At 61.1% G+C, this 56,809-nt stretch carries 54 protein-coding genes, 1 tRNA gene and 2 pseudogenes; 32 read left to right on the top strand and 25 right to left on the bottom strand.

What is annotated here, in order from left to right:
* Positions 1–26 precede the first annotated feature (26 nt).
* Positions 27–1,376: an AI-2E family transporter gene (locus ACXIUA_RS00930; RefSeq protein ID WP_284805174.1), complete on the bottom strand. Its 1,350-nt coding sequence runs from the start codon at positions 1,374–1,376 to the stop codon at positions 27–29.
* Positions 1,377–1,477: 101 nt separating this feature from the next.
* On the opposite strand from ACXIUA_RS00930, the gene ychF reads away from it, so the two are divergent.
* The 4 genes and pseudogenes from ychF (at position 1,478) to ACXIUA_RS00910 (ending at position 3,337) form a co-directional block, all read left to right on the top strand.
* The gene (gene ychF / locus ACXIUA_RS00925) at positions 1,478–2,566 is read left to right on the top strand and encodes a redox-regulated ATPase YchF (RefSeq protein WP_070976202.1); all 1,089 of its coding nucleotides are present in this window, start codon (positions 1,478–1,480) and stop codon (positions 2,564–2,566) included.
* A gap of 20 nt (positions 2,567–2,586) precedes the next feature.
* A complete protein-coding gene (locus ACXIUA_RS00920) occupies positions 2,587–2,727 on the top strand; it encodes a recombinase family protein (protein ID WP_257000612.1) in 141 nt (46 codons plus the stop codon).
* A 99-nt stretch (positions 2,728–2,826) separates the two neighbouring features.
* A pseudogene (locus ACXIUA_RS00915) lies at positions 2,827–2,985 on the top strand (recombinase family protein); the annotation flags it as partial.
* Between the two features lie 181 nt (positions 2,986–3,166).
* Complete coding sequence (locus tag ACXIUA_RS00910) at positions 3,167–3,337, top strand: hypothetical protein (RefSeq protein WP_218079174.1); 171 nt, start codon at positions 3,167–3,169, stop codon at positions 3,335–3,337.
* Between the two features lie 55 nt (positions 3,338–3,392).
* Here the strand turns inward: ACXIUA_RS00910 and ACXIUA_RS00905 are convergent, their stop codons facing one another.
* Positions 3,393–3,668 (bottom strand): anti-sigma factor, encoded by a 276-nt coding sequence (locus tag ACXIUA_RS00905; protein WP_068538772.1) that lies wholly within the window; start codon positions 3,666–3,668, stop codon positions 3,393–3,395.
* A gap of 565 nt (positions 3,669–4,233) precedes the next feature.
* Here ACXIUA_RS00905 and ACXIUA_RS00900 point away from each other — a divergent pair.
* The 10 genes from ACXIUA_RS00900 to ACXIUA_RS00855 all read left to right on the top strand — a co-directional run bounded on the left by ACXIUA_RS00900 (position 4,234) and on the right by ACXIUA_RS00855 (position 16,121).
* Positions 4,234–4,905: an ECF transporter S component gene (locus tag ACXIUA_RS00900; RefSeq protein WP_141738245.1), complete on the top strand. Its 672-nt coding sequence runs from the start codon at positions 4,234–4,236 to the stop codon at positions 4,903–4,905.
* A 107-nt stretch (positions 4,906–5,012) separates the two neighbouring features.
* Positions 5,013–7,259: an ATP-binding cassette domain-containing protein gene (locus tag ACXIUA_RS00895; protein WP_284805177.1), complete on the top strand. Its 2,247-nt coding sequence runs from the start codon at positions 5,013–5,015 to the stop codon at positions 7,257–7,259.
* 174 nt (positions 7,260–7,433) lie between these two features.
* Entirely contained in the window at positions 7,434–8,117 is a 684-nt protein-coding gene (locus ACXIUA_RS00890) for a hypothetical protein (protein WP_070764469.1), read from the top strand.
* Positions 8,110–9,288, top strand: a complete 1,179-nt coding sequence (locus tag ACXIUA_RS00885; RefSeq protein ID WP_034666009.1) for a saccharopine dehydrogenase family protein — start codon at positions 8,110–8,112, stop codon at positions 9,286–9,288. Before ACXIUA_RS00890 ends, ACXIUA_RS00885 begins: the two co-directional genes overlap by 8 nt.
* On the top strand, positions 9,285–10,328 hold the full coding sequence (locus ACXIUA_RS00880) for an ABC transporter ATP-binding protein (RefSeq protein WP_034666007.1): 1,044 nt from the start codon (positions 9,285–9,287) through the stop codon (positions 10,326–10,328). Before ACXIUA_RS00885 ends, ACXIUA_RS00880 begins: the two co-directional genes overlap by 4 nt.
* Entirely contained in the window at positions 10,325–11,077 is a 753-nt protein-coding gene (locus ACXIUA_RS00875) for an ABC transporter permease (RefSeq protein WP_070976203.1), read from the top strand. The genes ACXIUA_RS00880 and ACXIUA_RS00875 overlap by 4 nt, the downstream gene beginning before the upstream one ends.
* Positions 11,074–11,811, top strand: coding sequence for an ABC transporter permease (locus ACXIUA_RS00870; protein ID WP_052205195.1), 738 nt, complete (start codon positions 11,074–11,076; stop codon positions 11,809–11,811). Before ACXIUA_RS00875 ends, ACXIUA_RS00870 begins: the two co-directional genes overlap by 4 nt.
* Positions 11,812–11,884: 73 nt before the next feature.
* On the top strand, positions 11,885–12,565 hold the full coding sequence (locus ACXIUA_RS00865) for a class I SAM-dependent methyltransferase (protein ID WP_068538777.1): 681 nt from the start codon (positions 11,885–11,887) through the stop codon (positions 12,563–12,565).
* A 5-nt stretch (positions 12,566–12,570) separates the two neighbouring features.
* On the top strand, positions 12,571–14,340 hold the full coding sequence (locus ACXIUA_RS00860; protein ID WP_255366160.1) for an ABC transporter ATP-binding protein: 1,770 nt from the start codon (positions 12,571–12,573) through the stop codon (positions 14,338–14,340).
* Positions 14,337–16,121 (top strand): ABC transporter ATP-binding protein, encoded by a 1,785-nt coding sequence (locus ACXIUA_RS00855; protein ID WP_070777729.1) that lies wholly within the window; start codon positions 14,337–14,339, stop codon positions 16,119–16,121. Before ACXIUA_RS00860 ends, ACXIUA_RS00855 begins: the two co-directional genes overlap by 4 nt.
* Positions 16,122–16,126: 5 nt before the next feature.
* Here the strand turns inward: ACXIUA_RS00855 and ACXIUA_RS00850 are convergent, their stop codons facing one another.
* The 4 genes from ACXIUA_RS00850 to ACXIUA_RS00835 all read right to left on the bottom strand — a co-directional run bounded on the left by ACXIUA_RS00850 (position 16,127) and on the right by ACXIUA_RS00835 (position 18,372).
* Positions 16,127–16,888 (bottom strand): SLAC1 family transporter, encoded by a 762-nt coding sequence (locus tag ACXIUA_RS00850; RefSeq protein ID WP_083329495.1) that lies wholly within the window; start codon positions 16,886–16,888, stop codon positions 16,127–16,129.
* A 105-nt stretch (positions 16,889–16,993) separates the two neighbouring features.
* Positions 16,994–17,584, bottom strand: a complete 591-nt coding sequence (locus ACXIUA_RS00845) for an anti-sigma factor (protein WP_457975904.1) — start codon at positions 17,582–17,584, stop codon at positions 16,994–16,996.
* Positions 17,584–18,159 (bottom strand): sigma-70 family RNA polymerase sigma factor, encoded by a 576-nt coding sequence (locus tag ACXIUA_RS00840; protein WP_256000398.1) that lies wholly within the window; start codon positions 18,157–18,159, stop codon positions 17,584–17,586. The genes ACXIUA_RS00845 and ACXIUA_RS00840 overlap by 1 nt, the downstream gene beginning before the upstream one ends.
* Before the next feature lie 3 nt (positions 18,160–18,162).
* On the bottom strand, positions 18,163–18,372 hold the full coding sequence (locus ACXIUA_RS00835) for a hypothetical protein (RefSeq protein WP_143000854.1): 210 nt from the start codon (positions 18,370–18,372) through the stop codon (positions 18,163–18,165).
* Between the two features lie 158 nt (positions 18,373–18,530).
* Between ACXIUA_RS00835 and ACXIUA_RS00830 the strand changes: the two genes are divergently transcribed.
* Positions 18,531–20,177: a cytochrome c biogenesis protein CcdA gene (locus tag ACXIUA_RS00830; RefSeq protein WP_284805186.1), complete on the top strand. Its 1,647-nt coding sequence runs from the start codon at positions 18,531–18,533 to the stop codon at positions 20,175–20,177.
* Here the strand turns inward: ACXIUA_RS00830 and ACXIUA_RS00825 are convergent.
* Together ACXIUA_RS00825 and ACXIUA_RS00820 are read right to left on the bottom strand one after the other, a co-directional pair.
* A complete protein-coding gene (locus ACXIUA_RS00825) occupies positions 20,174–20,386 on the bottom strand; it encodes a hypothetical protein (protein ID WP_284805187.1) in 213 nt (70 codons plus the stop codon). The two genes, ACXIUA_RS00830 and ACXIUA_RS00825, sit on opposite strands and share 4 nt — an antisense overlap.
* Before the next feature lie 98 nt (positions 20,387–20,484).
* A pseudogene (locus ACXIUA_RS00820) lies at positions 20,485–21,724 on the bottom strand (IS256 family transposase).
* A gap of 487 nt (positions 21,725–22,211) precedes the next feature.
* Between ACXIUA_RS00820 and ACXIUA_RS00815 the strand changes: the two are divergent.
* Complete coding sequence (locus ACXIUA_RS00815) at positions 22,212–23,186, top strand: NAD-dependent epimerase/dehydratase family protein (protein WP_034662607.1); 975 nt, start codon at positions 22,212–22,214, stop codon at positions 23,184–23,186.
* A gap of 617 nt (positions 23,187–23,803) precedes the next feature.
* Positions 23,804–25,750, top strand: a complete 1,947-nt coding sequence (locus tag ACXIUA_RS00810) for a hypothetical protein (RefSeq protein ID WP_210384715.1) — start codon at positions 23,804–23,806, stop codon at positions 25,748–25,750.
* Between the two features lie 235 nt (positions 25,751–25,985).
* Here the strand turns inward: ACXIUA_RS00810 and ACXIUA_RS00805 are convergent, their stop codons facing one another.
* On the bottom strand, positions 25,986–26,564 hold the full coding sequence (locus ACXIUA_RS00805) for an RCC1 domain-containing protein (RefSeq protein WP_284805189.1): 579 nt from the start codon (positions 26,562–26,564) through the stop codon (positions 25,986–25,988).
* Positions 26,565–26,633: 69 nt separating this feature from the next.
* On the opposite strand from ACXIUA_RS00805, the gene ACXIUA_RS00800 reads away from it, so the two are divergent.
* The 5 genes from ACXIUA_RS00800 (at position 26,634) to ACXIUA_RS00780 (ending at position 33,717) form a co-directional block, all read left to right on the top strand.
* Complete coding sequence (locus tag ACXIUA_RS00800; protein ID WP_457975903.1) at positions 26,634–28,025, top strand: ApeA N-terminal domain 1-containing protein; 1,392 nt, start codon at positions 26,634–26,636, stop codon at positions 28,023–28,025.
* A gap of 620 nt (positions 28,026–28,645) precedes the next feature.
* Positions 28,646–29,278 (top strand): TetR/AcrR family transcriptional regulator, encoded by a 633-nt coding sequence (locus ACXIUA_RS00795; protein WP_070362771.1) that lies wholly within the window; start codon positions 28,646–28,648, stop codon positions 29,276–29,278.
* A 47-nt stretch (positions 29,279–29,325) separates the two neighbouring features.
* Positions 29,326–32,910 (top strand): transcription-repair coupling factor, encoded by a 3,585-nt coding sequence (gene mfd, locus ACXIUA_RS00790; RefSeq protein ID WP_083433236.1) that lies wholly within the window; start codon positions 29,326–29,328, stop codon positions 32,908–32,910.
* A gap of 74 nt (positions 32,911–32,984) precedes the next feature.
* Positions 32,985–33,058 (top strand) — tRNA-Leu (locus tag ACXIUA_RS00785).
* A 98-nt stretch (positions 33,059–33,156) separates the two neighbouring features.
* A complete protein-coding gene (locus tag ACXIUA_RS00780; RefSeq protein WP_457975902.1) occupies positions 33,157–33,717 on the top strand; it encodes a hypothetical protein in 561 nt (186 codons plus the stop codon).
* An 18-nt stretch (positions 33,718–33,735) separates the two neighbouring features.
* Here ACXIUA_RS00780 and ACXIUA_RS00775 read toward each other — a convergent pair whose 3' ends face one another.
* Both ACXIUA_RS00775 and ACXIUA_RS00770 read right to left on the bottom strand, forming a co-directional pair.
* The gene (locus ACXIUA_RS00775) at positions 33,736–34,362 is read right to left on the bottom strand and encodes a class I SAM-dependent methyltransferase (protein ID WP_070362768.1); all 627 of its coding nucleotides are present in this window, start codon (positions 34,360–34,362) and stop codon (positions 33,736–33,738) included.
* Positions 34,363–34,370: 8 nt separating this feature from the next.
* Positions 34,371–36,428, bottom strand: a complete 2,058-nt coding sequence (locus ACXIUA_RS00770) for an acyltransferase family protein (protein WP_070362767.1) — start codon at positions 36,426–36,428, stop codon at positions 34,371–34,373.
* 205 nt (positions 36,429–36,633) lie between these two features.
* On the opposite strand from ACXIUA_RS00770, the gene ACXIUA_RS00765 reads away from it, so the two are divergent.
* On the top strand, positions 36,634–37,464 hold the full coding sequence (locus ACXIUA_RS00765; protein WP_070362766.1) for a Bax inhibitor-1/YccA family protein: 831 nt from the start codon (positions 36,634–36,636) through the stop codon (positions 37,462–37,464).
* 136 nt (positions 37,465–37,600) lie between these two features.
* On the opposite strand, the gene ACXIUA_RS00760 is transcribed toward ACXIUA_RS00765, so the two are convergent.
* The 3 genes from ACXIUA_RS00760 to ACXIUA_RS00750 form a co-directional block, all read right to left on the bottom strand.
* Positions 37,601–38,131 (bottom strand): hypothetical protein, encoded by a 531-nt coding sequence (locus ACXIUA_RS00760; protein WP_070362765.1) that lies wholly within the window; start codon positions 38,129–38,131, stop codon positions 37,601–37,603.
* A gap of 52 nt (positions 38,132–38,183) precedes the next feature.
* Complete coding sequence (greA, locus tag ACXIUA_RS00755) at positions 38,184–38,705, bottom strand: transcription elongation factor GreA (RefSeq protein WP_070362764.1); 522 nt, start codon at positions 38,703–38,705, stop codon at positions 38,184–38,186.
* Positions 38,706–38,812: 107 nt separating this feature from the next.
* Positions 38,813–39,277 (bottom strand): DUF4307 domain-containing protein, encoded by a 465-nt coding sequence (locus ACXIUA_RS00750; protein WP_070362763.1) that lies wholly within the window; start codon positions 39,275–39,277, stop codon positions 38,813–38,815.
* Between the two features lie 115 nt (positions 39,278–39,392).
* On the opposite strand from ACXIUA_RS00750, the gene mca reads away from it, so the two are divergent.
* The 3 genes from mca to ACXIUA_RS00735 are packed head-to-tail and all read left to right on the top strand — an operon-like array spanning position 39,393 to position 41,450.
* Positions 39,393–40,301: a mycothiol conjugate amidase Mca gene (mca, locus tag ACXIUA_RS00745; RefSeq protein WP_070362762.1), complete on the top strand. Its 909-nt coding sequence runs from the start codon at positions 39,393–39,395 to the stop codon at positions 40,299–40,301.
* A 30-nt stretch (positions 40,302–40,331) separates the two neighbouring features.
* Complete coding sequence (locus tag ACXIUA_RS00740) at positions 40,332–40,634, top strand: hypothetical protein (RefSeq protein ID WP_141742271.1); 303 nt, start codon at positions 40,332–40,334, stop codon at positions 40,632–40,634.
* Positions 40,635–40,679: 45 nt separating this feature from the next.
* Positions 40,680–41,450 (top strand): isoprenyl transferase, encoded by a 771-nt coding sequence (locus ACXIUA_RS00735; RefSeq protein ID WP_070363549.1) that lies wholly within the window; start codon positions 40,680–40,682, stop codon positions 41,448–41,450.
* 14 nt (positions 41,451–41,464) lie between these two features.
* Here ACXIUA_RS00735 and coaA read toward each other — a convergent pair whose 3' ends face one another.
* The gene (gene coaA, locus ACXIUA_RS00730; protein ID WP_070362761.1) at positions 41,465–42,400 is read right to left on the bottom strand and encodes a type I pantothenate kinase; all 936 of its coding nucleotides are present in this window, start codon (positions 42,398–42,400) and stop codon (positions 41,465–41,467) included.
* Positions 42,401–42,588: 188 nt separating this feature from the next.
* Between coaA and glyA the strand changes: the two genes are divergently transcribed.
* Complete coding sequence (gene glyA / locus ACXIUA_RS00725) at positions 42,589–43,881, top strand: serine hydroxymethyltransferase (protein ID WP_070976188.1); 1,293 nt, start codon at positions 42,589–42,591, stop codon at positions 43,879–43,881.
* A gap of 3 nt (positions 43,882–43,884) precedes the next feature.
* On the opposite strand, the gene ACXIUA_RS00720 is transcribed toward glyA, so the two are convergent.
* On the bottom strand, positions 43,885–44,244 hold the full coding sequence (locus tag ACXIUA_RS00720; RefSeq protein ID WP_070362760.1) for a DUF5997 family protein: 360 nt from the start codon (positions 44,242–44,244) through the stop codon (positions 43,885–43,887).
* A gap of 23 nt (positions 44,245–44,267) precedes the next feature.
* Here ACXIUA_RS00720 and ACXIUA_RS00715 point away from each other — a divergent pair, with 23 nt between their 5' ends.
* The 3 genes from ACXIUA_RS00715 to ACXIUA_RS00705 all read left to right on the top strand — a co-directional run bounded on the left by ACXIUA_RS00715 (position 44,268) and on the right by ACXIUA_RS00705 (position 46,258).
* A complete protein-coding gene (locus ACXIUA_RS00715; protein ID WP_070362759.1) occupies positions 44,268–44,978 on the top strand; it encodes a LysR family transcriptional regulator substrate-binding protein in 711 nt (236 codons plus the stop codon).
* 49 nt (positions 44,979–45,027) lie between these two features.
* Positions 45,028–45,636 carry an LGFP repeat-containing protein gene (locus tag ACXIUA_RS00710; RefSeq protein ID WP_457975901.1) on the top strand — a complete coding sequence of 203 codons (609 nt, stop codon included), beginning with the start codon at positions 45,028–45,030 and terminating at the stop codon, positions 45,634–45,636.
* A 70-nt stretch (positions 45,637–45,706) separates the two neighbouring features.
* A complete protein-coding gene (locus tag ACXIUA_RS00705; protein WP_070479325.1) occupies positions 45,707–46,258 on the top strand; it encodes a GNAT family N-acetyltransferase in 552 nt (183 codons plus the stop codon).
* Positions 46,259–46,274: 16 nt separating this feature from the next.
* Here ACXIUA_RS00705 and ACXIUA_RS00700 read toward each other — a convergent pair whose 3' ends face one another.
* From ACXIUA_RS00700 to glpX, 5 genes are all read right to left on the bottom strand, one after another.
* A complete protein-coding gene (locus ACXIUA_RS00700; protein WP_070362756.1) occupies positions 46,275–47,813 on the bottom strand; it encodes an MDR family MFS transporter in 1,539 nt (512 codons plus the stop codon).
* The gene (locus ACXIUA_RS00695) at positions 47,807–48,433 is read right to left on the bottom strand and encodes a TetR/AcrR family transcriptional regulator (RefSeq protein WP_177224280.1); all 627 of its coding nucleotides are present in this window, start codon (positions 48,431–48,433) and stop codon (positions 47,807–47,809) included. Before ACXIUA_RS00695 ends, ACXIUA_RS00700 begins: the two co-directional genes overlap by 7 nt.
* A 41-nt stretch (positions 48,434–48,474) precedes the next feature.
* Positions 48,475–48,990, bottom strand: a complete 516-nt coding sequence (locus ACXIUA_RS00690; protein ID WP_457975900.1) for a hypothetical protein — start codon at positions 48,988–48,990, stop codon at positions 48,475–48,477.
* Between the two features lie 61 nt (positions 48,991–49,051).
* Entirely contained in the window at positions 49,052–50,452 is a 1,401-nt protein-coding gene (locus ACXIUA_RS00685) for a class II fumarate hydratase (RefSeq protein ID WP_256021232.1), read from the bottom strand.
* Positions 50,453–50,498: 46 nt separating this feature from the next.
* Positions 50,499–51,512 carry a class II fructose-bisphosphatase gene (gene glpX, locus ACXIUA_RS00680; RefSeq protein WP_070479332.1) on the bottom strand — a complete coding sequence of 338 codons (1,014 nt, stop codon included), beginning with the start codon at positions 51,510–51,512 and terminating at the stop codon, positions 50,499–50,501.
* A 260-nt stretch (positions 51,513–51,772) separates the two neighbouring features.
* Here glpX and ACXIUA_RS00675 point away from each other — a divergent pair, with 260 nt between their 5' ends.
* Complete coding sequence (locus ACXIUA_RS00675) at positions 51,773–52,345, top strand: DUF4245 domain-containing protein (protein ID WP_070479333.1); 573 nt, start codon at positions 51,773–51,775, stop codon at positions 52,343–52,345.
* A gap of 16 nt (positions 52,346–52,361) precedes the next feature.
* Here the strand turns inward: ACXIUA_RS00675 and ACXIUA_RS00670 are convergent, their stop codons facing one another.
* Complete coding sequence (locus ACXIUA_RS00670; RefSeq protein WP_256006405.1) at positions 52,362–52,634, bottom strand: exodeoxyribonuclease VII small subunit; 273 nt, start codon at positions 52,632–52,634, stop codon at positions 52,362–52,364.
* Positions 52,635–52,680: 46 nt separating this feature from the next.
* The gene (gene xseA, locus ACXIUA_RS00665) at positions 52,681–53,943 is read right to left on the bottom strand and encodes an exodeoxyribonuclease VII large subunit (RefSeq protein WP_284805172.1); all 1,263 of its coding nucleotides are present in this window, start codon (positions 53,941–53,943) and stop codon (positions 52,681–52,683) included.
* Between the two features lie 112 nt (positions 53,944–54,055).
* Here xseA and ACXIUA_RS00660 point away from each other — a divergent pair, with 112 nt between their 5' ends.
* Positions 54,056–55,015 (top strand): 4-hydroxy-3-methylbut-2-enyl diphosphate reductase, encoded by a 960-nt coding sequence (locus ACXIUA_RS00660; RefSeq protein ID WP_252931094.1) that lies wholly within the window; start codon positions 54,056–54,058, stop codon positions 55,013–55,015.
* An 18-nt stretch (positions 55,016–55,033) separates the two neighbouring features.
* On the opposite strand, the gene ACXIUA_RS00655 is transcribed toward ACXIUA_RS00660, so the two are convergent.
* Together ACXIUA_RS00655 and ACXIUA_RS00650 are read right to left on the bottom strand one after the other, a co-directional pair.
* Entirely contained in the window at positions 55,034–55,693 is a 660-nt protein-coding gene (locus tag ACXIUA_RS00655) for a DUF6542 domain-containing protein (RefSeq protein ID WP_252931093.1), read from the bottom strand.
* A 57-nt stretch (positions 55,694–55,750) separates the two neighbouring features.
* Entirely contained in the window at positions 55,751–56,809 is a 1,059-nt protein-coding gene (locus ACXIUA_RS00650) for a DNA recombination protein RmuC (RefSeq protein WP_457975899.1), read from the bottom strand.

The following is a 56,809-nucleotide window of genomic DNA, read 5'->3' as shown; positions in this document are numbered from 1 at the left end:
TAGTAGAGCACATGAGCGGGACAAAACTAGGCGTTAGGACGCAGTCGATCGAACATATGTTTTAACTTGTCGGGCTTGTATCGCGGACGGAAACGGTGATCGGATTGATCAAGATCCTCCTCCGCGGACTCTCCCTGTGCAGCCTCCGAGGGGACAGTGGCTGCCCATTCATCTTCCTCGCGCAGCGCATCGCGCTTGTGTTGGCTTTCGATGCTTTCCAGCTCAGCAATCGCACGACCTTCCTCGGTGATGAAAGAAAGATCTTCCGGGTGTACTTCCCCTGAGTGGATGCGCACGATATCGAGCGCGTAGCGGTAGCAAACCGCGATCATCGCAGCTACGGGGACTGCCAAGAAGGCACCAATCAGGTTGAAGAGTCCACCACCTACGGTCACGGAGACCAGCACGATCACTGGATGCAAGTTCATTGCACGGGACTGCAGCATCGGGGAGAGCACATTGCCTTCCAGCTGTTGGACAACAATGACGATGGCAAACACAATCAACGCTTGGGTTACGCCAAGCGACACCAACGCGACCAAAATGGCAAGCGCGCCTGCCACAACCGCACCCACAATCGGGATGAACCCCGCGATGAACGTCAGCACAGCGAGCGTGAACGCCATCGGGACGCCCACGAAGTAAATGCCGAGTCCGATGAAGATGGCGTCGACAAGCGAGACAACAGCTTGGGCGCGAATAAAACCCCCAAGTGTGTTCCATGCACGGGTGAAGAGCTCAGTGAAATGAAGGCCTGCGCGGCCACCGGTAGCACTGCGAAGCCACGGCAGGAACTTGTGTCCGTCTTTGAGGAAAAAGAAAGTTAAGACGAGTACGACGAACAGTGTGACAATCAGGCCTGCGGCAGTGCCAATACCCGTGAATACACCGCCAGCGATTGCCCCGGCCTGCTTCTGGAGCCACTGCGCAATCTCGTTCACGCCCTCATCAAGATCATCGGGGTTGACATTGAGCGGTGGACCCTGCAGCCAGAGCTGCAACCGCTGCACACCTTCGAGCGCTTGCAGATAGAGCAACCTCGAGTGCGCCGCAATGTCCGGGGCAATCAACGAGACGAGAAAGCCGAGAAATCCAAAGAAGCCAAGCAACGTCAAGAGCGCCGCAAATCCAGCTGGTATGCCATGCTGGCGCAGCCAGCCCGCAACGGGCGCGAGCACAGTGCAGATGATGAGCGCAAGAACAACCGGAAGAATGCCTGCCCAAAACATCCCGATCACTTTGCCAAGCGCGGCCAAAAACACTGCGACAATGAGGACTCGCAGCGTCAACGTCGCGGCGGACTTGATCCACGCGCGGTAGACAATGCCGCGATCAATCGGATTGGCGTCGTAGTCGAGAGGTTTCTGAGTGCTCACGCGACCTATTGTGCCCCATCCGAGGGAGAAAGAAACGTAACCCGACCGCGAGCTGCAAACTTTTCGACGGCAACGCGATGGGTGGGCTAGGATTGGCCAGCGTGAGTCTTACACTTGGAATCGTCGGTTTGCCCAATGTCGGAAAGTCAACCCTTTTTAATGCGTTGACGCGGAATGATGTGCTCGCTGCGAACTACCCGTTCGCAACCATCGAGCCGAACGTGGGGTTGGTTGAACTGCCAGACCCGCGCCTGAAGCGCTTAGCTGAGATCTTTGAATCCGAACGCATCCTGCCCGCGACGGTGTCGTTCGTTGACATCGCTGGCATCGTCAAGGGGGCGTCCGAGGGCGAAGGTATGGGCAACGCCTTCCTTGCCAACATTCGTGAAGCAGACGCCATTTGCCAAGTCGTTCGCGCCTTCGCTGACGACAATGTCATTCACGTCGACGGGAAAGTCGACCCCGCATCTGACATCGCAGTCATTAACACCGAGCTGATCCTGGCTGACCTGCAGACGATCGAGAAAGCGTTGCCGCGCCTGGAGAAGGAAGGCCGCAAGAGCAAGGACGTGGCAGCAGAGGCCGAGGAGGCCAAGAAGGCGCAGGCGGTGCTTGAAGACGACCGCACCCTTTTCGCCGCCGCAAAGGCAGGAGACATCGACCTCGATTTGCTCCACCACCTGCACCTCATGACGGCGAAACCATTCCTCTACGTATTCAACTCCGACGAAGCCGTGCTCACCGACGAAGGCCGGAAACAAGAGCTGCGAGAACTTGTCGCACCGGCAGAGGCAGTCTTCCTGGACGCGCAAACAGAGACCGAGCTGCTCGAACTAGACGAAGAGGACGCGTCGGAGCTCCTCGCCTCCGTTGGACAGGACGAACCTGGACTGGAAACGCTCGCAAAGGCAGGCTTCGCAACCCTCGGCTTGCAGACCTACCTTACTGCTGGGCCAAAGGAGGCCCGCGCATGGACGATCCACCAGGGCGATACCGCACCGAAGGCTGCCGGCGTCATCCACACCGACTTTGAGAAAGGCTTCATCAAGGCCGAAATCGTCAGCTTCGAAGACCTCGACAAGTTTGGGTCCATGGCCGAAGCGCGCGCCAACGGCAAGGTGCGTCAAGAAGGCAAGGAATACGTCATGGAAGACGGAGACGTGGTCGAGTTCAAGTTCAATGTAACTTAAGGCGCGCCAGTGTTAGTCGTATGACAACACGTGCTGCCATTTACCTTCGCATCTCGCTCGATGCTGCAATGGACGGTCTTGCCATCGAGCGTCAGCGCGAAGACTGTGAAGCCATTGCAAAGCAGCGTGGCTGGATGGTCGTGTACACCTATGTGGATTAGTCGATCTCGGCCTCTAAGAAAGACGTGGAACGTCCCGATTACGACGCGATGGTGGCTAGTCTTCAGTGAGGCGAGCTAGACGCGATTATCTGCTGGGACTTGGATCGTCTAACGCGGCAGCCCGCGCAGCTCGAAGGGTGGATCGACAGAGCGGAACAGCACGGGTTGAAGCTTTTTACCGCGAATGGTGATGCGGACCTCAGTACTGACGGAGGCCGGATGTTCGCGCGCATCAAGGCGGCCGTAGCACGCGGTGAAGTCGAGCGTAAAGGGGCTAGGCAGTCACGCGCCCAACAGCAGCGTGGAGAGCGAGGGCAGACACCGTCCTCGCCGGCTACGGCGCAACGCAGGCGATGCCAGGCCCGCTGTTCACGTTCGCGTCCTTCCTCGGTGCCAGACACCACGCGCAGGTGCGGCCCTGGCTGGAGCGAATGCCGCGGTGGTCGGCATTCTCGGTGCAGCGCTGTACACCCCGGTGTTCACCGCCGGGGTTTCCGGCGTGATCACTCTGTCCATCACCGTGGTCTGCTACGCCGCGCCCACCTCGTGGAAGGTCCCGCCCTGGGCGGTCGTCATCGGCGCGGCCCTGGTCGGCTGGATTGTGCTGTGAACTTCGCTCTCGTCCGGTGCTCGGCGCTGAAGCGCGCCAAGGGAGGGAACCGGGACTAGAGCGTCACGTTGGCCAGCACCGCACCGGTGGGTTGCGCCGCGCCGGCGGCGACTTCCTCGGTGACGAGGACTGAAGCAGTTCCACCGGGCAGCGGCATCCACACGTCGTCGTGGGGTTCTTGGCCGATGACTCCAGCCGATTCCATGGCGCCGTCATCCATGACTGCCCACACTTGTGCCCCCATGCCGTCGTCGAGAGCTGGCTGGCCGTTGACCATGGCGCCGCCCTTGCCCATGTCAGAGCTGATCACGATGTCGAGGCTCGCGCCCATCGCGTCGGCCTGACCTTGACGCGCGTCTGCCTTGGGGATCGAGGACGCAGGCGTGGTGGAAGTATTTGCCGACGTCCACGCCAATGACGAAGTCATAGGCCATGGGTGTGTTCCTCCTAGCGATGAATTAGAAGTTGGACTATTTGAGCTTCATCGCTGGGGGTGGTCGGACATACTTAGTACTGGCATCTACATTACTGTGAGACCTCATACCACCTGGGCTGGGTCAGGTTCCTATTAGCAGTTTGAGTATGTCACTGTCTTCGGCGGCATCACCCCCGGATCATTTTCAGACAGGGGCGGGAATAAGCCATACCGAAGCCAGCGACTAGTTCTACTGTCCTTTCAGACGGAGGGAACGGAAATAAACATAACCCGCCCAATCGGGTGGACAGGCTATGAATCTTCGGTGCCCTGAGGTGGAACTGCTAACAACGAAATGGGGGGGAACGGGGGCAAAGTCAATAATTCGAGTCTGGCATAAGTTGATAAGGATTGCCTAACCTAATACTGTTTCAAGTTATGGTCCCGATCGGGAATCGGCAACGGAAGCGAGGCGGCGACGATGAACAGAAAACGTGGATCGACCAGAGAACCCCTCTCCGGAGGGGGAGTCGGGGACGCGGGCCCGGACGGGACGGGCGACGGCGACGCGGTGGCGTCGCAGACGGACGACGGGCGGTTGGTACACGTCGCACCGGTCGCAGTGGGTGGCCGACCATCCACCCGCGACATGCTCGTCGCCGCCGCGATCGGCGTCGCGGGGTCTCTCATCGTCGTGCCCCTGACCTACCTGCAGGTGTTCGCCGGCATCGCCCACGTTTATCTCGTCGCGGCGACGCTCGGGTTGTGGTTCCTGCCGTGCGTCGTTCCCCTCATCGTCGTCCGCAAGCCTGGCGCGAGCCTCATCGCGTGCCTTGCCATGGGCGTCGTGTCCGCGGCGACCACCCCGTTCGGCGTCGCCGCGATCGGGGCGCTGATCATGGAAGGATTGCTCATCGAGCTTCCGTTCATGGTCACCCTGTACCGGCGGTGGACGCGTCCCCAGTTCGTGGCGTCGGCGATGTTATTCTCCGCGCTGATGGGAACGATGGCCCCGCGTGCCGTCGGCGTCGACTCGCCGACCACGCCCATGGCCCTGATCAGCTTCGCCGTAGCCTTGGCATCGAGCCTGGTGTTTTTGGTCCTGGGCTTTGCCGTCGCAAAGGGGCTCCGCAGCCGCGGGGTCACCCGATGACCGGCGGAGCGCCCGCGTGCGCCGGTGCGACACGCGGGACGGCCCCGGCCCGGTTGCGGGTCAGTGGCGCGGGAGTGCGGCACGCCGATGGGCGATGGGCACCCGACATGGTGGACCTCTCCTTCGATTTCGGCACGATCAACGCCATCACGGGACCCGTGGGATGCGGAAAGACGAGCCTGGCCCACCTCATCGCTGGACTGATACCCTCGCACATCCCCATCGACCATGCCGGATCCGTGCACATCGTCGATGCCGACGGCACCGAATGCCCCGTGGACCGGGACCGGGTCACCTTCGTCGGGCAAGACCCGGCGACGCAGGTGCTCACGCTCCGAGTCGTCGATGACGTGTCCATGGCCCTCGAGTTTTCCCTCGTGGAAGCCGGCATCGTCGCCAAGCGATCAGCCGAGGCCCTAGCGGAGCTCGGGCTGTCAGAGCTCGCAGAGAAGGATCCGTGGGCTTTGTCGGGCGGGCAACGCCAGCGGATGGCCATCGCCGGTGCGGTGGCCAGGGCGCCGGAGGTCATGATCTTCGACGAGCCCGCGGCCCACGTCGACGAGGACGGTCGCCGGTCGCTGTTCGCCGTCATCCGTGACTTGCGGGCCCCGGGGCGCGTCATCCTGCTCATCGAGCACGACCTCCGCCCGTTCGACGGGTGGGTCGACACGGTGACGATCCTCGATGCGGACGGGAGCGTCGCCGCCCACGGAGCGCCGGATAGCATCGCGGTGAAGGGCATTGCGACGACGGCCGCGACCGCCGGAACGCCGGACGCCAGTACGCAGGGCACGGGGGCACCGGACCGTCCCGGTCCGGACCGGCGGCGAAAGTCCCGGAGGGCCGGGAATGGCACCGATCCGGAATCGGAGGCGGATGCCGTTCCACTGCTGGCCTTGACCGGAACCCACGTGGCCCGAGGCGGGGAGAAGATCCTGAACGGGGCCGATCTGACACTGGAACGGGGCGAGATTCATGCCCTAGTCGGCGCCAACGGAGCCGGTAAGTCCACCTTGCTGGCGGTGCTGTCGGGCCAGATGAAGGCGGGAGCGGACCTCCGGATCGACGGCGCGTCCGCCTGGCGCGTCCCCGACGCCTTCGCGTCGTGGGCGTTCCAGAACCCCGAGCACCAGTTCACCCGCGCGACCGTCGCCGCGGAAATCGACTCCGCGCTGGCCGGCACGGACCCGCACGGGCCACTCGGCACCGATGAGCTGCGGAAACTGCGGGAAGCCCTGTTCCCCCGGGCACTTGACCCCGTCTCGCCGTTCGTCCTGTCGGGCGGACAGAAAAGACGGTTGGGCATCTTCCTGGCGGTGGCGGCCAATCGCCGTTTGCTGCTTCTCGACGAGCCGTTGGCGCACCTGGATTCGCCGAGCGCGCGCATCGTGCTGGATGCGCTGGCGGAATACGCCGGGGCCGGCGGAACCGTTGTGTTCACGTGCCACGATCGCCGTGTCGCGCGAACGTGGGCGGATCGGGCGAGCATCGTCGCCGAAGGGAAGGTCGCCTGGTCCGGTCCCGCGGCCGACGTGCCGGCTGCCCCGGAGTCGTCCCGGCGGGATCGCGCACTGCCCGCGGCCGGCGCACGGACGTCCGGGGACGAAAGCCCCTGGACCGGTGAATCCGCCGCTCGGAGGCGCGCGGGGTTGAACGCCATCACGATCGTCGCGGCGGTGATGCTCGTCCTCGTCGCCGGGCTGCTCTCCGGCGGAGACGCCGTTCTCGCGCTGACGGGGGTCGCGTTCCTCGCACTCGCTGCAATCGCGGAGCGCGACGTTCGGGCGACGGCGGGGAAGGTCCTCCTCGTCCTGTTGATCGGGGTGTTCTTCGGCCTGCTCGGGTGGCGCTCCGAGTTCTACGGCGGTGGGGATCCGGCGGAGGCCGTCCGCCACGGCATCCATCACGGACTGCTGCTGACGGCCGTGTTCGCGGGGACGGTCCTGGTCTCCGCGTGCATGCGCGTCGAGGAGCTTTTCGACGCCATGGTGCAACGCTTCCGGGTGCCCTACACATGGTGCACCATAGCGATTTCCGGGATGAGCATCGCGGCGTTCCTGCGCAGCGAAATCCCCCATCTGACATGGGCGATTAGATTGCGCTCGATGCGACCGGGGCAGTCTTTCCGCTCCGGCTTCATTCGCGCGACGACGCCCGCGCGCATCGCCTTTCCCTTGTTCGTCAGCGCCGTGCGCTGCGCCGAAAAGCTGTCCTTGACCCTGGCGATGCGCAACTTCGGCCGCCATCCGCGGCGCACCTTCCGCACCGATCACCCCTGGCGAGTGCGTGACGGATTCGCGGCCGCAGCGTCCGCCGCGGCCTTCGTCGCCGCCCTGGTGTCCGCAGTGACTTGACGGACGCCCGGAACCGGCGGGTCCCGGGCCCGCGAGCGTTTCCGAGCTTGTGCGGAGACGCGCCCCACCCAGTTGCTTCACCCTTTCAACCCTTCAGACACATCCTCCGGGTCACGCCATGCGGGCCCGGTCCGCCCGGCACCGGCATGGCGCCGACAACCGAAAGAGGTACCAATGAACACGATCCGGACCATCAGCGACGTGCTTCGGGACAAGGCCGATGAGACGAAAAAGGGGGCCGATCTTGATCCCGCGCTGGTGTTTCTCGACAGCCTGGCTCCGGGGATCGCGGTCGACGTCGGGGATTTCGGCGCGGAATCCGAAAAGGGGCTGCTGTCCCGGGTGGCGCCCTCGATCGCCGATCTCCCGCACGGAACGCCGGTTGCCCGCCTCTGGGCGGAGTTCGGCGGGGTCGATGAGACCGACGGGGAACGGGGGGCCCGTCTGCGTGCCCTGGCCGCAGCAGTCGCACCGACGCTCCTGGAGGACCTTGGGCTTTCCGGCGACCGGGTGACGGCGACGGAGTTCAACTCGCTGCGCTCGCTCATCGATGCCCGCACCCGGTACCGGCCCGAGGGTCGGGTGAGGGAGGCGTTGTTCGTTTTCCCCGATGACGGCGAGGCTCACAACCACGACCAGTGGCGGGACCACCTCGTCGATGACCTCTGCGTCGCCGGCGTCGCGGGAAACCACTATTCGTTCGTCCTCGGAGAGGATGCCGCGCTGACCGGGGCCCTCATCGGGGAGTACATCGAACGCCGGCGCCAGGCGCCGGAAACGGACGACAGGGCAGCGGACCCGTCGTCCGAAGGAATCGACCGGTCGCGGGACCGGGGAAACGAAATGGAACATGACTGACCGACGAAACGGCGGGGAAGCACGGGACCGCGACGCGGGCGAACCCGTGAAAGTGCTGGTGGCCGGAGGTACCGGCGTCACCGGACGGCTCGTCCGGGGGATGCTCGGCGTCGTCGATGGGATTGAGCTGGCCTACACTTCCCGGCAGAAACCGGACGATGGCCCGGGGCGGCACTTCCCGCTGAGGATCGCCGCCGGCCACAACGAGATCTGCAGGGTCTTCCGCAAACACGATTGGGTGGTCAACTGCACCGGCCCGTTCGAGGTGCATGCAGACTCACTCGCCCGTGCTTGCATCGACTCAGGCACCGGGTACATCGACGTCAACGATTCGATCGACGCCCGCCGCGCGATCATGGCCCTCGACGGGGATGCTCGGCGGGAGGGGGTTCCCGTGCTCACCGGGTTCGGCCTGTGCCCGGGCTTGTCGACGGCCCTGTTGATGCTCGGGGCCCGCGCTGCGGGGGCCGAAGAGGTCCGCGATGTGCGGGTCGATCTGCGAATTGGCGCCGACCAGGAATCCGGGGCCGCGTCGGTCGAGTCGATGTTCCGGACTATCCGCGGCGGATACCGCACGATGCTCGGCGGCACCATCGTCGAGGTGCGGCGCAACCCGGTGTCGTCGCAAAGCGGAATCAGCTACGAATGCCCGGACATCGACGTCGTACGCGAGGTGTGCCCCTCGATCCGTGGATATTCCTACCACGTCGCCTTCGATGCCCTCCCCGATGAGTCGGTGGAGAAAATCCGCACGTCGAGACTGTACTCGATGCCCGTTGTCTCCGGTCTGCTCGCCCGTCTCGGGGCGGCCGTGACATCGCGGAAGGCGCGGGCGAAGGGCACTCCGCAACCCGCCGAGCTGGTCGTCGCACTGTCCTCCGCCGGCGCGGGCGATGCGGGGCCGGCGGCCGAGACGACCGTCGTCCGGGCGACCGGCCCGGGTTCCTACAAAATGACCGCGGCGATTGCTGCCGCCACCGTTGTGGCGGTCGCGGGGAAGCCGGTCGCGCCGGGGTGCCGGGATCTCGTCGGCCACCCCCGGCTCCTCGAACCGGTCCTCGCCTTCGCCCGCGATGCGGGCATCCATATCGAGGTGCCACATGACAACCCGACCACGGGGCCGCTGCCGACAGCGGCCCACTGCGATACCAAAGAAAAGGGGAAACGATGACGGATCAAGCTGAACGAGGTGCGGCGATCGTCGTCCGCGACCTCACGAAGAGCTACCCGATTGCGGGCAAAGCGGGCACCCCGCCCGAAGGCGGGGCAGGTGCCCCGCCGGACGGCGGGCGCAAGGGAAAGCGCGGTGCCCGGATGCGCAAGCATGTGCTCGACGGCGTGAGTTTCACCGTGCCCACCGGGGCGATCGTGTCATTCCTCGGCCACAACGGTGCAGGCAAGACCACCCTCATCCGAATCCTGTCGACGCTCATCACCGCCGACTCCGGCGAGGTGAGCATCTTCTCGCGCGACGTGAAAGAGGACCCGGCGGGCGTGCGCGCTGACATTGCCACCACCGGCCAATTCGCGGCGATCGACGAGAACCTCACCGGCCGGGAGAACCTGGAGTTCTTCGGGCGGCTGCGCGGACTCGACCGCGCCGCCGCGGCCGCCCGCGCGACGGAACTGCTCGCGCAATTCTCGCTCGCAGACAGTGCCTCGACGCTGGCGTCGGCCTATTCGGGTGGCATGCGGCGCCGCCTCGACATCGCCGCGTCGCTGTGCGTCGTGCCCAGGCTGCTGTTCCTCGATGAACCCACGACGGGGCTGGACCCGGTCAGCCGCGAAGAGCTGTGGGGCTTCATCCGGCAACTGCGGGACGACGGAATGACCCTGGTGCTGACCACCCAGTACCTGGAAGAGGCGGAGGCGCTGGCAGACCACGTCCATCTGCTCAAGGATCGCCGCATCGTCGCCAGCGGAACGCCGGAGGAATTGCGCCGCGCCTTCGGGTCGCACGTGCTCCGCGTGTCCTTCGCCACCGCCGCCGAGGCGGAGGCGTTCGCCCGCTGCCTCGGGGGAACGTGCCTGGACGGCGCCCGCGTCGCGGGGAAGTCGGTGTCCCTCGACGTCGACCCCGGACCGCGGGTCCTCGAGGCGGTGGCGCAGGCGATGGAGGCCTCGGAAGCGTTGCCGGATTCGCTGAGCGTGTCGCCGCCCACCCTCAACGAGGTGTTCATATCGATGAACGCAGGGGGTGCGGCGCGATGAGTGCGACGTCGGTCGCGGCGTTTCTCCGTCGGGATCTGCTGCTGTTGCGACGCAACACCGCGTCGCTGATCTCCATGTTCGTGGTTCCGCCCCTCTTCCTGCTGTGCCTGTACGCGGTGTTCGGGTACTCGGCGGAGCAATCCGGCTTCGGGTACCTGCGTTTCGTGCTCGGCGGCTGCCTGTTCCAGGCGGCGATGTTCACCGCCGCGGCGTCGGCGATGGCGGTGGGACAGGACGTCGAATCCGGGCTCGTTGACCGCGTGCGCGTGTTGCCCGGGGCCACAGGCGGCTATGTCGCCGGCAGGCTCGTCACCGATGTGCTGCGGATGTCCGCGTCGATCGCGGCGCTGCTGGTCGTCGCGTGGGCCTGCGGCCTCGACATGGCTGTCGGTGACGTCGCGTGGACTGTCCTGTGGTCGCTGCTCGCCGCGGCGGTCCTGTCCCTGGTCACGGACGGGGTGATCCTGATGGTGCCCACCCCGGTGTCGACGGCCTCATCGATCCAGGCGCTGGAAATGCTGCTGCTCATGTTCTCCACCGCGTTCATTCCGGCGACCGCTTTGGACGGCTCCCTTCGCGACGTCGTGCGCCACATGCCTTTTTCGCCGGTGATCGAGGTGATTAGGGCGGCGTCCCCGGACGCCTTCCCGGATCGCGCCGGGGAAGAGGCCGCCCTGTGGCTCGGTGTCGCGGCGGTCGCCGGAATCGTCCTGTTCATCCGCCGGTTCACCTCGAGGAGCGAATCATGATTGGCGCCATCTTCGTGCATCTGCGGCGCATCGCCCACATTTGGCTGCGGCGCCCCGACTTCTGGTTCATGACGTTCATTGCTCCGCTCGTGTACCTGTTCATCGTCAACCGCATGTTCGGTGGCCTGGTCAGGCAGCTCACCGGAGAGTTCGAACTCCGGAACGCGGTCATCCTGGTCGTGACGGCGTGGGCGTTCATCCTGGCCATCACGGGATCATCCACCGTGTTCGTTGAACGCAGCAATGGCTTCCACGAGCGGTTGATCACCATGCCGGCGCCGTACGCGGCCGTGCCGGCCGCACGGATCATTGCCGAGTTCATCCGGATCATGGCGATGACGGCCGTCGTCGCGGCGGTGGCCGCCTTGCTTTCCGACGGCCCACCGGAGGTGTCCTGGTGGTGGAGGATCGCGGTGACCGGCGCGATGGTTGCCGCGGCGGCCGCATGCACCGGCACGTACATCGCGTTCTCCATCACCAGCCCCCAGGGTTCCGTGGCCCTCATCCCGTTAATCATCGTTGCGATGTTCGTCAACACGGTGCTCATGCCCGCCGACCACTTCCGTCCCCTCCTGCGCGGAATCGCCGGGCACACCCCCGTATCCGCGGCCGGCGAGGCCGTCAACGGCACCGGGGCTGCGGGTCTGGTGGTCTGCGCGGCCTGGTTCTTAGGCATCGCTGTGCTCGCGGCGTGGGGCATCGCCGTGAAAACGAGGCCGGGGGAGTCTGCATGACGGCCCGCGAATCCGAGCATCTAACCCGAAACCGCCGCGTGGATGCGGCCCACACACCCGGAGACAGAACCAGATGAAGTCGATTGCCCAGATCGTCCAGAACAACCGCAGGCTCCTCGCGGCCTACGAGGACAAGGTCCAGCCGAGGTTCCTCAGCCGCTATGCGCGCGAACCGATGGACGCCGCCGTGTACCGGAAGCTCCGTGCGCTGGATCCCGGGCCGGATGCGCCGGCCCGGGTCCTCGACCTCGGTTGCGGAACCGGGTGGCTCGCCCGCACGCTCGCCGCTGAGTCTCGCTATCGCAGGGCGAACATCGTCGGCTACGACCTGTCGCCCAATGCGATCCGCATCGCCCGCGAACGCGCCGCCGCCGACGGGCTTGGGGCCCGGACGGAATTCCACGTTGCCGACATCCTCACGCCGCTCGCGGGAGAGCCCGGCGGGGCCTGTGAAATCTGGGTGTGTGGCGCGCTCCACCAAATGAAGGATGCGGGAGCCGCGCTCGGCAGGGTCGCCGGGCTGCTCGCCGATGGAGGCATCGCTTACGTGCAGACGTTCGTCGAGGATCCCGACGTGAACGAGCATGTGGACATGGCCGTCGTTGCGAAGATGGGCCACCGGGTGTTCCGGGGCAGCGAGGTCGAGGACCTCGCCGAAGCCAACGGGCTGAAGCTGGGCGGAGCCTCACACGCCGGCATGGTGTACTTCTGCACTCTCACGAAGAAAAGCGCGATCGGGGAGGCGGGCAAGTGAGCGCCGTGGACGGGACCGTAGGCCCGTGGTCGCTGCTCGCCCCGATTCGGACCCGGATGCGTGCGGTGGTCGCGTTATCCGTCCTGTCGTCGGTGGCTACCGTCGCTTCGCTGGTCGGCATCATCGACATCGCGATGACGTACCCGGAGGCCCCGGAGCATCGGACGTGGTTGGCCGTGGCTGTCATCGTCGTCGCCGCAACGGTGCGCATGGCCGCGGACGGCGCCGCCGGCATGCTCTCGCACCGGGCGGATAACGACCTGCAGCTCCACCTCCGGCGCCGGCTGGTCGCCCAAATCCGGAAGTTACCGCTGGGCTGGCTGGACGCCCGGCGCTCGTCGGGAATCATCGAGTCGGTTGAGAAGGACGTCGCGGCTGTCCACCAGCTCATGGGCCACACCGTCGGTGAGACCGTGGTGGCGGTGCTGGTTCCCCTGCTTTCCCTCATCGCGCTCGTCGCGGTGGATTGGCGGATCGCGGCGGTGGCGGTCGTCCCGGTGCTGGTCACCTTCGCCCTGATGGGCGTGATGATTTCGCGCGGAGCCGGTCTTCAGCGCGACTACGAGCGAGCCTCCGAAAAAGTGACGGCCGCGGTCATCGAGTTGGTGCGCGGTATCCCGGTGATGAAGTCCTTCGGACGCGCCAACCAGGGCGCGGGTCGCTACGATGCCGCGGCGTTGTCGTTCGTCCGCGCGTGGTCCGCCTGGTCCCGGCAGTCGAACATCTATCTCGGGCTCATCGACGTGGTGACGTCCCCGACCACAGTCCTTGCGGTGGTGTGCGGGGCCGGCCTCGCACTGAGGGACGCCGCGGGCGGCATACCGGAGGGTCTCGTCGCCGGGCTGGTTCTCAGCCTTGGACTCTCCGCGGCGATCGTGCGGGTGGCCATGAACTCCGAACCCATCATCGCGGGGATCGCTGCCCTGAAATCCATCGCGGAGGTGCTGAGCACGCCGCCGATCGCCGAGCCCGCCGAGCCGGTGCCCGCGCGCAGAGGCGCGCTCGAGGTCCGGAACCTGGTCTTCTCCTACGGCGATGGGCCGCGGGTCCTCGACGGGATGTCCGCGACGTTCGAACCAGGGACCCTCACTGCGCTGGTGGGGTCCTCCGGTTCCGGAAAGTCCACCGTCGCCCGGCTGTTGGCGCGTTTCCACGACCCCGTTGAAGGCTCGGTGCTACTGGGCGGCGTCGATCTTCGCGACATCGCCGTGCGCGACGTGCACCGCTCGGTGTCGGTGGTGTTCCAAGATCCGCAGTTGTTCACGCTGCCGTTGCGGGAGAACATCCGGCTGGCCAGGAGAGACGCCACCGACGACGAAATCATGGCGGCCGCGAAGCTCGCGAACCTCGATGCGGTCATCGCGGCGCTGCCGAAGCGCCTGGATTCGGTGGTCAACGTCGACGTGACCTTTTCCGGTGGTGAGGCGCAGCGCGTAGCCATCGCGAGGTCGATCGTCACGGACGCGCCGGTGCTCATCTTCGACGAGGCAACCGCTTACGCGGATCCGGCTTCCGAGGCCCTCATCCAGTCCGCAATCGAGCGTTTGGCCCGTTCGCGGACGGTGATTGTGATCGCGCACAGGTTGAGCACGATCCGCAACGCCGACCGCATCCTCGTTCTCGATGGGGGAGCGGTCGCGGAGGCGGGTACCCACGACGAGTTGCTTGCGCGCGGTGGCCGCTACCGGGATTTGTGGCGCGCCTTCGCGCTCGACGACGAACCATCCGCCCCGCGGGGTACTGAATCAGACGATGAAAAGGCGGGAAACCGATGATTCGAGACTTGTGGTCGATGACGGATCGGCGCTCGAGAATGACGCTGGTGTGGCTCATTGCGTTGGCCACGCTTGCCGCGCTGGCCCAGGGAGCGGCGTTCGTCGCGCTGCTGCCGCTGCTGTCGGCTCTGGCCGAGGGAGATGATGCGACGGCGTGGCGTTTCACCGGCGTCATAGCCGGCCTCGCGGCCGCCCATGCGGTGCTGTCCCTCGCCGCGGGGACAGTCGGCAGGGCGAATTCCGCAGCGGTGCTGTCGTCCCTGCTGCATTCCCTGGGCGAACGCGTGCTGACGTTGCCACTCGGGTACGTCACCAAGTCCACGGCCGGCCGCTTTTCGGAGATGGCGTCGTCGGGTATCGCGTTCGCGGCGTCCGTGCCGCACGTGATCCTGCGGCCCGTCATCGCCGCGGTGGTTACGCCGACCGTCATCGCCTTCGGAATTCTGGCGGTGGATTGGCGCGTCGGTTTGGTTCTTGTCGCGTCAGCGCCGGTGCTCTTCTTCGCCTACCGGGCCATTGGCCGGGTCGGCGGGGAGTCGGACGAAGCGCATGCTGAGGCCGTCGCTGCCGTCTCCAGCAGGCTGATCGAGTTCACCCGCGGCCAGCAGGCGATTCGCGCCGCGGGCGACGGTTCGGCGGCGGACGCGATGGTGGATGAGGCTATCCAGGCCCAACACGATGCGTTCGCGAAGGCGACATCGACGCAGGGGGCGGCCATCGGACGGTTGGGTTCGGTCGTCCATGCGGTGTTCACGGCGGCGGTGATCGTCGCCGTGGCAGTCGCCGCGACGGGTGGGATGGCGCCGACGCATTTGGCGTCGATACTCATCGTGCTCGTCCAGTTCACCGGACCGATCACCACGGCGGGAGCGTTGTCCGGCGGTTTCGGTGCGGGCCGCAACACGTTAGCTGCGTTGCGTGACCTGCGGGCAATCCCCGCCCTTCCCGAACCTGCCGCACCGGAGCTGCCCGACGGGCATGACGTGGAGTTCCGCGGCGTGAGCTTCGGGTACGGGGAGAAGAAGGTCCTCGACGACGTCAGCTTCCGTGCACCTCAGGGAGCGCTGGTTGCCATAGTGGGACCTTCGGGGGCGGGCAAGACGACGGTCATGCGGCTGCTGTCGCGGTTTCATGATCCGGACTCGGGGGAGATCCTCATCGGCGGGGTGCCCTTGCCTCGGATCGGCACCGACGGCGTGAACTCGCTGGTGACCCCGGTGTTCCAGGAGACGTTTCTTTTCGACGCGTCCGTGCGGGACAACGTGGTCTTCGCCGACCCCGGATTCGGTTCCAGGCCCGGTGACGGGGACCGCTTGCGCGAGGCCGCCCGGCGTTCCGGGGTGGACCGCATCGTGGAGCTGCTGCCTTCCGGGTGGGATACCCCGGTGGGGGAGGAGGGGACGCTGCTGTCGGGAGGTGAGCGGCAGCGCCTCGCCATCGCCCGGGCGCTTCTGAAGGATTCCCCGGTGGTGCTTCTCGACGAGCCGACGTCCTCGCTGGATGCGGCCACTGAGCGGGCGATCGTCGGCACGATTGAGGCGTTGCGCGGCGATCACACTGTGATCGTCGTCGCCCATCGCCTGCACACCATCCGCGATGCCGACCTCATCGTCGTGCTTTCGGAGGAAGGGACGGTCGCAGAACGGGGCACGCACGATGAATTGCTGGCGAAGGGCGGCCGCTACGCCGAGTCTTGGGCGTGCCGGACGGGGAGTTCCCCGGGATCCAGATCCAGCTCGTCGTGGACCACCACGACGACGGCATCGGAGAAGCGCGGCTAACTAGTTCATCTAGCGCCAGATTGGCTTAGTTCCCAGGAGCCAAAGCGCACCGCGCAGACACCCCAATGGAGGACAGCCTCGTAGAAGCAGTACATGGCGTAGAGGACGCACGGTACGCCGAGGGTGAACATGATGAGGCCGTAAAGGTGAGCGTCGAAAAGCAATGTCGATGCTGCCGTCGACTGGCCGACAACACCGAGGGGTATCCACGCTGTACCCGCGGCGGCGCCACGCGGGCGCGTGCCGGTCCAGTAGCAGTAGAGGAAGAGTGGGATCGCGGTGAAGAACGTGAGGAAGAAGCACAGCTCACCCGCGTAGTGATAAAACTCGCCGTGATGGGTAGCGAGCTGCTCGGCGGATGTCGCGGCGACCATCGGGGACACGAGCGCCAAGCCCCACGGGAACGCTGGCTCGGTGTAGTGCGCGGACTGCTTCCACAAACCCCAGAGTTGCCACAAGCACACGATGATGGCCAGTGGCGCGCCGATCCACCAGCTGACCAGCTGGAACGCATCGTTGCCCGTGAGTGCCGTCCACGCCGAGCCGCACGCGAGCAGCCCCATCGCGTACATGCCCCACGCCGCCATGTTCTGGTGCCGCGGTGGCTCATTGCGCACGCCGACCGTGAACACAACGAGGAGGCCCGCCGCGATGAGCGCAAACACGAGCTCGGCTACATGAAATCCATGTAACCCAGTCAAACTCGACGCAATCGAGGTTCCCATTAAAGCGCCGGCCCAAGCGGGACCGAACTTTGGCAACGTCATAGGACTAACGCTAGGCCTGCCACCGCGTCTCATCCACTTTGGGTCGGGGCTTTGTGGTTTTTAGAACGCGAATGGCCTGAAGCGCGCCAAGGGAGGCAGCCGGCACTAGAGCGTCACGTTGGCCAGCACCGTGCCGGTGGGTTGCGCCGCGCCGACGGCGACTTCCTCGGTGACGAGGACTGAAGCAGTTCCACCGGGCAGCGGCATCCACACGTCGTCGTGGGGTTCTTGGCCGATGACTCCAGCCGATTCCATGGCGCCGTCATCCATGACTGCCCACACTTGTGCCCCCATGCCGTCGTTGAGAGCTGGCTGGCCGTTGACCATGGCGCCGCCCTTGCCCATGTCAGAGCTGATCGCGATGTCGAGGCTCGCGCCCATCGCGTCGGCCTGACCTTGACGCGCGTCGTCGGCCTCCATAATTGCGTGCATTTCGTCGACGCCTTGGGCTGCCACGGATTCGCGTGACTCGTCGACAGTGAATTGGGTGACCGCGAACCCGCCACCGGCGATGAGCACAACGGCGGCTGCTGCGGCGGTTGTGAGACGTCGCCAGGACCGGTTCTTCCGCGCGGTGTCGAAGTCTGTGACCTGGTCGGTAGCGTCGATACGCTCCATGATTGAGCGTTTGAGCTCCGGTGGCGGAGTGACCGGCGTGGCTGCGGAATTGAAGAGGTCCTCGATATCTTTATCCATCACAGGCCTCCTTTCAACGACACGGCCTTGCGAAGCTTTTGCAACCCGTCGCGTACCCGGGTTTTGGCTGTTCCGAGAGCGACGCCAGTGGCATCGGCGATTTCTTGGTGGGTGAGTTCCCCAAAATACGCGAGCATGAGCGCACTTCGATGAGGCTCTCCGATTGAATCAATGAGTTCTTGTAGCTCCTCAGACTCTAGTCGCTGTTGAGCTTCGTCCTCAGCGGCAGCGACCCACGTGGTCAGTTGACTGTTGAAATCGTCGGTGTCGCGGGCTTGGGAGCTGCGCCAGCTCCGCAGCCGATCGATGGCGCGCGATTTGGCGAGCCGCAGTACCCATGACTTGGCGCTGCCGCGGTGTGGGTCGAAGGTGTGGGCGCTTAGCCATACCTCCACGAAGACTTCTTGGGTGACCTCTTCCGCTTGGGCCCGGTCACGCAAGATGTGGGTGGTGAGACCTAGAATCTGTGGGGCCAGAACGTCGTAAAGCTCGGCGAAGGCGACTTTATCGCCCGCGCGCACGCTTTCTAAGAGACGGTCCGGATCCACGGATTCTAAATCTAACACCTGGGTCATGTGCTACTTGGATTCTTCCATCATTTTGTCTTCGCTCATCATCGCCTCGGAAGACGGTGCCATGGAATCTTCGCTCATCATGGCATCGGAGGACGGGGTCATGGAGCCGTCCATCTTGTCCTCCATATTCTCCTCGGAGTCGTTGCATGCGACGAGGCCGACGGCGGCGATGACGATGGCGCTGGCGCTGGCGATTGCGCGGTTGATAGACATAGCGTCTCCTTCACTTTTTCGGTTCGCAGGCGCAGTGTTTCTGGCCCGTCACTGAGTACTACGGAGCCGGGGGCTGATGCGGATTGGACCAATCCGGTGCGGGTGCTCACTCCGTAGTGCTGGGTGTAGGAAAGGCAACCGGAAAGTAGAGGAAACTCATGATCAGCGTGATTCTTGTCGGATTCATCGGAGGTGTGATCACGGCATTGTCGCCGTGCATTTTGCCAGTGTTGCCGGTGGTGCTGGGGGTCAGCGTCGGGCGTAAACCGTCGCACGTGGTGACAGGTTTGGTCGTGAGCTTCGCCGCGATCGCGCTGCTGGGTACGATTCTGCTTAGTGCGCTGCATTTGCCACAGTCGGTATTGCGCTGGGCGGGAGTGGTGTTGCTGGCATGGGTGGGGCTGGGAATGATTTTCCCGCCAGTGGGGGAGGTGTTGCAGAAGCCCTTTGACGCGCTTCCGCGCCCCACGGCATTGCAGGAGAAAACGCGCGGCAAGGGAGGTTTTCTCATCGGTCTGGCCCTTGGCGCGGTGTACGTTCCGTGCGCGGGCCCGGTGCTTGCAGCGGTGACGGTGGCGGGCTCGACTGGGCAGATCGGCTGGAACACGGTGGTGCTCACTGTCGCGTTCGCGATTGGGTCCGCGCTGCCGCTGTTCGTGTTCGCCCTGGCGGGCAACAAGATCGGTGACAAGGTAGACGCGGTGCAGCGCCACCGTAAGGCCATCGGCGTGCTCATCCTGGTCTTCACTGTGGCGTTGGCTCTCGACGCGCCGGCGGCGATCCAGCGTGCCCTGCCGAATTGGACGTCGTCGCTGTCGAACCGTTTTGAGAATTCGGACTTGGCCAATGACGCTCTCAGCAAGGTCGGCCCAACTGGGAGCGGTTCACTGCAGTCGTGCCGCCGTGCCGACCCCGCGCAGCTGCAGGATTGTGGCCCGGCACCGGAATTCGCGGGGCTGACGAACTGGATCAACACCGACCAGCCGCCGAGCCCGCAGGACGGTGGTGTCATGCTCGTTGATTTCTGGGCGTACGCCTGCATCAACTGTCAGCGTGCGGGGGAGCACATCACCAAGCTTTACGACACTTATCGCGATTCCGGCCTCACCGTCGTCGGCGTCCATTCCCCTGAGTACGCTTTCGAGCACGACCTGGGCAATGTCCGCAACGCCGTAGAAAAGGAAGGTATCCACTACCCGGTGGCGCAGGACAATGACTTCGCTACATGGAGGAATTTCAACAACCGCTACTGGCCAGCCCGCTACCTGGTGGACAAGCACGGCAACGTCCGGCAGATCGTGGAAGGGGAGGGAAGCTACGCCGAAACAGAAAAGCTCGTGCGTGAATTGCTCATCGACGCCAACCCCGACGTCGACCTCCCCGAACCGGTCGAAAGCGGCGAAGCAGCAGGCGGTACGAAGGGCCGCAACCCGGAAACTTATCTCGGCACTGCGCGCGCCGAGTACACCAAGCAGCCCGGTTACACCGACGGCGAGCACGACTTCGGTGAACCGGCCGCTCCGGAGCGCGGCATGTTCACTTTGAACGGGACGTGGATTCTCGAGGAGGAATCAGTGCAGACCACCAGTGGAGGACACCTGGACATCAACGTCTTCGCCAAGTGGGTCCAGCTCGTGGTTTCGGGTGAAGGCGAGATCGAGGTCGAGTATCCGGACGGTGCGACAAAGTCGTTCCCGGTCACAGATGGAACCCTCGACCTTGTGAAAGGCGACACGCCCACCGAGGGAGTGCTGCACATCCGGCCCACGGCAGGCGTGAAACTGTATTCGTTGACCTTCGGCTAGGCAGAGACAACCTTGTCCAGCGTCTCGGCGAACCGCGCGACGGTGCCGTCCACGTCGGCCCACTTGTCCAAGCCGAACAGACCGATGCGGAATGTGGAAAAGCCCTCCGGCTCGCCGACCTGCAGCGGAACACCGCTGGCGATCTGGACGCCGGCATGCTTGAACGCGGATCCGTTGGCCTGCTCCGGGGCGGTGGCGTACATGACCACGATGGAGGTGGCCTCGAAGCCGGGGGCGGCGACGGTCAAGTCCCGTGTAGTGGTGTAGCCGTTTGTGCTTTCGGCTCGGTATGAAGTTCGGGGTTTTGTTAGGCGGTTAGCTGGTGATGTTCGCCATGTTCACCTCCAGTTTGGTGCATGAGGTGTTTGGTGTGCTCGAGTGCGGATAGTGACATGTAGCGTTTTTGCTGGATCCAATCGTCGTGCTGCTCGGCAAGCACCGCGCCGACAAGCCGGATGATGGATTCACGGTTCGGGAAGATGCCCACAACATCGGTGCGCCGGCGGATCTCCCGGTTTAACCGTTCGGTGGGGTTGTTGGACCAGACTTTCTTCCAGACTGGTTTCGGTGCTGCGGTAAACGCCAACACGTCATCGAGCGACTCTTCTAGATAGGCCGCAACCTGCGGGAACTTTGGTTCTAACAGGTCGACGACTTCGCGGGCTTGTCGCCAGGTGGATTGGGCGTCGGGTTGTTGGAAGATTGTCTGGAACATCGCTTAAGACCATCGGCCACTGGGTCTTGGGGACTTTTTCGTAGAGGTTTTTCGCGAAGTGGGTGCGACAGCGCTGCCACGACGCATCGGGCAGCACTTCAGATATCGCGTGCTGGATGCCCTCGTGGGCGTCACTGGTGATAAGGAAGACACCGCGAAGTCCGCGGGCTTTTAAGTCTTGGAAGAAGCCTTTCCACGACGCGTTGGATTCCGTGGTGGCAACGTGCATGCCGAGCATTTCGCGGTACCCGTCAGCGTTGACACCGGTGGCCAAAAGTACGGAGCATTTGACCACTCGGCCGCCTTCACGCACTTTCATCGTCAACGCGTCGCACGACAGGTAGGCGTACCCGCCGGGATCAAGTGGGCGGTTTTTGAAATCTGCGACCATCTCGTCGAGTTCTTCCGACATGCGTGAGACTTGCGATTTCGACAGGTTGTTAATGCCAAGGGTTGCCACCAGATCGTTCATCCTGCGGGTGGAGACCCCTTTGAGGTAGCAGGTCGCGATCACGGTCGATAGTGCCCGTTCGGCTCGTGAGCGGCGCTCTAACAGCCATTCTGGGAAGAACGCGCCGTGGCGCAGCTTCGGCACTGCTACGTCGATCGTGCCGACACGGGTGTCGAGGTCGCGGTGGCGATACCCGTTGCGGTGATTGACGCGTTCGGTGGAGGCGACGCCGTATTCGGCGCCGCAGACGGTGTCGGCCTGGGCGGAGAGGATTTGGTTGATAAACCCTTGCAGCATCTGCCGCATCAGATCCGGAGACGCTTGGGCGAGCAGATCATCCAGATAGGTTGTCGGGTCGATAGAATGCGGTGCAGCGGTCATCGTCATGTTCCTTTCGGTGAGATGTGGTAGTTGAGTCGAAAGGTTACTGACGGTGGCCGCCCCTGCATTTTCCAGGGCCCACCATCAGCAAGCGTTACACCACACTAAGGGACGCAACCGCGGCGACGGAGACGTAGCCTTTGTCCGCCAGCAGCTTGCGCACCTTGGTGCCCAACTCGACCTGGCGGGCGGTGTACATTTGACGCGCATCTTCCCGTGCCCTATTGCTTCCCGAGTTGCTAGATGTTCCGGGAGCGATAGCGCCATGACCGCATCCTGCGGTACTTCTCTGGATTTACTTGCTGTCTTTAGCGAAATGGTTTCTTTGCGCCGACACGTCGTCGAGTTTAAGTTCAATGTGTAGGTTAGCCGAATAAGAAGCTTTGGCAGATGGTGGGGCAATCCTGCTCTGACATCTTAATTTAGCTTGGGTGCGCTGGGATTAGGACTGGTCACGTGTGAGAAGTTTTCGTGTACAACTAGTGACATGAACTTTTTATTGCTCGGTGGTACCGGTTTCCTTGGAGGACACATTGCGGCTGCAGCAGTCGACCGAGGCCATCAAGTTACTTGCCTTGCACGAGGTAACGGGAAGGCTCCCAACGGAGCTGAGTTTGTGAGTGCGGACCGTGACCGTGACGGTGCGTACGATGAGGTTGCGGGGAAAACTTGGGATACCATTGTGGATCTGACGAGTCAGCCGAAGCATGCGCGGGATGCGGCGGCGAAACTCCAGGCCAAGCATCGTATATTTGTGTCTTCGAGCAGCGTATATGAGGATCAGGGAAGTATTTCTTCCGAGTCTGATTCCGTAGTCACTCCGCTTGAAATTGACTACATGGAGGACATGGGGCAGTACCCAGCCGCAAAGTCTGCTTGCGAAACGATTTATCGCAGCACAAATCGGTCGGTAATGGTAGTTCGACCCGGTCTGATCGCTGGCTACGGCGACGAAACAGGGCGCAGTGGTTACTATCCGTGGCGCTTCGCGCATCCCACGGGTGAGAACGTGATCGTCCCAGACCCGGCGTTTCCCGTCGCTATGATTGATGTGAAAGACCTTGCAGGCTGGATAGTTGAGTCTGCAGAAGTTGGGACTTTCGGAACCTTTAATGCTACGGGGTTTGCTACTTCCTTGTCCGATGTGTTCAAGATTTCGCGTGAGTTAACCGCATCGGAGGCTACGGAGCGACCTTGCTCTGATGAACTGCTTCTCGCTAATGATGTAACCCCGTGGATGGGCCCAAAATCGTTGCCGTTGTGGGTACCAGGTGAACAGTTTCGCAACATCGCGCTACTCGATTGCACCGCAGCCTACGAAGCGGGCCTGCAGATTCGCCCGTTGAAAGAGACATTGGCGGATGCGCTGCGATTTGAAGAAGAACAGCAGGGTGAAAGACTCGCTGGGCTCAGCGATGAAGAGGAAGTCGTGCTTCGCCAGCGGTTAGAAGGTGGCATTTAGTTTCGGCAGGAACAGTTTTAGTTGCAGTCGGGACCGTACTAAGTTGGGTTTCGTTCCGCGACTGACTGTGAGAATGAGTCCGAATCTGACTTGAGGGGAACTTCGGCGGTGCTAGCTCTTCATGACGCGGAACGATCTAGCCTGCAGAGGCTGCCTTTCCGAGCAGGAAACGCCTTGCGGCCCACTTTTCGGCTTCTCGAATCGCTTGCAACTGAGTGAGGTAGCCTTCTTTCGCCACTCCGTGGAGTTCCGTTTCAATAACTAGTGAGATTCGTTGATGATTCTCGTCGAGTGTTGAGTCAGGACTAGTGCCCGGCGCTTTTGCCAGGGACCTACCCGCGTAGTTGTACATCGTCCGTCGTGCGCCGCTCCGCGGTGGGGAGGAGCCCGATGGGGCGCGGGACTATGCCCATGGAGACGTAGGTCGTGTCCGCCTCGGGGTGATGCGCCGCTAGTTCGGCTCGCCTCCACGACAGAACGAGGAGCCGGCGCAACGATCGACGTGGACGACGGCTCCGCCCAAGGGGACTGCTGCACGATCAGGCAACAACTTCAAATTCGTGTCACTAGGCGCCCCCGAACTGTATAGAGTGACGCCTACCGGGAGGGAGATTCGAGTGTCGGAAAGCGGACCAGAGAAGAGACTGAAGTTCTTCGGCCTCAGCGACTACGGAACCTTCTGGCAGGCCGACCGCCTCCTAGAGCTCGTCCGTGAATTCGATGCTACTCGTGGCGATCAAGGCATAAACGACATCGTTGAGTTGCATCATCTCGCGTTGTTCCTAGAACACAAAGTTCTCCCGAAGGACCTGGCCGAAGCAGAGCGAGACGCGCCTCTGGCGCACGTCCCCGAGATCCGGGAAGTCATCGGCAGGTTTTTCGGCAAAGTGACTGACGCCACCTTCTCAACGCTCGTTCAGGACGTTGACTTTCAGTACCGCACAGACGTCCTCGATCTCCTCGGAAAGAACAAGGTCTTCGAGCGCTGCACTGACTCGATCGTGCTTGCTGCACTTCAAGAGCAGAGTTTCCACCCGCACGATCTGCTCTCATGCCAGACACTCGTGCGTGCCTACGACCAGGAGATTCGGGCCCTGCTACTCGATGAGCCGCGCAATGCTGAGCTGCTTGCGCGGAAGTTCCTCCAGTCCGAGGGGCGGGATCCAATCCATCTTCCGAAGAGCTTTACTCCCGCGGATCAGCGTGGCCTGTTTGACCGATATCTCGATGAGGAAGAGCCTAACCTCAACTTCGTCAAGCTGATCGCATCCGCACGAGCTGACAAGAACACCGGCGTCGATGCTCGACTGAAGCTAAAGGCTCGTCGCAAGGCAGATGCGCTCACGAAGAAGATGTTCGAGTCCACGGAGGGGATCAAGACCGGCTGCGAAGTGGGCATCTCGGCCGATCAGGTCGAAGAGGTCGTCCAGTCTTTGGACGGCATGGTTGGCAAGTACTCCTACAGTCGAACCTGGCTCACGGAGAACCTCGACTACCCGACTATCCTGAATAACTTTGTTCACCTGTTCCAGTTCGCCAACGACCACATGCTCCTAGAACTCCCTTCCTACGGAGCGCAACTTGGCGTCTTCGAGCGGTTCATGGGTACGCCGGGCAAGGGCGACTACCGGACGGGGGCGGTGTTCAGGCTCAAGGATCAGGCGTCCTTGCTCCAGACCTTGATGTACGAGCGCTTCCTCAGCTCCGAAGGTATAGAGCTCGAGTTGGTCATCGCTTGGTTCTTCACGGACTACCTTGAGCAGGAGTTCGGTGCCAAGGGGCTGAAGTACCGCGCCTCCAGCCCGACCGCTACCTACCTTGAGAAGAGCCGCCATCTGTTCTCAGAGATGGAGAGCGTCCTCAAGCAGTTCACGCTGCATGTCGACTACGGCGAGGTTGACCCGGAGCTGCTGACAATCACATCGGAGCAGCTTTCCTACGGCGACATCCCGAGTCAGGTTGTGGATAAGTACGCCTACGTTGCCAACAACGCGGACATCCAAGGAATTCAGCACCTGCTCTTCTCGGACCAATCCGGATTGGTGCACATCAGCAGCGATCTGGAGGCAGAGAGCTTCCTCCACTTGGTCATCGCCAATGACATCGCCTACGACCAGTTCCACGAGTACCAACAGCGCAACATCGACTTCCTGGTCGAGAAGGGCATCCTGACCGGAGATCGTGACCGAATTGCGTTTGCAAGCGCGCCACAATTGCATGTGCTCAAGGAACTCTGGGAGTACGAGGTGACGAGCTGTCTCCATCATTCGGCGGCCGGCCAGAAAGCCATTGACGAGATGGTGAGCGCCGGATGGCTGGTGCATCGATCAACGCTGCTCAGCGCCGCGGAGGTCAGCTACTTCAACTACTTCCTTAACGATAAGGAGTTCAGCAACGGACCTAGCCTGCGCAACCGCTACCTCCATGGATCACAGGCAGACGGTGACGACGACCGCGTTCACCGCCACACGTATCTAACAGCGCTCCGCCTACTCGTTGCGCTGGTCATCAAGATCAACGATGACTTCTGCCTGACGGATAACGCCGTGCTCGCGAAGGAATAGGGGCCGACCGCTGGCATGGTCGAGCCCTCTTCAGATCCCTAGTATGTGGCGTCTCAGCCGGGTTCCCTGCCGGCGTGATGGCGCGGTACCTCCTTCGTGGCGTCCTGCAGGCTGACCCACGTCGAGGGTGAGCCTGTGTCCCCTGATCAGTAGCGAGCACTGACCGTGGGGAGGGGGAGCACGTGAACCCTGTGTTCAGATGTACCTATGTGCCGGAACTCGGTGGAGTTTAGATTCAACGTGTGATCGACGGCCGATTATCGGGCACGCTGGACTTCAGTTCATCTGTGGTCGAGCGGCCCAGGCGTTGACATTGCATTGCTGCTCGGTGTGGTCGCCCGCAGCCACGACTGTTTCGTCGGCCCGCAGCCACGACTGTTCCGTCGGCGCGCAGCCCGAGCGAGTGTCTCGCTCCGGCTGCGATCGTTGTGATGCCGGTCCATGACTGGACATCGCACTGGCCGAACTGGTTGTCGCCCGTTCCGAAGACCCTTCCGGTCTGGCTCAGCGCGAGCGTATGGACGGAGCCGGCTGCCACTGAGGTGATGCTTCTCCACGATGACACCTCGCACTGGCCTCTGCTGTCGTCGCTGACGGCGACGACGGTGCCGTCGTCGTGTAAGCCGACGGTGTGCAGGTAGCCGGCAGAGACCTCGGACACGTGTGTCCACCGGGCGACGTCGGTCTGCCCTCGCTGATTGTTGCCAGTTGCGAGGGCTGTGCCGTCGCGTCGAACTGCGATTGTGTGCCAGTCGCCGCATCCGATCTCAGTTGACCATGATCTCGCTGTAGATTGTCCTACGTGGGGGGGCATGTGGTGGAGTAAAGATTTTCGACCTGACATCTGGCCGCAAGACAGGAAGGAGCCCGGACCGGGAGCACGATGCCTAATGATCCTCTCAACCTCGACAAGGCCGGCGAGTGGGCTGGCGTGTGGTGGCTGCCGGAAGCCCCTAGCGAGAAGGTCCCGGGTGTCCTACGGTACGACCCGGAAGATGGTCTCTCTCTGTCGCTGATCGGCACCTTCGAGGATCGGATCTTGACGACGGACTCGTCTGGATGGACTGCTGTTCACGAAGGAACCCGCACCTGGGAAGTCATGCACGGTGTGGCCGAGCTCAGGGAGATCACACTGCTCGGCTGTGTTCCTAGGAGCACCAGAAGGACCATGGGTGCGCGAGTGGCGAGCCCTGATAAGCAGACCGTGACCGCGACGGTCGCCATCATCGGCGCGCATGTCAGCGGTGACGCGGATCCGGCGTTCGCTAGGGCAGAAGTCTCAGTCGAGGATCTGAGTCTCTGGGCGGTGTCTTCTGTGTTCGAAGGATCCCTCGGGGCTCCCGACGGCAAGATCGACGGGACCGGGCGTATCTCGGTGAAGCCGGTCAAGGCGCAATCGGTCGTAGTCGACGACACTGAGTATCGCCTTCAGCACACGCACACGCTTCCATTCTTCGACCAGCGCAAGGGAGGAAGCGTCGGACGTGTGCGGGACACGGTGTCCATCTGCGTCGTGCCAGCCGAACCATTCTCTCTGAGTGTTGCTCTGCAGGAGGCGAGCCTGGTGCAGGACCTGATCTCCCTGGCGACGCATCGCGCGGCCGGAGTGATCTGGCTCCGACTGGAAGTTGCCGGGACCGAGTCGCACTTCCCTGATGGCCGCCCGCTGCCGCGCCGACGTGCCGATGTGCTCTACTCACCGGCCGCGCTTGGAAAACACGACGCGAAAGCCGTCGATCACCACCGAATGTTCTTCACCTGCGGCACGATCCCATTTGAGGAGGTCATGCCCCGATGGTGCGACGCCCATGGCCGCCTGGAGGCAGCGACAAACATGATCTTGGGCTTGCGCTACGCACCGGCCCGTTTTGTTGAGAACAATCTTCTGACGGCAGTCGGTGCTGCCGAGGTGTTGCACCGCAACCTCCGCATCGACGAGAAACCGTTCCCCAACGCGGAGTTCAGGGCGATGCGAGAGGCGATGCTGGCGCAGGTTCCCGATGAGCACCGAAACAGGTTCAAGGGAGCGATCCGCAAGCGAATCATCATGGACTGGTGGCTCTACCTGCACACCCAACACCACGATGACCCGCTGGCGCTAGCAATCGAGCAAAACTTCGGCCACGCAGGCTACGCACACGCCCGCCAGGCACACATGCGTGAACGCGACCAAGCCAACTCACCCGACGGCCGGCCGAAAGTCTACGACACCGGCATCGACACCGACTTCAACCCCTCCTGGGCCATCCGACACGGCTGGGCAGGACGCTCATAACCCCAGCACAACACCCCACAACCCACCCATCCCAACCCCTGAAAAAGCACACATTTTGTCACTTAAGTCGACACGCCGAGAAAAGCACACATTTTGTCGCTTAACCCAACTTTTTATGGTCATGTCGGATGTAGGGGCCCTGGTGTCCGAATTCATCGAGGTAGGCTATGAGCATGGCGGTTCCTTCGAGATAGCTCAGCGGCCAGAACAATGCTTTGCTCTGGCCGCCGGAATTAGCGCGGTACGCGTGTTTCAGCGCCGCCACTGCAATTTCAATATAGCTTTTCCGGTAAACGGAGTCAATCGTGCAGTTTCGTGACTACATTTTGACTACATAAACCCCCACAAACGCCCTCAAACGCCCCACAGTTCACCCCGCTGGAAAACGAAAAACACCCCCAACCCAGGCAAAGCGCCAGGTAGCGGGGGCAATAAAAAGCTTCCCCACCAGGACTCGAACCTAGAATGACGGTACCAAAAACCGTAGTGTTGCCGATTACACCATGGGGAATTACTCGACCTAGTGTAACCGAAACCTCACGAAATGTTAAAAAGTGTGATGAGCTGGCAGTTTACGGGCTGTCGGGGTGATGCCCGGGGTGGGCTCTAAGCTAGAATGCATGGCTCGGCAGCGAATGACAAGAACGCAGCGCAGGGACCAGTTGCTCGCAATTGGTCGCGCTGCCTTTGCAGAACGTGGATTTGATGGAATCTCCATGGAGGAGATTGCGCTGCGTGCAGATGTGTCGAAGCCCGTCGTGTACGAACACTTTGGCAGTAAGACCGGGTTGTACGACGCCGTCGTTTCGCAGGAGATGGCGCGGTTCGAGCGCACGATTGTCGAAGTGATCCAGAACGGACGCTGGCGAGAGCGCATTGATAATGGCGTGTTGGCTCTGCTGACGTACATCGATGAGGAAACTGATGGGTTTATCATCCTGGTGCACGGTAGGATCCTCGGACGTGAACGAACGTACTCGACAGTGCTGAACCGCGTAACTGCGGAGGTGTCCTACCTGCTTGAGCGTGCGTTTGAGCACCGCGGCCTCGATGCTTCGGTGGCGGCACTGTACGGGCAGGCGCTGGTTGGGACCGTGTCGAATACGGCGTTGTGGTGGTTGGACCAACGGGGCGTCGATACGCGGTTGGATAAGGCGACGGTCGCGGCGCACATTTCGAACCTGTGCTGGAACGGGTTGAGCGGGTTGGAGGCACAGCCCCGCATCATGACGAACGAAGTGGAGGAACAGTAGTGGAAGAACAGACAGCTCAGGCGCCTGCGTTGGGTGGTTTGCTCACTATGGCGCTTACCGACCCGAAGCTTAAGGGCTTGGTGGGCAACATCGGCGTCGACTCGCTGCACGTGACTGGAATTGACCAGGTTCGTTCGTGGGCTACGGGTGCGCTGGCTCGCCAGGTTCCGGTGCTGTTGGTGACCGCAACGAGCCACGAGGCGGAGGATCTGACTGCTGAACTGCAGGCGATGCTCGGAAAGGGCAAGGTCGCCAACTTCCCCGCTTTTGAGACGCTGCCTCACGAGCGGTTGTCGCCGGCGCCTGATGTCGTGGGTGCCCGTGCGAAGGTGCTGTGGGAGATGCCCCAGGTCATCGTCGCCTCGGCGCGCGCCTTCTGCCAGCCAGTGTTGCCCGCGGTGGAGCCGATTACAGTGAAAGTCGATACCGAGTGGGACTTCACGGAGCTGACCGAACAAGCCGTCAACTTCGCCTACGAGCACGTCGACATGGTGGCAAAGCGCGGGGAGTTCGCCACGCGCGGTGGCATCATCGATATCTTTCCGACCACCGCCGAGTACCCAGTGCGCCTCGAGTTCTGGGGCGACGAAGTCACCGACATCCGAAGCTTCGCCGTCGCCGACCAGCGCACCATCGAGGAGCTCACATCCGTCGAGCTTTTTCCGGCGCGCCAGTTAATTATCGACGCCAGCGTGGCCAAACGCGCCGATGAGCTTGCCCGCACGAACCCGTCGAATACCACGCTGGTGCAGCTGCTCACGCGGATCTCTGAGCACACCCACGCCGATGGGGAAGAGGTACTCATCCCGGTGCTCAGCGACGCGAAGTACTCGGTGCTGCCGGAGCTCATGCCGAAGGGCAGCATTGTGTTCGTCTCTGGGCCTGAAAAGGTGCGCACCCGTATCGCGGACCTCGAAGCCACGGACCAGGAATTCTTGGAAGCTGGGTGGGAGGCCGCGGCGATGGGTGCGGAGGGCCCGCTTGCTGTGGAGGGGCTGGACGTATCGGCGTCCTCGTTCCGTTCGTTCGAGTCGTTGGAAGTGTCGGCACGCAACGCGGGCAACGCGTGGTGGACATTCGCACCTCCAGGCATGTTTGCCGCCGATGATGCGATGACGCTGCCGCTGGAATTCGAGGCTGCACCCGCACCGAAGGGCGAGCCCAAAGCAATTGAGCAGCTCTACGCGACGTTGAAACTGCACGTGCAAACCAACGGGGGCAAGGTAGCGTTCGTGGCGCCAGCGAAGGGCACCGTTGAGCGCATGGCGGAGCGACTGAGGGAGCACGGTATCTCGGCGCGCATCGCCACCCCTGGGTTGGAACCCGTCGATGGCGCGGTCACGGTCTACCAGTCCCTTTCACATGCAGGTCTCGTGTTCCCCGGACCCAACCTCGTGGTAGTGACAGAAACCGACGTGACCGGCAACCGCGTCGGCGACATCGCTGGCGCGAAGCGGCGCCGCCCGCGGCGCCGGAACCGGGTGGACCCACTCGCGCTGACTCCCGGTGATTTTGTTGTGCATGACACGCATGGCATCGGCAAGTTCATCAAGATGGCCGAGCGCACCATCAAAACCGGTGACGAAGCCTCCCGGCGCGAGTACATCGTGTTGGAATACCAACCAGCTAAGCGCGGCCAGCCCGGCGATCAGCTCTGGGTGCCGATGGAATCCCTCGACCTGCTGAGCAAATACACCGGCGGCGAGAAGCCTTCGCTGTCCAAGATGGGCGGCTCCGACTGGAAGAACACCAAGCGCAAGGCGCGCGCCGCCGTACGTGAGATCGCCGGCGAACTCATTGAGCTTTACGCTAAGCGTCAGGCCGCGCCGGGCCACGCTTTCGGCCCAGACACGCCGTGGCAACACGAGATGGAGGACGCGTTCCCGTTCGTAGAAACGGAGGACCAGCTCGCTGCCATTGAGGCGGTCAAGGAGGACATGGAGAAGCCGACACCGATGGACCGCGTGATCGTCGGTGACGTGGGATTCGGAAAGACCGAGGTTGCTGTTCGCGCCGCGTTCAAGGCAGTGCAAGACGGACAGCAGGTGGCGGTGCTTGTGCCGACGACGCTTCTTGCCCAGCAGCATTACTCCACGTTCAACGAGCGCATGGACGGCTTCGGGGTCACCGTTCGCGAGCTGTCGCGCTTTACTTCAGCGAAGGAAGCTAAGGAGATTATGGCAGGGTTGGCGGATGGTTCCGTCGACGTTGTGATCGGCACACACCGTCTGCTGCAGACGGGCGTGTTCTGGAAGCAGCTTGGCCTCATCATTGTGGATGAGGAGCAGCGCTTCGGCGTAGAGCACAAGGAGCACATCAAGGCCCTGAAGAGTCACGTCGACGTGCTCACGATGACCGCGACGCCAATCCCGCGGACCCTGGAGATGAGTCTGACGGGCATCCGCGAGATGACCTCGATCACGACTCCTCCGGAGGACCGCCACCCGGTGCTGACCTACGTTGGCCCGCAGGAAGAGAAGCAGGTTGCGGCAGCTATTCGACGCGAACTGCTCCGCGACGGCCAGGTGTTTTATATCCACAACCGCGTTTCCGATATTGAGAAGACGGCGCGCTCCCTGCGGCAACTCGTACCCGAGGCCCGCGTCGTGGTCGCGCATGGGCAGATGGGTGAGCAGCAGCTTGAGCAGACAGTCCAAGGGTTTTGGAACCGCGAATTCGACGTGCTTGTCTGCACCACCATCGTGGAGACCGGCCTGGACATCGCCAACGCTAACACCCTGATCGTGGAGAACGCGCAGAACATGGGTCTGAGCCAGCTGCACCAGCTGCGCGGGCGCGTCGGGCGTTCCCGCGAACGCGGCTACGCGTACTTCCTGTACCCGAAAGAGAAGACACTCACCGAAACGTCCTACGACCGACTTGCGACCATCGCACAGAACAACGACCTCGGCGCCGGCATTGCTGTCGCGCAGAAGGACCTGGAGATGCGCGGTGCCGGCAACGTGCTCGGCGCGGAGCAGTCCGGCCACATTGCAGGTGTTGGCTTCGACATGTACGTCCGGCTGGTCGGGGAGGCCGTCGAAACGTACAAGGCGCTCATGACCGGCGAAGTCGTCGACGCGACAGACCAGGGCCCGAAGGAGATCCGAGTGGATCTGCCTGTCGACGCCCACATCCCCGAAAGCTACATCAACGCCGAGCGCCTGCGCCTGGACGTGTACCGAAAACTTGCCGAGGCCCGCGATGAGCAGGACCTGCGCAAGGTTGCCGAGGAAATGATCGACCGCTTCGGACCACTTCCGACCGAGGTCTTGCGCCTCTTCGCGGTTGCACGCGTGCGCCACTTGGCTCGAACTGCTGGAATCTCGGATATCTTGACTCAAGGCACGAGGATCAAGTTCCACCCCGTGGAGTTGCCAGACTCGAAGCAAGTCAGGTTGAAGCGCCTGTACTCGGGAGCGAATTACCGTGCTGCGGCAAAGACACTGCAGGTACCAATGCCACGTGAAGGCAAAGGCATCAACCAGCCAAACCTGCGCGACATGGAGCTGCTGCAGTGGGTCGCCGACTTCATCGCGGACATTTTCGATGCCGAGAAGATCTCCGTTACTGGTGAGTCCGATGGCGACGGTGGCAGGAAAAAGAAACGCATCATCAGTGTGAGCCAGTAGCGGTTTCTACCGGGCTTTGTCCGGTGGTGCCTATTGGGAGTTTTCCCGGTGCTGCCTGTACTATGGGCCCGTGCGCCCCTATAGCCCAATCGGCAGAGGCAGTTGACTTAAAATCAATTCAGTGTGGGTTCGAGTCCCACTGGGGGCACAACGCAACGTCCCGCATACCTACAGGTAGCGGGACCTTTTGTGTTCCTATCGGCTATGCTGTGGGCACCCCTTTTCTCCGAAGACCTTGAGGAAGCAATGAAGCAATACGCAGCAGTCGGGATGATCGCAGTCGCTTGTTTGGGCGTTGTGGGTTGTTCCGGTGACAGTGGTTCGAGCTCCAGCAGCAACGATGCAGCCCCGGCCACGATCACCCAAACAATCACCACCACAGATTCACACGCGGAGGACACCGCCGCCCCAACCAGCGCCTACGAGGATACCGAGACTCATACATTTTCAACGCGCCACTCCATCAACACTGGTCAAGTAGGAGGGGAGTGTGGCACCACTGAGTTCGGCGACCGAATCAAGGCGGGACCCGCAACATCGTGCGAATTTGCAGCTGAGATCTTCGACGTCGCCTACGCCGCAACCTGGCGCTACGTAGCGGCGAACCCCAACGTGAACGCGGTGCCGCGGGCTGATATCTCGGTGACGAGTCCCGTCACCGGCGAAACCTACCCGATGGTGTGCAAGATGGGCAGCGATGGCCGTGACATGTGGTGCGATCACCCCGAAGACGAGAACAACTCGGTGCACTTCTACACGTCTGGCGGTAGCCAACGGATGGCGAATCGCGTCAACCTTGTTCAGTAAGGTCGGGCCAGCGAACTATTAGAGTAGGTTCGTTAACGAGCGAACGGCCTGCTCATCAACCTTTGGCTTTTGCAACACAGCAACCAAGAACCCGGACTGCTCCGTGAACGGCTCCAAGTCCCAGCTCGCAAACTGGTGCTGTGGCTGGAACCCGACTTCGTGGCACATGGTGAGGAAGTCGTCGAACTCCCATCCGCGCCCACGCCCGAAGCCGACGACGAACCGTCCGCCCGGACGTAGCGTTCGGAAGATGTTCTCAAGCGCGGGCCTGCGACCGTCGACGGCGAGGAACCCCATCACGTTGCCTGCCGAGACCGCAATATCGATATCGCGGACCTCGATCGGATCGGCGGAAAGGTCGCCAACTACCCAAGTTGCTTCGGGGAAGTCTTGCTTCGCGTACCCGATCAGCACCGGGTCGATGTCCACACCGAAGACGATATGTCCACGCTTTGCCAGATAGCCGCCAAGGCGACCAGTCCCGCACCCTGCATCGAGGATGCGGGAGTGGCGGGCGGAGAGGGCGTCGATAAGCCGGGCCTCCCCGTCGATATCTTTGCCCTGTTGCACGAAGTTGCGCCACCGCTGGGCGTAATTCTCGGAGTGGTCAGGGTTTGCAGCGACAATTTCTTTCCAAGTGGCCATGCCCAAAACTATAGCTTCGGCCCCTTGGAAGTCACCTCCGCGTCCGTTGGGATGGCGTCTACCGGGATATCCTTCGGGAACGCGTGAGCAAGTGCGGCAGCAAAGTGCTTGCCACGGATGTCATTGCCGGTGGCGTTGTAGTGCACCTCGTCGCCTGCGAGGAACCAATCCAAGTTGGAGCGCGCCTCGCTCGCCCAGTCGTAGACGACTACGTCTCGACGCTCCTTCGCAACCTTGCGCAATGCAACATTGAACTCGTCCATGTTCTCGTTGGCGTAGTAGCCATTCGACGGGTTACCCGTTGCGGCTGTCGGCCACATCACGCGGTAGCCCTCCAACAGGTCAAGCATCTTGCGGATGTTTGCCTCCAACTCACCCGTGGGGTCGTAGCCGTAGGAGCGGGCAGCGTCTGCGTTGGCGGCGTCGTTCACGCCGGTGGCGATGACCCAGCAGGTGCCATCGTCAGCTGCACCCTGGGCGAGCAGTTGCTGCACGGACTCAATCGCAGACGGGTAGTTCTCTCCGTTGCCGTTGAATCCCTGATTCGTCGCGCGAGCGCCAAACACGCTCGTATCTACCTCGCTTGCGCCAGCGTCCAAGTATCGGTCAATCGCAGTGACCGCGCCTTCAGGAAGCTGGTTGATATCGAACATGCCAATCGAGGTGGAATCGCCGACGTGGATGACCTTCTCGCAGCTCATCTTCACGTCCGAAGGCTGGTCCTCCCATGAAGCTTTCTCAGAGGCGGACGTCGTCAAGCTTTCCTCAGTTTCCTTGGCTTTGTCCTTTCCCTCGCGATGGTCGCGCGTGCCTCCGCGTTGCGCATCCTGAGGCAGGGACATGGTGGTGTTCGGCTTCGAGGTATCCATGGCGAACACAGCCGGGATGCCTATTGCAATGATTGCGGCGAGCGTAATCGTCGAACCAAGCGTGATCGGGCGGAGTGCCTCCAACGGGTGTGCGCGGAATTGCTTCAGGGGCCCGAACACGCCATTGCGACGGATTGGGTTCTCAAACATGGTCCAGCTCAGCGCAGCAAGTGCAGTCGAAAGCACAAACACGAGGATGGAGGACCACACGCGGTGATCCTGCAACCACGCATCCGGCATGAAGTAAATCACCGGCATGTGCCACAGGTAAATACCGTAGGAGCGTTCGCCGATCCAGCGAAGCGGCTCCCAGCTGAAAATGGTCGTCCAGGGGCCGCGCGCCCCAATGACTGAGTAGATAGCAGCAACTGACGCAAGGTTCAGAAGCAGGATCCCACCCTTGTACAAGAACATGTTTTCCTGCGCGACGAGCATGCTCAGCGCGAAGATGCCGCCGAAGCCGAGGGTGCCAACAACGGTGCTCAGAACAGGGGAGGAACCAATGTTCTTACCGGCGTGCTTCCGTGAGGAAACCACGATTGCTAAGACCGCGCCGAGGAGCAGCCCGCCCGCGCGGGTATCGGTGCCCTCGTAGACGCGAGTCGCGTCGATAGAAGGATCAGCGAGCACCCACATCCAGATAAAGGAAGCTCCGGCGAGCACCGTGGTCACGACGGCGACAATCCACCCACGACGGAACACCCTCAGCAGCACCCACAGCAACAGCGGCCACAAGAGATAAAATTGTTCCTCGATCGCCAGTGACCACATATGGTCCAGCGGACCGGGGCCATTGAACTGATCGAAGTACGATGAACCGACGGCGATGTTATGCCAGTTGTTCACGTAGAAAATGGAGCTCAACGCTTCAAACGAGCGGTCACGAAGGTTGCCCGCATCGAACGCGACGGAAAGAATCACGACTGCCAACACTGTGGTCAGCATCGCAGGTATGAGACGGCGGAAACGCCTGACCCAAAACGTCTTCAGGTGCAGCGAGTTATCCCGGTAGTGCCCACGCATGAGGTTAAGCGTGATCAAGTACCCCGAGAGGGTGAAGAACACGCCCACGCCTAGCAGGCCACCGCTGAACCCAGGGAGGTTGAGGTGGTACGCGATAACCAGCATGACCGCTAGCGTTCGGATCCCGTCGAGGGCGGGGACATAGCGGTGAGAACCTGATATTGGGGGCGGCATGGGATGGCGACCTTCCTGGAGTGCGACAAACGTACAGAAGTATAGCGCTGCCAGAAAGATGGACATGAATTGTGGTGCAGATTGCTGCAGAGGCCACGCTCAGTGGCGTGATCCGGACAAATTCTTTGGGCGCATGGAACTAAAACAACACCCAGTGCGTTGGAGTAGGTGAACGATTGTTCTCAAAAGAAAGGATCAGGGGTCCGTGAGTAGCAACAACCCTGTATTGAAAACTCTGCAGGGAGTAGATTCCCAACGTGGCACTGGGTACCAGGGGTACGGTGCCGCGAACCCGTACGAGCAAGCACCCATGGGTGCATCGGCGGGCACCGTGTCTGAGGACCGTCCAATGACGGTTGACGACGTTGTCACTAAAACCGGCATTACCCTTGCCGTAATTGTCGCCTTTGCAGTAATTAACTTCGGACTGTACCTCGGTGGGTACGGCTCCATTGCCAGCATTCTGACGCTGGTCGGTGCCGTCGCCGGTTTCGTCCTCGTGATGATTCACGCATTTGGCAAAAAGTACGGTTCCCCAGTTATTACCCTGGCGTACGCGGCTGCTGAGGGCCTGTTCCTTGGTGGGTTCTCATTCGCCATCACCGGGCAGTTCAGTGTCGCCGGCGCGGACGCAGGCGCGTTAATCTTCCAGGCGATCTTGGGCACCTTCGGTGTCTTCGCGGGCATGCTTGTGGTCTATCGCACCGGTGCCATTCGCGTTACCCCGCGGTTTAATCGGATCCTCACCGCAGCCATTTTCGGCGTGCTCATCCTGGTTGTCGGCAACCTCTTGTTGAGCATCTTTACAGGCATGAATCCGCTTCGCGGTGGTGGCACCATCGCCATCGTGTTTAGCCTGGTCTGCATCGTGCTGGGCGCACTTGCGTTCCTGCAGGACTTTGACGTCGCCGATAAGTTGGTGCGCATGGGCGCCCCATCGCAGGCGGCCTGGGGCGTTGCACTTGGCCTGGCAGTGACTCTGGTGTGGCTCTACACCGAGATCCTGCGCCTGCTGTCTTACTTCCAACAGCGATAGCGCACGCGCTCACTGCAATAAATACCCGGCCCCACGACTGTGAGGCCGGGTATTTTTGTCTAGTTGCGCTCAAAAGCGCCCCGGCCAACAACATCGCTGGGCCGGGGCAGGGAGCTAATTGCTGTATTCAGCGTACTTAGCGTGCACCCTCAGGGTTGATAGACGTGCCGTCAACGGTGATGGTTTTAAACACGAGCACACCATCTACGATGTCTGGGTTGCCCAGGACAACCTGCACATCTTCGATTTCGCGGTTCGGATTGACCGTGGTGCGGGTAGCGGTGCCCTGCGCGAGCTGCTCAGACCAGGTATCCCACACGATGTCCTGGAGGAAATCGTTCTGGTCGCTGCAGTTGAGAGTCAGCGAAGCTGGACGCTCAAGGCCGACGCTGCCGCAGTTATTGACCAGTGGGGTCTTGTCCGAAGCACCCATAGCGGTGACAGTCTCGGTGACTGCAGCCTCAGAGGTAGCGCCTGCTGCATCGGTTACGTTCGTCGGGGTTGCCTTCGCGCGCTCACCAGGAAGCGAAGTTGGGTCCTGGCTTTGTGCCGTATCAACCTTCAGGTCCGACGGGTTTTGGTGTGGTGGGTGGCAGGCAGTCAAGCCCACAGCACCGAGTGCGACCACGCTGGTGAGTACTAGCTTGCGGGAAAAGAACTTATTCACAGGAATTCCTTCAATGTCAGCGATCACGGATAACGCCGATGGCGTAGACAGGCTACTTCGCCCGTGGCGTGGAAGCCTTAACAGAATCATACGGTTCTGCGGAGACGATTGTTACCGAAATCTCTCGGCCATTTGGGGCGTTGTAGGTGCGGGTTTCACCCTCGGAAGCACCGACTACGGCTGCGCCGAGCGGAGAGTTCTCCGAGTAGGTCTCCAGGTCCTCGTTGTCCGTCGAAGCCGCGCGGGTACCGATCAGGAACGTTTCCTTATCATTTTCGTCATTGTTGTAGTAGACGTGCACGACGGAACCTACGTGGGCTACACCCTCGACGATGCCGGAGCGCTCCGTGGTGGAGTTAGCCAGCAGTTCGGAAATCTGCTTAATGCGAGCTTCTTCCTGGTCCTGCTGCTCACGCGCGGCGTCGTAGCCAGCGTTTTCCTTGAGGTCGCCTTCTTCACGGCGTTCGTTAATTTCGGCTGCGATGACAGGGCGATTGTCGATGAGCTGCTGAAGCTCAGCTTCAAGCTTGGCCTTCATCTCCGGGGTGATGTACTGCTGCTGAGTTTGCGCCATCAGGTAAAAACCTTCCCTATATATGTCAAACGAGCCCGCCGGTTGGCGGGCAACTTTACCAGGCGGATAATAGCACAGCTGCCGCGCAGGTGGTGCACTGGTGAGGCTTAGCGGGCGTCGTAAAAGGTGCTGGTGGGGTCCATGTAGAACGGCAGATTGTCCGAGCAGCCGTAGACACGTCCTGAGACTGCCGGCTCGCGCACCGGTAGTTCGACGGCGACCCGCTCGAGCTCCTGCCCGCCTGCGGGGAGTACTACTTCTCGACGCCCAACTTCGGCATGCGCGTAGTTGACCGCAGTGACGATGCAGTACGAAGGGGCCTCGACGTCTTTGCGTGATACATCGATCCACATGCGTGTGGTGTTGTCGTCAACAGCTTCGAGCGAGATGAAATCCGCAGTGACGGTGCGGGACTCCTGCTTCTTGAAGTAGTCAAAGACACTGTAAAGCAGCACGACGACGAGGCCGATGGCGATCAGCGCGACGATCCGGCCAGCGGCGTTGCTGCGTTTCGTGGCTGTCGGGGTGGTGCTGGAGCCGTATCGGGATGTTGGGCGACTGGGAGAAGTCACGGTTACCTACCTCGCTGAATGACGCTGGATGACGCTGTAGCTGCAATCCGTTCCAATGGTACTAAGATGGCGCGAAGTTACGGAATCAGGCCCCGAAGAAGTTCTAGGAGGAATAGTGGCCGGCTTGCGCTTGATGGCGATCCACGCACACCCAGACGACGAGTCCTCTAAAGGTGCAGCAACGATGGCAAAATACGCATCGGAGGGGAACCGGGTGCTCGTCGTCACATGTACTGACGGGCGACGAGGCGACATCTTGAACCCTGCGATGGATCGGCCGGGCGTGCTGGAGAACATCCTCGAGGTCCGGGAGCAGGAGATGGCGGAGGCCGCGGCGGCCCTCGGCGTGGAACATCAGTGGATGGGGTACGAAGACTCGGGTCTGCCACAAGGCGACCCGCTGCCCCCGCTGCCGGAAGGCTCGTTCGCGACCCAAGACCCGGAGGCAGTGACGGCGCATCTCGTCGAGTCGATTCGAGAGTTCAGGCCGCATGTCATCATTACCTACGACGAAAACGGTGGCTACCCGCACCCCGACCACTTGATGGTCCACGAAATCTCGATGCTGGCCTGGGACAAGGCGGGAGATCCATCCTTTGCTCCTGAAGCAGGGCAGGCGTGGACGCCATTGAAGCTGTACTACAGCCATGGATTTATCCTGCAGCGGATGCGTCTTCTGCAGGACCGCTTGTACGCGCAGGGAAAGAAGAGCCCGTACGAGCTGATGATTCAGCGGTGGGAAGAAAACAAAGCGGATGTGATGAGTCGCGTGACCACAAGGGTGGAGTGCGCGGAGTACTTCCCCCAGCGTGCAGCAGCGCTGACGGCACATGCGACACAGATTGATCCGGCGGGCGCGTTTTTGGCGAGCCCAGTTGAGGACCAGCAGGAGGTATGGCCGACAGAAGAGTTTGAGTTGGCCAGAACTCGCGTAGCATCAACGTTGCCGGAAGATGATCTCTTCGCCGGTATTGACCCGAAGACCGCGGACGCGCTCGCTGAAGGTTTCGGGCAAGAGCGCTAACATTTTCAGCACAAGGAAGACGAAATACACATGATGACGACAGCACACGCAGCGATTATCAACACCTCTGCTTACTTGGTGGCGCAGGCGCCGAAGGAAAACCCGGTGGGGCCTGACTTTGGCAAGGCTTCGCCATTCGGCCTGTTGCTGTTGGTGATGCTGGCTGTGGTCATTTTGTCTCTGGGGTTTGCGTTCCATCGCCGGTACTCGCGGTTCCGCCGTCGCAGCCTCTTCGCTGAGAAGCACGGAATCGACCCGTTTGACCAGGAGGCGCTGGATAAGGCCATGGCGGAGGCGGGTGTGCTTGATCGCCGGAAGAAGCGTTGGATCTAAGGCATCTAACATACATACCGTTGATTGGTGAGTAAGGTTGGGTCCGTGAGTAGCCTCCAAAAAATTCTGTATCCGCTGTATGAAGCGCGCCTGAAGCGTGAGCTGAAGGGCAAGAAACGCCCGAAGCACATCGCGGTCATGGCGGACGGCAACCGACGGTGGGCCCGTGAGGCTGGGTTCACCGATGTTTCTCATGGCCACCGGGTGGGTGGGGCGAAGATCGGCGAACTTGTGCGGTGGTCGGCGGAAATGGACGTGGACGTCGTTACGATCTACCTGTTATCAACGGAGAATTTGCAACGGACTTCGGAAGAAGTTGAGCTGCTGTTCGACATTATTTCCGAGGTGATCGAGGACCTTGCGACGCAGTCTTACTCCTGCAAGGTTCGGCTCGTAGGGCACCTGGAGCTCTTGCCGGATGAGGTTGCAGAAAGGATGCGCCGATCTGCCGACACCACCACAGGCAAAGCTGGCCTGACCGTCAACATTGCGGTGGGGTACGGCGGCAGGCAAGAAATTGTCGACGCCGTTCGCAGCCTCATTAGCGACGCCGCTGCCAGCGGCTGCAGCGTGGACGAACTGGTCAACGCAGTGACCGTCGAGTCCGTGTCGCAGCACCTGTACACCTCAGGTCAGCCCGATCCAGACTTAGTGATCCGGACGTCGGGGGAGCAGCGCCTCTCCGGCTTCCTACTGTGGCAGGCGGCGTACTCCGAGATCTGGTTTACGGACACGTACTGGCCCGCGTTCCGCAAGATTGACTTCCTTCGCGCGTTGCGCGAGTACTCGCAGCGCTCCCGTCGCTTCGGCAAGTAGGCAGCTACCTGGCGCTACATTTTGCGCATGCGGACCCACTGCACTGAATGGTCGGCGCCTTTGCGTAGCACGAGCGAGGCACGGATACGGGTGGGGGCAATGTTTTCCACTAGGTTCGGCAGGTTGATGGACTGCCAAATATCGCGTGCCTTGTGACGGGCCTGCGCCTCATCGATGTCGGCATAGTGCGCAAAGTGCGCGCCGGGCTCTCGAAACGCGGTGTTGCGAAGCTTCATGAAGCGGTCGATGTACCAGCGTTCAATATCGGTGGTGAGGGCGTCGACATAAATTGAGAAGTCGAAGAGGTCGGACACCATGAGGGTCGGGCCGGTTTGGAGGACGTTGAGCCCTTCGAGAATGATGATGTCCGGCTGGCGGACCTCAATGAACTCGCCTGGGATGATGTCGTAGGCGAAGTGAGAATATATCGGCGCTTTGACCAGTGGTTGACCCGACTTGACCTCGGTGACAAAGCGCATGAGGTCGCGCCGGTTGTAGGATTCCGGGAATCCTTTGCGGTCCATCAGGTTGCGCTCTTTGAGCACTTTGCTGGGATAGAGGAACCCGTCGGTGGTGATGAGGTCCACTCGAGGATGAGAGTCCCAACGCTGTAGCAACACCTGCAGTACACGGGCAGTCGTTGACTTGCCGACGGCCACCGACCCCGCAATCCCGATAATGAATGGCACGTGGCCTGGGTCATCACCGATAAACGTCTCTGTAGCCTTCGTAAGTTTTTGTCTGGCCCGTACCTGGAGGTGAATCAGGCGAGAGATCGGAAGGTAAATGTCTTCAACTTCCTGCATATCGAGGTTCTCGCCGATACCACTGAGCTTGGCTACTTCGTCCTCCGTCAAGACTTGTGGCATTTGCGCACGTCGGTGCCGCCAATCGTCGCGGTGAAAGTCCAAATAAGGGCTCGAATCCGAAGTGCGGGGAGATTTCGCCATGCGTAACATTGTTACATTTGTTGTTTCGTGCCGGGGAACTCAGGTACAGATACTTCTGAAGTTCCTGAATAAAGTGGACTTCTTTCGTAGCGCTGATGCTTATACTGCATAGCAGTGCCAGGCGTAGGTGTGCCTGGGCATGAGCTATAACATGATTGACTGTCTGATCTTGAAAGGACCCGGTGCACGTGTCTGAAGACCTCCGCTACCAGGATCTCGCTACTTTTGACCCCGAAGTTCACGAAGCGATCGTTCAGGAGCTGTCGCGCCAGCGAAACACGCTGGAGATGATTGCCTCCGAGAACTTCGTTCCACGAGCAGTGCTGCAAGCACAGGGTTCGGTGTTTACAAACAAATATGCCGAAGGCTACCCAGGTCGTCGCTACTACGGTGGCTGCGAGCACGCCGACGTCGTTGAAGACCTGGCGCGCGACCGCGCGAAGGAGCTCTTCGGCGCGAAATACGCGAACGTGCAACCACACTCCGGTGCGCAGGCGAATGCGGCTGTGTTGATGGCGCTGTGCGAGCCGGGCGACACCATCTTGGGCCTCAGCCTCGCTCACGGTGGCCACCTGACGCACGGTATGAAGATCAACTTCTCCGGCAAGCTGTACAACGTCGCTGCGTACGAGGTTGAAAAAGACACGTGCACCATCGACATGGAGAAGCTGCGTGAACAGGCGCGCGAGGTCAAGCCGAAGGTGATCATCGCGGGTTGGTCCGCGTACCCTCGCCACGAGGACTTTGCTGAGTTCCGCTCGATCGCAGACGAGGTTGGTGCGTACTTGTGGGTCGATATGGCGCACTTCGCTGGCTTGGTCGCTGCTGGTCTGCACCCGTCGCCGGTGCCTCATGCACACGTTGTGTCCTCCACGGTGCACAAGACCATTGGTGGACCACGCTCCGGCTTCATCCTGACCAACGATCTCGAGCTGCACAAGAAACTCAACTCCGCAGTGTTCCCAGGCCAGCAGGGTGGCCCGCTGGTGCACGTGATCGCTGCGAAGGCTACCGCCTTCAAGCTCGCCGCGACGGAGGCTTTCCGTAACCGCCAGGAGCGCACGCTCGAGGGCGCAAAGATTCTCGCCGAGCGCTTGACCCAGCCAGACGCCAAGGAAGCCGGCATCGACGTCGTCTCCGGCGGCACCGATGTCCACCTTGTGCTAGTGGACCTGCGTAACTCCGCGATGGATGGCCAGCAGGCAGAGGATTTGCTGCATAAGGCTGGCATTACGGTGAACCGCAACGCCGTTCCTTTCGATCCGCGTCCGCCAGCCGTGACGTCGGGGCTGCGTATTGGCACCCCGGCGCTGGCGACCCGCGGCTTCGGCAAGGAAGAGTTCGAGGAAGTTGCGGAAATTATCGCCGAGGCGCTTATCCAGGGTGAGAACGCCGACGTCGACGCCCTGCACGCCCGCGTAGACGCGCTGGCGGAGCGGTTCCCGCTCTACCCGGGCCTCGAAGATTGGAAGATGCTCTAAGAGCTACTGCTGCTGCTCGGCCTGGCGCTGCTCTGAATGAGTGGTGCGGGCCGAGCTCAACCATTCCGGCTGGTTTTTCAACAGCTCGTTGATCTCCTCAGTGGTGAGCGGCTTGTCCATGTCGTTTGCTTTGAGTGCGGTGATTGAGATCCCGAGTTTGCGCGCCACCTCGGGGCGGGGGTGTGGCCCATTGCGGCGCAGTTCCTGCAGCCACTCTGGGGGATTGTTCTGTAATTCGCGCAGTTGCGCGTGCGTCACGGCATTGTCTTGGAACTCCTGCGGCGTCGCTGGCAGGTAGATCCCGAGTTTCTTCGCGGCGGTCGCGGCCTTCATCGCGGTTCCGGATGGCTTCTGTGTAGTCATACACCAAACGGTAGCATTGTGCCATGCTATCGCTTGCTTTCGTCACCGGCACAGAGCCAGGGAAGTGGTTTAAACGCTTCGCACAGTCCACACCGCACTCGCTCGATACGCAAGGTGTCGACGACCCCTTCGCTGATCTCCTGGACGAGACGACTTCTACATCGCTGGCGCTGATGCGCCTGCCCGATGACCGTATTACCGATGAATTTCACGTGGTCCGTCTCTATACCGAGGCTCCCGGCGTTGCCGTGCCCAAGGACTCTTTGTTTGCAGAGCTTGGGGAGCGCGTCGATTACGCGGACCTCGAAGGCGAAATCATCAACTGGGTCTACCAGCCGGAGGCGTCACTTGAAGAGCTTCGTGGTGCTTTGCAGGTCGTTGCGGCAAACGTTGGCGTGGCATTGGCCCCGTTGCCGTTGTTGAAGGTGCTCTCGAAGAAACAGATCGCGTGTTTGGAAGTTTGGCACGCTCCGCTGGTTGAAACTGAGATTGCATTGGTGTGGCGGAAAGCCGACGACGGTGACGAGATCCAGGACTTTGTGGGCGTCGCAAAAGGGCGCACCGCTCGCTCGTCGAGGGGGAGTGAGCCGACTGCTGGGACGAGGCGGCGCAAACAGGTGTCAGACTCCCGTGCTGCGCAGGGCAAACGCTTATATACGAAACGTGGGAAAAAGCGCAAGGGTGCGGCCGGGAAAACACCCCGAACGGGGGTGAAACGGAGGCGGCGAAAGTGAAATTTGCATAATGGAAACCAGACAAATTCAACAACGAAAGGAAATTTTGATGAATTACAAGAAGGCTTTTACTTCCGCCGTTGCTGCTACCGCTCTGGCCGCAGGCTTGGTTGCTTGCTCTGACGGAGAGGGCGCCGATAGCACTGCTACCACCGCTGCGGATGGTGCTTCCGGCACCGCAACGGTGACCAACATCGAGACAGCTACAGAGGCAGCCGAGACGGAGACTGCTGCTGAGACCGCCACCGACGCTAATGGTGCAGAGGGCTCTACGGAGTCTGTCTCCTTGACTACCGCAGACGGTGAAGAGGTCAAGGTTCCAACCGGTCTGGTCCAGGCAATCGGCCAGTACGCTGACTCGGAGTGGGGCGAGCCGATGAAGGTTACGGAGCACGATGGCAGCTGGATCGTTGACTTTGACAATGACCACCACGTCGCCTGGAATGAAAACACCGGTGGCGCTCCGATCTGGGGCCAAATTGCTAACGTGTGGCTGACGAATGAAGGCGTTATGGACAAGGTTGGCTTCCCAACCGCAGCCGAGACCCCACTTCCAAATGAATCTGGCTGGTTCCAGGAGTTCGAGCACGGCACCATCGAGTGGACTCGTGAAAACAACGACACCGGCGCGTTCGCTGCAAACATCATCGAGAAGTAATTTGTAGCTCTACAACGGCTTTTGTCCCCGTTGGTTGCACGATGTGTGACCAATGGGGACAATGTTTTTTATGACCAAAAAAGGGTTTACCATTCGACCAATCCGGCCAGAAGACTACCCGCAGGTGCGTAGCATCTACGAGATGGGTCTGAGTACCGGAAACGCAACTTACGAGACGCGCGGCTTGACATGGGAGCAGTTTTCCAGGGCGAAGATCATGGAAACGGTGTTTGTTGCCGTTGATGAACACGATGACTCGCGTGTGCTCGGATGGGTAGCTGCGGCGAAGGCGTCGTCGAGAAGCGTGTTCCATGGAGTAGTTGAAGACTCCATCTACGTGCATCCGGATGCGCGCGGCATGGGGGTATCCGGTGCGCTGCTAGACAAGCTCATCGCGACGTGCATCGAACTTGATAAGTGGTCGATTCACTCGTGGATCTTCCCGGAAAACGAAGGATCGGCAGGGCTGCACAAGTCGCGCGGGTTTGAGAAAGTTGGCACCTTCCATCACATGGCGAAAATGTCCTACGGTGAGCGGGAAGGCCAGTGGCGTGACTCGGACATCTACGAGCTGCTGTTGCCGAAGCCGGGAGAAAAGAAACCAGGCAAAAGCCAGGTCTAGTCACGCCTCATCGTTCCTAGTCCAGCGTCTCTTTCAGCGGGTCCTCCCGGACCGGGAAGAGCAGCACCAACGCAACGGCGGCCAATGGGACCATCAGTAAGAACACTGGGGTCAGGCCGTCGTTGTAACTATTAAGGACGGCGTCGCGCAGTACGTCAGGCAGTTGTGCAACCGCGTGCGGGGTGAGGGAGTTGTGCCCACCGGCGCTCGAGAATTGCTCGGCGTAAGGGGCTGCCTCGCTAGGGGCCATCGAGGCCAATGCTTTTGGCAGGCGTTCCGCGAGCTCCTCCGTCATATTGTGAATGAACAGCGAACCAATAAGCGACGCACCGATCGCGGAGCCGATCTGTCGGAAGAAGTTGTTCGTCGCTGTTGCAGTACCGACCATTGCTAGTGGGAACGAGTTCTGGACAATAAGTACCAGTACCTGCATGACTAAGCCGAGTCCGAACCCAAAAATGAACATGTAGATACCCAGCGTGGTCAGCGGTGTGGACACTTCGAGCTGCGAGAAGAGGAAGAGTCCGACCGAAACGATGGCCATACCGATGATCGGGTAGACCTTGTAGCGGCCCGTTTTCGCGATAATGAACCCCACGGTAGTGCCAGTGCCCAAGATGCCGATGACCATTGGCAGCATCATCAGCCCCGCGTTCGTTGGCGTGAGTTCGTGCACCATCTGCAGGTAGGTAGGCAGGTAAGCAAGCGCACCGGTCATAGCCAGTCCCAGCACGGTTCCGGAGGCCGTCGTCAAGACCATGTTGCGATTGCGGAACAAGTGCATGGGGATGAGCGGGTTCGGTACGCGCAGCTCAACGAAGACGAACAGCGCTGCAGCGACAACCGCAAGCGAGGAAATACCCAAAATGATAGGCGAGGACCACTCATACTGAGTGCCACCCCACGTTGTGGTCAAAATAAGAGAAGTCGTGGCAACCGCCATGAGCACGGTGCCCAGCCAGTCGATGCTCTGTGCTGACCGCGAACCCTTGCGTAGGTGGAGCACGATTGTGCAGACCGTCATCGCGAGAAGCCCCAGCGGGATGTTCATCCAAAGGCCCCAACGCCAGCCGGGTCCATCCGTAAACCATCCGCCCAGCACGGGGCCAAGCACGGAAGAAACACCAAATACTGCCCCCATCACACCCATGTACTTGCCGCGGCTACGGGCTGGAACCACCTCCGCGATGATTGCCTGGGAGTTGACCATCATGCCGCCAGCGCCAAAGCCCTGGACGGCGCGCCCGATAATGAGCAGCTGCATCGACTGTGCAAGCCCACCTAAGGTGGAACCAATGACGAACAGGCCAATCGAGCCAATATAAGGCCACTTGCGTCCGACCCTGTCACCGAGCTTGCCATTAATTGGCATCGCGATTGTCATCGTGACCAGGAACGACGAAATCACCCAGCTCATGTGATCTACGCCACCAAGCTCACCGACAATCGTCGGCAGGGCAGTGGAGAAAATCATCTGGCCCAATGAGCTCATCAGCATCGTGATGAGTAGCGCTCCAAAGATCAGGCCAACGTGTGGCTTAGTGTTGTTTACCACTGCAACTCCTTTGCATACTTCGTGACGACGGCAGCTACGCTACGAGCCTGCTCCTTCGGCGAACCCTCCTCTTGGAAATGAAGGCTTCGCGCATAAAGCACAAGCGTTGTCCGAAAAAGTTCCACAACGATTCGGGCTTCTGCCTCTATGGCGACATCTAGACGGCGGTCTTCGGGGTGGCTCGCAAAATGCTCACGCACAGCCTGCTCGAGGTGTCGTAGCGTATCGCGTTTGCGGGCCAGCATCGCGTTTGCCAACGATGGGTTGTCCTGCATGAGCCGCTGGATTCGGCAGGCATCCTCGGCTCGATCTTCGGCACCTGATTCTTCCATTGCATCGATTACCAGGGACAACATGTTCGTGGACGACTCATCAGCAATGCGTGCAAAGCTCTCGCTGGTGAACTCGAGAGGGAAGGGACCAAGCACAGCGTCATCTTTTGAGTCCATGTAGTTGAAGAACGTCCGCCGTGAAATGCCTGCACCTTGGCAGATCTCCTCGACTGTGACATTGTCATAGCCGTCGCGTGCCACAAGCGATGCAGCTGTATCGAAGATTCGCTGCCGTGTTTCGCGGCGCTTACGCTGCCGGAGACCTTCTGACTGATCGGGAAAATTCACGGAGTGCAATCTTACACTCCGTGCAAAAATATCAAAGAAACCTATTCAACCAGGAGCGATAGTGAGCCTTCTACGTTTGGAGAGTTATCACCACGGCGCTCGAAAAACTGTGCCTCAACGATTCCCGGCTCCGGGCTGGAGAAGTTCCACAAACCATCATCAGTAGTTGGAGGGCACTGTTTCGTTAGAGCGGAAGCACTGCCATCATGCGCGATAAGCGCCACGCATCCGCTCAGAGGATAGCTGACCATCCCTTGCCCTTCATGGAGGGAGAACACCGCCGGCCACGCCGCTACGGCAGCATCAGGGCTGTGCGATTGGAGGGTGCCTTGGAATGTTCCGGAGGGGGCGTCGTCACGCACTTGCGGAGCTTCAGGAAACGCAGTCACCGTCACAACTGCAGGCACCCCGTTAGGCTCCGGCTTTGGCTGAGCGGACCAGTACGCTGCGGCGAGCGCTATCCCGATGAGCGAGACCACCAGAGCTAAGACACCGCCAATAACCCATGGCTTATTTGAGCCCCCAGCTGTACGAAGCTGCGAAAAAGAATCAGACATAAAAATCATCCCTGGTCGTGCTCATGAACATGGGCAGTAGCAGGGATGATTGTAGCGAAGACTAGTTGCGTTCGGTATGAGCCATCGACAGGACGTTCAAACGCTTGTCGAGCTCCTCCTCAGTCAACGTATCGCCGTCCACGAAGCCGAGGTCAATCACAGCCTGGCGGATCGTGATGCCCTCCTTCACCGCATGCTTTGCCACCTTCGCAGCGTTCTCGTAGCCGATTGCACTGTTCAGAGGGGTGACGATTGACGGTGAAGACTCCGCGAGCTGCTTCATGCGGGCCTCGTTCGCCTCGATACCGTCAACCAAGCGGGTAGCGAACTGTCGAGAGACGTTCGCCAGCAGGCGAGCGGACTCCAGCACGTTGCGCGCCATCATCGGGATGAACACGTTGAGCTCGAACTGGCCTTGCGAGCCGCCGAATGCCACCGCGGCATCGTTGCCGATCACCTGGGCAGAGACCTGGGTTGCCGCCTCGCACAGGACTGGGTTGACCTTGCCAGGCATGATCGACGAGCCTGGCTGCAGATCTGGGAGGTGAATCTCCGCGAATCCGGCGAGTGGGCCCGAACCCATCAGCCGGATGTCATTTGCAATCTTGTACAACGAGACTGCAACAGTGCGCATCGCACCGGAGAATTCCACCAGAGCGTCGCGTGCGGCCTGGGCCTCGAAGTGGTTCTTTGCCTCCGACAGCTGTGTCAGCCCAGTGATCTTCACCAGTTCTGCGGTGACCTTTGCGCCAAAGTCTGCTGGGGTGTTGATGCCGGTACCGACCGCGGTGCCGCCAATGGCGAGCTCGCCGAGGCGGCCAACAGTCGCCTCAACGCGCTCGATGCCGAGCTCGATCTGACGAGCGTAGCCGGAGAACTCCTGACCAAGCGTCAGCGGGGTCGCGTCCATCAGGTGAGTGCGGCCCGACTTCACTACCTCGTGCCATTGCTCAGCCTTCGCAGCCAGTGACTTCTGCAGCACCTGCAGGGCCGGGACCAGCACTTCGACGGCAGCTTCGGTGGCAGCAATGTGCGTTGCAGTTGGGAAGGTGTCGTTCGAGGACTGTCCCATGTTGACGTGGTCGTTCGGGTGGACTTCCACGCCGTTTGCGTGCGCGATCGAAGCAATGACCTCATTAGTGTTCATGTTCGAGGAAGTGCCAGAACCCGTCTGGAAGACGTCAATTGGGAACTGGTCGTTGTGCTTGCCGTCTGCGATTTCCTTCGCCGCAGCGATGATCGCGTCAGCCTTTTCCGCATCGAGCTTGCCCGAATCCTTGTTGACCTGCGCACACGCGGCCTTGAGGAGCCCAAGGGCGCGGATCTGCTGGTTCTCGAGGCCCCGGCCAGAGATCGGGAAGTTCTCTACAGCACGTTGAGTTTGAGCACGCCACAGTGCATCAACAGGTACTTTGACCTCACCCATGGTGTCGTGCTCGATACGGTACTGCTTATCGGCCATTCAATCTTTCCTTTACTTGATACTTACAGAAAATCGACGCTTTGAATTACTTGATCGGGCCGGAGTAATCGATCACCGAGTACTCCTGAAGCTTCGGCAGCTGGTGGAGGGACTCCACGTAGCGGACGGTGCCAGACTTCGAGCGCATTACCAACGAACGGGTGGTAGCGCCATTCTTACGGTAGGAGACGCCGCGCAGCATGTCGCCGTTGGTGACACCGGTAGCCGCGAAGTAGCAGTTATCGGAGGCCACCAAGTCGTCGAGGCCAAGCACACGGTCGAGATCGTGGCCCGCTGCCAGCACGCGTTCGCGCTCTTCATCGGACTGCGGTGCGAGCTGGCCCTGGATCTCACCACCAAGGCACTTCAATGCACACGCCGTGATAACCCCCTCCGGTGTGCCACCGATGCCCATCGCCATGTCAATGGAGTTGGTGTTCTGGGCAGCAGCGATGGCACCAGCAACGTCTCCGTCCATAATGAAACGTACCTTGGCACCAGCCTTGCGAATCTCCTCAACCAGCTTGTTGTGACGTGGGCGGTCGAGTACCACCACAGTCACGTTACCAACGCCGACTCCCTTGGCTTCTGCCACTGCCTTAATGTTGAACTCGACGGACTTCGTAATATCGATGACCCCGACAGCCTCAGGGCCGACTGCAATCTTGTTCATGTAGAACGCGTCCTGCGGGTTGAACATGGAGCCACGGTCGGCAGCCGCGATAACCGAAATAGCATTCGGGCGACCTTCCGCCATCAGGCGCGTGCCGTCGACTGGGTCAACCGCCAGATCAACCTGTGCGCCAAAACCGTTGCCGACACTTTCGCCGTTAAACAACATCGGCGCCTCGTCCTTTTCGCCCTCGCCAATGACGATGACGCCGTCCATCGTGACGGAGTTGATCATCTTGCGCATAGCGTCGACTGCGGCGCCGTCACCTTCATTTTTCATCCCGCGACCTACCCAGCGGCCAGAGGCAAGCGCAGCAGCCTCGGTAACGCGCACGAGCTCCATTGCAAGGTTACGATCAGGGAAGTTTTCAGAAGTTTGTTCAGACATGAAACAGTGCCCTCCTGCGGCAAACTAGTTTTAGTTGTGACAACATCGACATCATGCCGCGTTGCAAAGCCATACCACTGCGGTCTGGCACACCTCTATCATGGCACTTTTGCCAGACATGAACCGTCGTTTCTACACCTAAAATAGGGCAATGCTGCGAATAGTGGTGTCTGAACTGGGGACTTCCTGCGTAAAAAGCCAACGCGCGGGGGTAAAAGACAAATTCGGGGGTATCAGGAATCCATGTCATACTGGAGCGCGTGGCTCAAGAAAACAAACCTCGCATTTTCCAAGACGGCAGAGACATGCTCATCAACGTCATCTTGATCGTGGTCGTCATGATCATTGCCGTTGGTGCGACCGGGCTGTGCACGTTCAATCCCGGTAAGCCCGAAAATGGGCCTGTGCAAGAAGTCGATGCGAAGACGTTCCTTGGCCTTGAGGCTCGCGGAGTCGATTTTCCGGTGCGCTACCCGGAAATGCCAACAGGGTGGGTGACGAACTCCGCGCGGCGAAGCATGATCGCGCAGCAGCCAGCTCCAGTCGTAGGGTGGGTCACGCCCGATGGTGGCTTCATCCAGCTGACGCAAACGGGTGCGGACAGCAAAACGGTCCAGTCCGAGGTTGACGGAAAGCAGCGCACGCTTGACCGCCAGGACACGATCGATGGCCACAGCATTGAGATATTCAAGGGTACCGAGGCGAAAACTCGCCCACTGTGGGTTATCGATGCCGGCGACGCACGATTCGCCGTCACAGGTGCCGGAACAGACGCCGAGTTTGAGGAACTGATACGTACTGCGCTCGCGACCGAGCCGCTGTCAGCGCAGTAGACGCCGTGGCAGCAGGCTATTCCGACTGTGATGTTTGCTCAGCCGCGTCGCGCTGCTGAATAGCGGCCTCGACACGTTTTGATGCTCCCTCGAGTAGCTGCTCGCAGCGCTTCGCGAGCCCCTCGCCGTACTCCCAATACTTCAGTGATTCGTCAAGGCTCATTTGCCCGAGCTCGAGGACCCTCACTGTTTCTACGAGTTGCTGCCTAGCTTGCTCGAACGAAAGCGTTGCGGGGTCGGGGAATGCGGCGTCGGTGGGTTGGCCATTGCCATACGTGTTTTCGGACATGGATTGTCTCCTTGATGCTAGATGCTAGTGAAATTGCTGTGTGGATTTAATCGGCGGGGGTGGTCCCCATTGCTGCTGCGGTGATGGAACCGTCCGCGACGCGGATGCGCAGCTGCGATCCGGGTGGTGATTGTTCGATGCTGGTGACAACCTCAGGATCGGAATGGTCGCGGGGGAGGACTTGTACTACGGAATATCCGCGCGCGAGAGTTGCTGCTGGCCCTAACGCCGAAACTTGTGAGCGGAGCGCAGCGACCTGCTGCGTTTCTCGTGCCAACAGGTGGCTGATCTCTCGTCGCATCGAAGCAACCTGCTGTGAGACCTCTTCGCTTCGACGCTCAATTGCCAGTAACGGGTTCTGCATCACCGGACGCGAGCGCCAGTACTGGATCTCTTCCGATTTGGTGGAAACCCAGGTACGCAGCGCCTGCGCGCTGCGTACGCGCGCCTCAGACAGAAATGCAAGCTCCTGGGTGGCATCGATGACGACGCGTTTAGCGGCGTCGGTTGGAGTGGCCGCGCGTAAGTCAGCGACGTTGTCGAGCACCGGGCTATCCGGCTCGTGGCCAATGGCAGATACCACCGGCGTCCCCGCCGCAGCTACGGCGCGTTGCAGTGCCTCCTCAGAAAACGGCAGGAGATCCTCGACCGAGCCACCGCCGCGGGCAATGATGATGACCTCAACATTGGGGGCCGCGTCAAGCGTCTGCAGGGCCTGAATGACCTCAGGCACCGCGTTCGGTCCCTGTACCGCGGTGTTGATCACGCGGAATTGGACCGCGGGCCAACGGCTCTGCGCCACGGAAAGCACGTCGCGCTCGGCGGCTGAGCCGCGACCAGTAATGAGGCCAATCGTGTTCGGGAGCAGGGGAATCGGCCGTTTGCGGGCGCGGTCAAAGAGACCCTCACTTGCAAGCTGTTTCCGAAGCTGCTCAATCTTCGCGAGCAATTCACCGATACCGACGTGGCGAATCTGCGTCGTCCACATCGAAAAGGAGCCGCGGCCCTCGTAGAAGGCCGGCTTGCCGTAGATGACGACGCGGTCACCGTCCTTTGGTGGCGTCGGCAAGCTCCTTAAGTAGTCCGAGGAAACCGTAAGCTGCACGCTCGTTTCCTGCTGTGTATCGCGGAGCGTGAGATAGGAGAATTTCCAGCTCGGCTTGTAGTTCACCTGCGTGAGCTGGCCTTCGACCCACAAGTGGCCCAGACGGTTAATCCACCCCTTGACCGACTTATTCAACTTTGCCACTGGCCATGGCTGCTCAGGGCTACTTGGTGAGGCTGAACGCTCACCTTGTGCTTGTGTCAACACCGCTCCTTTCCCAGCGTGTCGATGGAATACGCTGTCATTGTTTCATAGATAGATCACCACAAGAATGTGTACCTACTGTTTTAGACGTTGATTCGGTAGGGTCGGTTCCATGACAAATCAGGGTAAAAAAGTTCTTCTGGCAGCACCTCGCGGTTACTGCGCAGGTGTGGATCGTGCAGTTGTCACTGTAGAAAAGGCGCTGGAAAAATACGGAGCCCCAATTTATGTGCGAAAAGAGATCGTCCACAACAAGTACGTAGTGGAAACACTAGAGAAGCGCGGCGTCATATTCGTTGACGAAACCGACGAGGTCCCCGAAGGCTCGCACCTTGTTTTTTCCGCGCACGGAGTTTCCCCCGCGGTCCGCGAAGCAGCGGACGGGCGCAACTTGCTGGCGCTCGACGCCTCGTGCCCGCTCGTGACCAAGGTGCACAACGAGGTGAAGCGGTTTGCCAAGCACGGATACCAGATCTTGCTTGTCGGCCACGAGGGCCACGAGGAAGTCGAAGGTACCGCAGGTGAGGCCCCGGAGGTCACCCACCTCGTTGACGGGGTCGAGGGTGTCGACGCCCTTCCCGACTTCCCAGAGGGGACGAAGCTAGTGTGGCTATCCCAGACCACCCTGTCTGTTGATGAAACGATGCTGATCGTTGAAAAGCTGCGCGAGCGCTACCCAGATCTAGAAAACCCGCCTAGCGACGACATCTGCTACGCAACGCAAAACCGTCAGGTAGCAGTGAAGAAGATCGCACCGCAGACGGAACTCGTTATTGTGGTCGGCTCGCAAAATTCTTCCAATTCGAAGCGCCTGGTGGAAGTAGCGCTCGACGCTGGTGCCAACAACGCATACCTCATCGACTACGCCCACCAAGTACAAGACGAATGGTTCGAGGGCGTCAACACCGTTGGCGTAACATCGGGAGCTTCGGTGCCGGAAATTCTGGTTCAGGAGCTGCTCGCGGAGCTGGCGAAGCGCGGTTACACCGATGTAGAGGAAGTCACCACTACGGTAGAGACGATCACGTTCGCGCTGCCGCGGGATCTGCGTCAGCCGCGCCGTAGCAGCTAGTGCTCGTCTAGCCTTCGCCTAGCGATCTTCGTTTTTGTACAGGTCCTCGCCAAGGCGAGAGGCAACTCGCCGGGCCCGCTCCCCACGGGGGCGGGCCTGACTGCGTTCTGCCTTCGTTCGCTTCAACAGCTCATCGACCGTGATGCCACCCTGGCTGCGCTCACGGGCCCGACGGCCCTCGCTATTGGTCCTGCGGTTCGACTGGCTCATGCGGCGGCGCTGCGCTCGCTCCCGGCGCAGGACTTCATCGTTATGGCGTTGGATCAGCCAGTAGCGCACGATGGCGATCACCAGGGCACCAGCAGTCACCGTGAAGAGAATAGGGAAGTGCTCGATTACTGGGTAGAGCACCATAAGGATAGCGGTTTTCCCGCCTGCACCAGCTGCCCCAAGCTGATTGCGTGCTGAAATCAGTCCAAATCCAAGCAGCGCAATGACGAACAAAAGCGGGGTAGCCGCGACGGTAAGGAACAAACCCCGCGGGTCTACCAGCGTTGTCACGGCGATGACCGCGACGCTGAACAGTACGAGCAGAGGCCATCCGATGTATCCCGCCGACGTTGCGATGACGACGCCGGTCAGCAGCGCAGCAAAGATAATGCCGATGCTGGAAACGGTAGGCAAACCGTGGAAGGTGGCGGTACCAGGGCGCGGGGATCGGAGAGAGTTTTGAGACACGCTGGGCATTCTACCCGGCCTACCCCCGAGTCTTGCCAGTTTGACCCGCTCCAGGGGCTAACAATTCGACGAATCTGAGTCGCGGAGTCTCGGTCGCGCATCGATAGGGTGAAACTCCGGCGCACTCGACGAGTGCCCAGCTGCACCTAGTTCCTCGAGCTTACGAGCGGTGACCATCACCCGACTGTCGAGCGACGCCAGTGTTGCGTTGTACGACTCGACCGCCTTCTCAAGACTGCTCCCGACGCGGTTGTAGTGCTCTGTCAGCGTGCCGAGACGCCGGTACAGCTCTTCGCCAAGACGCTGGATGGTCTGCGCCTCCCGATTCATGGGATCTTGCCTCCACCCAAGTTCAACCGTGCGCAGCAGTGCGAACAGCGTCGTGGGGGTCGCGATGACGACGTTGCGGGCAAAAGCGTAGTCGAGCAGCTCCGGGTCGATAGCGAGACCGGCGTCCAAGAATGGGTCTGCTGGGACAAACATCACGACGAATTCCGGGCTGGGCTGAAATGCCTTTATGTATGACTTTGAGGACAGCGTATCGACGTGGCTTCGCAGCAGGTGCGCGTGTCTATGCAGGTAGCCTTGCTTTTCTTCCGGGTCTTCCGTGTTGAGCGCATCGAGGTATGAAGAAAACGGAACCTTGGCGTCGACGATGATGTTTCGATCCTGGGTGAGCCGGATAACCATGTCCGGGCGTAGCGAGGCGCCGTCGAAACGCATGTACGCCTGAGCGTCAAAGTCGACGTGCTCTACCATCCCACCCAGCTCTACCACGCGCTGCAGCTGCACTTCGCCCCATCTGCCTCGGACCTGCGGTGAGCGCAGTGCAGTGATGAGCTGATCAGTCCGGTCCCCGAGCCTGGATGAGGTGCGCGCAATTGCTTGTACTTGGCCTGCCAAGGCAGACTGCGCTACTGCTTGCTCTTTATCGATGTCTTCGAGACGAACCTGTAGGTCACGAAGTGCCTGTGCCAGCGGGCGTAGATCAGTAGGCGGGTGCTGTTGGGGGTTGGTACGCTGCATCCAAAACGCGCCGCCAAAAAAGCCCAGGATGGCCCCAACGAGGAGGCCCGTAAAGATCAATAGCAGTGCGGTCGATGCGTCCATGTGCAT

This window comes from Corynebacterium sp. UMB8791, from assembly GCF_054166365.1.
The sequence above is the reverse complement of the archived record's forward strand: the minus strand, read 5'-3'. Positions and strand labels throughout refer to the sequence as shown.

Coding starts and splice junctions, on each gene's coding strand:
- ACXIUA_RS00920 (WP_257000612.1), top strand. CDS start 2,587: ATGACAACACGTGCTGCCATTTACCTTCGCATCTCGCTCGATGCTGCA.
- ACXIUA_RS00905 (WP_068538772.1), bottom strand. CDS start 3,668: ATGGGCGCGAGCCTCGACATCGTGATCAGCTCTGACATGGGCAAGGGC.
- ACXIUA_RS00900 (WP_141738245.1), top strand. CDS start 4,234: ATGAACAGAAAACGTGGATCGACCAGAGAACCCCTCTCCGGAGGGGGA.
- ACXIUA_RS00895 (WP_284805177.1), top strand. CDS start 5,013: ATGGTGGACCTCTCCTTCGATTTCGGCACGATCAACGCCATCACGGGA.
- ACXIUA_RS00890 (WP_070764469.1), top strand. CDS start 7,434: ATGAACACGATCCGGACCATCAGCGACGTGCTTCGGGACAAGGCCGAT.
- ACXIUA_RS00885 (WP_034666009.1), top strand. CDS start 8,110: ATGACTGACCGACGAAACGGCGGGGAAGCACGGGACCGCGACGCGGGC.
- ACXIUA_RS00880 (WP_034666007.1), top strand. CDS start 9,285: ATGACGGATCAAGCTGAACGAGGTGCGGCGATCGTCGTCCGCGACCTC.
- ACXIUA_RS00875 (WP_070976203.1), top strand. CDS start 10,325: ATGAGTGCGACGTCGGTCGCGGCGTTTCTCCGTCGGGATCTGCTGCTG.
- ACXIUA_RS00870 (WP_052205195.1), top strand. CDS start 11,074: ATGATTGGCGCCATCTTCGTGCATCTGCGGCGCATCGCCCACATTTGG.
- ACXIUA_RS00865 (WP_068538777.1), top strand. CDS start 11,885: ATGAAGTCGATTGCCCAGATCGTCCAGAACAACCGCAGGCTCCTCGCG.
- ACXIUA_RS00855 (WP_070777729.1), top strand. CDS start 14,337: ATGATTCGAGACTTGTGGTCGATGACGGATCGGCGCTCGAGAATGACG.
- ACXIUA_RS00850 (WP_083329495.1), bottom strand. CDS start 16,888: ATGACGTTGCCAAAGTTCGGTCCCGCTTGGGCCGGCGCTTTAATGGGA.
- ACXIUA_RS00845 (WP_457975904.1), bottom strand. CDS start 17,584: ATGGATAAAGATATCGAGGACCTCTTCAATTCCGCAGCCACGCCGGTC.
- ACXIUA_RS00840 (WP_256000398.1), bottom strand. CDS start 18,159: ATGACCCAGGTGTTAGATTTAGAATCCGTGGATCCGGACCGTCTCTTA.
- ACXIUA_RS00835 (WP_143000854.1), bottom strand. CDS start 18,372: ATGTCTATCAACCGCGCAATCGCCAGCGCCAGCGCCATCGTCATCGCC.
- ACXIUA_RS00830 (WP_284805186.1), top strand. CDS start 18,531: ATGATCAGCGTGATTCTTGTCGGATTCATCGGAGGTGTGATCACGGCA.
- ACXIUA_RS00815 (WP_034662607.1), top strand. CDS start 22,212: ATGAACTTTTTATTGCTCGGTGGTACCGGTTTCCTTGGAGGACACATT.
- ACXIUA_RS00805 (WP_284805189.1), bottom strand. CDS start 26,564: ATGCCCCCCCACGTAGGACAATCTACAGCGAGATCATGGTCAACTGAG.
- ACXIUA_RS00800 (WP_457975903.1), top strand. CDS start 26,634: ATGCCTAATGATCCTCTCAACCTCGACAAGGCCGGCGAGTGGGCTGGC.
- ACXIUA_RS00795 (WP_070362771.1), top strand. CDS start 28,646: ATGGCTCGGCAGCGAATGACAAGAACGCAGCGCAGGGACCAGTTGCTC.
- mfd (WP_083433236.1), top strand. CDS start 29,326: ATGGCGCTTACCGACCCGAAGCTTAAGGGCTTGGTGGGCAACATCGGC.
- ACXIUA_RS00780 (WP_457975902.1), top strand. CDS start 33,157: ATGAAGCAATACGCAGCAGTCGGGATGATCGCAGTCGCTTGTTTGGGC.
- ACXIUA_RS00775 (WP_070362768.1), bottom strand. CDS start 34,362: ATGGCCACTTGGAAAGAAATTGTCGCTGCAAACCCTGACCACTCCGAG.
- ACXIUA_RS00770 (WP_070362767.1), bottom strand. CDS start 36,428: ATGCCGCCCCCAATATCAGGTTCTCACCGCTATGTCCCCGCCCTCGAC.
- greA (WP_070362764.1), bottom strand. CDS start 38,705: ATGGCGCAAACTCAGCAGCAGTACATCACCCCGGAGATGAAGGCCAAG.
- ACXIUA_RS00740 (WP_141742271.1), top strand. CDS start 40,332: ATGATGACGACAGCACACGCAGCGATTATCAACACCTCTGCTTACTTG.
- coaA (WP_070362761.1), bottom strand. CDS start 42,400: ATGGCGAAATCTCCCCGCACTTCGGATTCGAGCCCTTATTTGGACTTT.
- ACXIUA_RS00720 (WP_070362760.1), bottom strand. CDS start 44,244: ATGACTACACAGAAGCCATCCGGAACCGCGATGAAGGCCGCGACCGCC.
- ACXIUA_RS00715 (WP_070362759.1), top strand. CDS start 44,268: ATGCTATCGCTTGCTTTCGTCACCGGCACAGAGCCAGGGAAGTGGTTT.
- ACXIUA_RS00710 (WP_457975901.1), top strand. CDS start 45,028: ATGAATTACAAGAAGGCTTTTACTTCCGCCGTTGCTGCTACCGCTCTG.
- ACXIUA_RS00705 (WP_070479325.1), top strand. CDS start 45,707: ATGACCAAAAAAGGGTTTACCATTCGACCAATCCGGCCAGAAGACTAC.
- ACXIUA_RS00690 (WP_457975900.1), bottom strand. CDS start 48,990: ATGTCTGATTCTTTTTCGCAGCTTCGTACAGCTGGGGGCTCAAATAAG.
- ACXIUA_RS00685 (WP_256021232.1), bottom strand. CDS start 50,452: ATGGCCGATAAGCAGTACCGTATCGAGCACGACACCATGGGTGAGGTC.
- glpX (WP_070479332.1), bottom strand. CDS start 51,512: ATGTCTGAACAAACTTCTGAAAACTTCCCTGATCGTAACCTTGCAATG.
- ACXIUA_RS00670 (WP_256006405.1), bottom strand. CDS start 52,634: ATGTCCGAAAACACGTATGGCAATGGCCAACCCACCGACGCCGCATTC.
- ACXIUA_RS00660 (WP_252931094.1), top strand. CDS start 54,056: ATGACAAATCAGGGTAAAAAAGTTCTTCTGGCAGCACCTCGCGGTTAC.
- ACXIUA_RS00650 (WP_457975899.1), bottom strand. CDS start 56,809: ATGCACATGGACGCATCGACCGCACTGCTATTGATCTTTACGGGCCTC.